General features: G+C 40.8%; 37 protein-coding genes. 27 read left to right on the plus strand and 10 right to left on the minus strand.

Going from position 1 to position 47966, the window contains the following annotated elements; translation table 11 throughout:
- The first annotated feature begins 19 nt into the window (after positions 1 to 19).
- Positions 20 to 2245: an NADP-dependent isocitrate dehydrogenase gene (locus BCU91_RS14505; RefSeq protein ID WP_102437872.1), complete on the plus strand. Its 2226-nt coding sequence runs from the start codon at positions 20 to 22 to the stop codon at positions 2243 to 2245.
- Between the two features lie 359 nt (positions 2246 to 2604).
- Here BCU91_RS14505 and cspD read toward each other — a convergent pair whose 3' ends face one another.
- The gene (gene cspD, locus BCU91_RS14510; protein ID WP_055024439.1) at positions 2605 to 2811 is read right to left on the minus strand and encodes a cold shock domain-containing protein CspD; all 207 of its coding nucleotides are present in this window, start codon (positions 2809 to 2811) and stop codon (positions 2605 to 2607) included.
- A gap of 193 nt (positions 2812 to 3004) precedes the next feature.
- On the opposite strand from cspD, the gene clpS reads away from it, so the two are divergent.
- Both clpS and clpA read left to right on the plus strand, forming a co-directional pair.
- Positions 3005 to 3313 (plus strand): ATP-dependent Clp protease adapter ClpS, encoded by a 309-nt coding sequence (clpS, locus tag BCU91_RS14515; protein WP_102531763.1) that lies wholly within the window; start codon positions 3005 to 3007, stop codon positions 3311 to 3313.
- Between the two features lie 58 nt (positions 3314 to 3371).
- Positions 3372 to 5630, plus strand: coding sequence for an ATP-dependent Clp protease ATP-binding subunit ClpA (gene clpA, locus BCU91_RS14520; protein ID WP_102437868.1), 2259 nt, complete (start codon positions 3372 to 3374; stop codon positions 5628 to 5630).
- Between the two features lie 181 nt (positions 5631 to 5811).
- Here clpA and infA read toward each other — a convergent pair whose 3' ends face one another.
- From infA to aat, 3 genes are all read right to left on the minus strand, one after another.
- On the minus strand, positions 5812 to 6030 hold the full coding sequence (gene infA / locus BCU91_RS14525; RefSeq protein WP_011496276.1) for a translation initiation factor IF-1: 219 nt from the start codon (positions 6028 to 6030) through the stop codon (positions 5812 to 5814).
- 83 nt (positions 6031 to 6113) lie between these two features.
- A complete protein-coding gene (locus tag BCU91_RS14530; protein WP_102531764.1) occupies positions 6114 to 6857 on the minus strand; it encodes an arginyltransferase in 744 nt (247 codons plus the stop codon).
- Entirely contained in the window at positions 6817 to 7524 is a 708-nt protein-coding gene (gene aat, locus BCU91_RS14535; protein ID WP_102437907.1) for a leucyl/phenylalanyl-tRNA--protein transferase, read from the minus strand. The genes BCU91_RS14530 and aat overlap by 41 nt, the downstream gene beginning before the upstream one ends.
- Before the next feature lie 53 nt (positions 7525 to 7577).
- On the opposite strand from aat, the gene BCU91_RS14540 reads away from it, so the two are divergent.
- A complete protein-coding gene (locus BCU91_RS14540) occupies positions 7578 to 8060 on the plus strand; it encodes a glycine zipper 2TM domain-containing protein (protein ID WP_102437864.1) in 483 nt (160 codons plus the stop codon).
- A 69-nt stretch (positions 8061 to 8129) separates the two neighbouring features.
- On the opposite strand, the gene BCU91_RS14545 is transcribed toward BCU91_RS14540, so the two are convergent.
- A complete protein-coding gene (locus BCU91_RS14545; protein WP_102437862.1) occupies positions 8130 to 8492 on the minus strand; it encodes a hypothetical protein in 363 nt (120 codons plus the stop codon).
- A gap of 196 nt (positions 8493 to 8688) precedes the next feature.
- Between BCU91_RS14545 and BCU91_RS14550 the strand changes: the two genes are divergently transcribed.
- Positions 8689 to 9456: a Nif3-like dinuclear metal center hexameric protein gene (locus BCU91_RS14550; RefSeq protein ID WP_102437905.1), complete on the plus strand. Its 768-nt coding sequence runs from the start codon at positions 8689 to 8691 to the stop codon at positions 9454 to 9456.
- A 46-nt stretch (positions 9457 to 9502) separates the two neighbouring features.
- Positions 9503 to 11443 (plus strand): monovalent cation:proton antiporter-2 (CPA2) family protein, encoded by a 1941-nt coding sequence (locus tag BCU91_RS14555; protein ID WP_102531765.1) that lies wholly within the window; start codon positions 9503 to 9505, stop codon positions 11441 to 11443.
- Positions 11444 to 11523: 80 nt separating this feature from the next.
- Here BCU91_RS14555 and metG read toward each other — a convergent pair whose 3' ends face one another.
- Entirely contained in the window at positions 11524 to 13572 is a 2049-nt protein-coding gene (gene metG, locus BCU91_RS14560; RefSeq protein ID WP_102531766.1) for a methionine--tRNA ligase, read from the minus strand.
- A 155-nt stretch (positions 13573 to 13727) separates the two neighbouring features.
- Between metG and apbC the strand changes: the two genes are divergently transcribed.
- The 8 genes from apbC (at position 13728) to BCU91_RS14600 (ending at position 20439) form a co-directional block, all read left to right on the plus strand.
- The gene (gene apbC, locus BCU91_RS14565) at positions 13728 to 14843 is read left to right on the plus strand and encodes an iron-sulfur cluster carrier protein ApbC (RefSeq protein WP_102531767.1); all 1116 of its coding nucleotides are present in this window, start codon (positions 13728 to 13730) and stop codon (positions 14841 to 14843) included.
- 11 nt (positions 14844 to 14854) lie between these two features.
- Positions 14855 to 15493, plus strand: a complete 639-nt coding sequence (udk, locus tag BCU91_RS14570; RefSeq protein ID WP_102437854.1) for a uridine kinase — start codon at positions 14855 to 14857, stop codon at positions 15491 to 15493.
- A gap of 164 nt (positions 15494 to 15657) precedes the next feature.
- Positions 15658 to 16473 carry an aminodeoxychorismate lyase gene (pabC, locus tag BCU91_RS14575; RefSeq protein WP_102531768.1) on the plus strand — a complete coding sequence of 272 codons (816 nt, stop codon included), beginning with the start codon at positions 15658 to 15660 and terminating at the stop codon, positions 16471 to 16473.
- Between the two features lies 1 nt (position 16474).
- Positions 16475 to 17485, plus strand: coding sequence for an endolytic transglycosylase MltG (gene mltG / locus BCU91_RS14580; protein ID WP_102437848.1), 1011 nt, complete (start codon positions 16475 to 16477; stop codon positions 17483 to 17485).
- Complete coding sequence (gene tmk, locus BCU91_RS14585; RefSeq protein ID WP_102437847.1) at positions 17482 to 18111, plus strand: dTMP kinase; 630 nt, start codon at positions 17482 to 17484, stop codon at positions 18109 to 18111. The genes mltG and tmk overlap by 4 nt, the downstream gene beginning before the upstream one ends.
- A 41-nt stretch (positions 18112 to 18152) precedes the next feature.
- On the plus strand, positions 18153 to 19115 hold the full coding sequence (gene holB / locus BCU91_RS14590) for a DNA polymerase III subunit delta' (protein WP_102437845.1): 963 nt from the start codon (positions 18153 to 18155) through the stop codon (positions 19113 to 19115).
- Positions 19116 to 19124: 9 nt separating this feature from the next.
- Entirely contained in the window at positions 19125 to 19451 is a 327-nt protein-coding gene (locus tag BCU91_RS14595) for a PilZ domain-containing protein (protein WP_076536275.1), read from the plus strand.
- Positions 19452 to 19650: 199 nt separating this feature from the next.
- Positions 19651 to 20439 carry a YchF/TatD family DNA exonuclease gene (locus BCU91_RS14600; RefSeq protein ID WP_102437843.1) on the plus strand — a complete coding sequence of 263 codons (789 nt, stop codon included), beginning with the start codon at positions 19651 to 19653 and terminating at the stop codon, positions 20437 to 20439.
- Positions 20440 to 20738: 299 nt separating this feature from the next.
- Here BCU91_RS14600 and rsmF read toward each other — a convergent pair whose 3' ends face one another.
- Positions 20739 to 22169, minus strand: a complete 1431-nt coding sequence (rsmF, locus tag BCU91_RS14605) for a 16S rRNA (cytosine(1407)-C(5))-methyltransferase RsmF (RefSeq protein WP_102437841.1) — start codon at positions 22167 to 22169, stop codon at positions 20739 to 20741.
- 154 nt (positions 22170 to 22323) lie between these two features.
- On the opposite strand from rsmF, the gene BCU91_RS14610 reads away from it, so the two are divergent.
- The gene (locus BCU91_RS14610; protein WP_102531769.1) at positions 22324 to 23550 is read left to right on the plus strand and encodes a spore maturation protein; all 1227 of its coding nucleotides are present in this window, start codon (positions 22324 to 22326) and stop codon (positions 23548 to 23550) included.
- A 77-nt stretch (positions 23551 to 23627) separates the two neighbouring features.
- Here BCU91_RS14610 and BCU91_RS14615 read toward each other — a convergent pair whose 3' ends face one another.
- Genes BCU91_RS14615 through BCU91_RS14625 form a run of 3 tightly spaced genes read right to left on the minus strand, consistent with a single transcriptional unit; the run spans position 23628 to position 27505 of the window.
- Complete coding sequence (locus tag BCU91_RS14615) at positions 23628 to 26267, minus strand: MlaD family protein (protein ID WP_102531770.1); 2640 nt, start codon at positions 26265 to 26267, stop codon at positions 23628 to 23630.
- The gene (locus BCU91_RS14620) at positions 26254 to 26886 is read right to left on the minus strand and encodes a paraquat-inducible protein A (protein ID WP_102437835.1); all 633 of its coding nucleotides are present in this window, start codon (positions 26884 to 26886) and stop codon (positions 26254 to 26256) included. Before BCU91_RS14620 ends, BCU91_RS14615 begins: the two co-directional genes overlap by 14 nt.
- Positions 26876 to 27505, minus strand: a complete 630-nt coding sequence (locus BCU91_RS14625) for a paraquat-inducible protein A (RefSeq protein WP_102437903.1) — start codon at positions 27503 to 27505, stop codon at positions 26876 to 26878. Before BCU91_RS14625 ends, BCU91_RS14620 begins: the two co-directional genes overlap by 11 nt.
- 206 nt (positions 27506 to 27711) lie before the next feature.
- Between BCU91_RS14625 and BCU91_RS14630 the strand changes: the two genes are divergently transcribed.
- The 12 genes from BCU91_RS14630 to pyrD all read left to right on the plus strand — a co-directional run bounded on the left by BCU91_RS14630 (position 27712) and on the right by pyrD (position 47883).
- A complete protein-coding gene (locus tag BCU91_RS14630) occupies positions 27712 to 28005 on the plus strand; it encodes a YebG family protein (protein ID WP_102437833.1) in 294 nt (97 codons plus the stop codon).
- A gap of 24 nt (positions 28006 to 28029) precedes the next feature.
- A complete protein-coding gene (locus BCU91_RS14635; RefSeq protein WP_102437831.1) occupies positions 28030 to 28488 on the plus strand; it encodes a GAF domain-containing protein in 459 nt (152 codons plus the stop codon).
- Between the two features lie 266 nt (positions 28489 to 28754).
- Complete coding sequence (gene proQ / locus BCU91_RS14640) at positions 28755 to 29384, plus strand: RNA chaperone ProQ (protein WP_102437829.1); 630 nt, start codon at positions 28755 to 28757, stop codon at positions 29382 to 29384.
- 22 nt (positions 29385 to 29406) lie between these two features.
- Entirely contained in the window at positions 29407 to 31521 is a 2115-nt protein-coding gene (gene prc, locus BCU91_RS14645) for a carboxy terminal-processing peptidase (RefSeq protein WP_198590479.1), read from the plus strand.
- Positions 31522 to 31614: 93 nt separating this feature from the next.
- On the plus strand, positions 31615 to 34179 hold the full coding sequence (pepN, locus tag BCU91_RS14650; RefSeq protein WP_102531771.1) for an aminopeptidase N: 2565 nt from the start codon (positions 31615 to 31617) through the stop codon (positions 34177 to 34179).
- An 80-nt stretch (positions 34180 to 34259) separates the two neighbouring features.
- Positions 34260 to 34475, plus strand: coding sequence for a DUF2835 domain-containing protein (locus BCU91_RS14655; RefSeq protein ID WP_102437823.1), 216 nt, complete (start codon positions 34260 to 34262; stop codon positions 34473 to 34475).
- 313 nt (positions 34476 to 34788) lie between these two features.
- The gene (locus BCU91_RS14660; RefSeq protein ID WP_102531772.1) at positions 34789 to 36840 is read left to right on the plus strand and encodes a DUF1302 domain-containing protein; all 2052 of its coding nucleotides are present in this window, start codon (positions 34789 to 34791) and stop codon (positions 36838 to 36840) included.
- Positions 36841 to 36853: 13 nt separating this feature from the next.
- On the plus strand, positions 36854 to 38218 hold the full coding sequence (locus tag BCU91_RS14665) for a DUF1329 domain-containing protein (RefSeq protein WP_102531773.1): 1365 nt from the start codon (positions 36854 to 36856) through the stop codon (positions 38216 to 38218).
- A 50-nt stretch (positions 38219 to 38268) separates the two neighbouring features.
- On the plus strand, positions 38269 to 39279 hold the full coding sequence (locus tag BCU91_RS14670; RefSeq protein WP_102531774.1) for a YCF48-related protein: 1011 nt from the start codon (positions 38269 to 38271) through the stop codon (positions 39277 to 39279).
- A gap of 51 nt (positions 39280 to 39330) precedes the next feature.
- The gene (locus BCU91_RS14675; RefSeq protein ID WP_102531775.1) at positions 39331 to 41685 is read left to right on the plus strand and encodes an MMPL family transporter; all 2355 of its coding nucleotides are present in this window, start codon (positions 39331 to 39333) and stop codon (positions 41683 to 41685) included.
- Positions 41686 to 41951: 266 nt separating this feature from the next.
- Positions 41952 to 46796, plus strand: coding sequence for an NAD-glutamate dehydrogenase (locus BCU91_RS14680; RefSeq protein WP_102531776.1), 4845 nt, complete (start codon positions 41952 to 41954; stop codon positions 46794 to 46796).
- A gap of 64 nt (positions 46797 to 46860) precedes the next feature.
- Positions 46861 to 47883: a quinone-dependent dihydroorotate dehydrogenase gene (gene pyrD, locus BCU91_RS14685; protein WP_102437812.1), complete on the plus strand. Its 1023-nt coding sequence runs from the start codon at positions 46861 to 46863 to the stop codon at positions 47881 to 47883.
- The last annotated feature ends 83 nt before the right edge of the window (positions 47884 to 47966 follow it).

The raw sequence follows: 47966 nt of genomic DNA on the forward strand, positions 1-47966 counted from the left end.
CAATAATGTAGGAAAAAGCATGAAAGATAATTCTCCAACGATCATTTATACTGAAACTGATGAAGCCCCCGCATTAGCTACGCTGTCATTACTCCCTATCATCCGCACATTTACCAATGCTGCAGGTGTAAAAGTCGAGACTAGAGATATATCTTTATCTGGCCGTATTATTGCTAACTTTCCTGAAAAGTTAACTGCAGAGCAAAAAATTGCTGATGCACTCACTGAGTTAGGCCTAATGGCAAATACGCCTGAAGCTAATATTATCAAGTTACCTAACATCAGTGCGTCAATTCCACAGTTAAAAGCCTGTATCGCTGAACTTCAAGCGAAAGGTTACGATATACCAAACTACCCAGATGAGCCATCGACTGATGCAGAGCGTGAATCTCAGTCACGTTATGACAAGATTAAAGGCAGTGCAGTAAACCCGGTATTGCGTGAAGGTAACTCTGATCGCCGCGCGCCAACATCGGTAAAAAATTACGCTAAGAAAAACCCGCATTCAATGGGTAAATGGGCAAGTGATTCAGCATCACACGTTGCGCATATGAATGAAGGTGATTTTTACGGTAGTGAGCAATCAGTCACCCTGACTGATGCTGATACTGTAGATATCGTGCTAACCCAAGCAGATGGCCAAAAAGTAGCTTTGAAAACGGGCTTATCTTTATTAGCCGGTGAAGTAATTGATACCGCAGTAATGAGCAACAAAGCTTTAGTTGCCTTTTACGAGCGAGAAATCGAAGCGGCTAAATCTGAAGATGTACTATTGTCATTGCACCTTAAAGCAACAATGATGAAAGTATCAGACCCGATTTTATTTGGTCACGCTGTAAAAGTTTTCTTTAAAGAGGTTTTTGACAAGCACCAAGTGCTGTTTGATGAATTAGGCGTTGATGTTAACAATGGTTTTGGTGATGTATACGCAAAAATTGCCACATTACCAGAAGCCCAGCGCGCAGAAATCGAGGCTGATATTGCTGCGGTTTATGCTAAACGTCCAGCATTGGCGATGGTTGATTCAGATAAAGGCATCACTAACTTACACGTACCAAGTGATATTATTATTGATGCATCTATGCCTGCAGCTATTCGTTCTTCAGGTAAAATGTGGGGCCCTGATGGCCAACTTAAAGACACCAAAGCAATGATCCCTGATCGTTGTTATGCCGGTGTGTATCAAGAAACAATTGCATTTTGTAAAACCAATGGCGCATTTAACCCAACCACAATGGGCAGTGTGCCAAACGTCGGTTTGATGGCTCAAAAAGCCGAAGAATACGGTAGTCATGATAAAACATTTGAAATTGCACAAGCAGGTGTTGTTAACGTTGTTAACCGTGCTGGCAAGGTGTTGATGACGCATAATGTTGAAGTTGGTGACATTTTCAGAATGTGCCAGGTAAAAGATGCACCAATCCGCGATTGGGTTAAGTTAGCAGTTCGACGTTCACGTTTAAGTGCCACGCCTGCAATTTTCTGGTTAGACAGTAAGCGTGCTCATGACGCTCAATTAATCACTAAAGTTGAAGCATATCTTCAAGATCATGATACTGACGGCTTGGATATACAAATTCTTGCACCAGTAGAAGCAACTCGAGTGACACTCGCTCGCGTTAAACAAGGTTTAGATACTATTTCTGTAACGGGTAACGTACTGCGTGATTACCTGACTGATCTATTCCCAATTCTTGAATTAGGCACTAGTGCTAAAATGCTATCAATTGTGCCGTTAATGAATGGCGGTGGCTTATTTGAAACAGGCGCGGGTGGTAGTGCACCTAAGCATGTTCAACAAGTTGAGAAAGAAGGCCATTTACGCTGGGATTCACTGGGTGAATTTTTGGCATTAGCGGCTTCTTTAGAGCATTTAAGCCAAACAGCAAATAACCCTAAAGCACAGGTGCTAGCGGATACGTTAGATATTGCTATCGGCCAATTCCTTGATAGCAATAAATCACCTTCACGTCGTGTTGGTGAGCTTGATAACCGTGGTAGTCACTTTTATTTAGCCATGTATTGGGCTCAAGCTGTCTCAGTGCAAACTGTTGATACGGAATTAGCTGCGCAGTTTACTGAACTTGCTGAGTCGCTAACATCTAACGAAGCGGCAATTGTTGCTGAATTAAATGCATCACAAGGCCCTGCTGTTGATTTAGGTGGTTACTACCGTTTAGACGCAGCAAAAGCTGAAGCTGCCATGCGTCCAAGTGCATTACTAAATCAATTTATTACACATTAAGCGTTTTTTTGTGGCTAAATTGAAGGCATAAAATTGATGCCGTAAAGCAGAGGGCTTGCTCTCTGCTTTTTTGTGCCTGTTTGCCGCCATAGCCAGTTCGACTGATTTTAATCGCACTCAGTTAATGGGATAAGCTTTCAAGGCTTGAATACTGAAACTAGGCTCAGTGAGATTTAGCCTCTGTCAGCAAATTTGTTAACGCCGGAGGTTGAAGTTGCTTGAGTTAAGATGAATTGAACCTCAGTTTTATTTACGATTAGGTGTTTTTTTGGGCAAACAGTTTAATATTTACTTTTTATTTGCCCAATAAAAAAGGCAGAGATTAAAATCTCTGCCTTTTTGATTTATAGTTTCACCGACTATTTTGTTGGTGAAATGGCTGAAGCATGCATGCCCTTTGGGCCCTGCTCAGTTTCGAAATCGACAGGCTGACCCGCTTTTAGCGTTCTGTAGCCTTCCATTTCAATAGTTGAATAATGTGCAAAAACATCTTCGCCACCCTGATCTGGGCATATAAACCCGAATCCTTTGGCGTTGTTGAACCATTTAACAGTTCCGCTTGCCATACTTCCACTTCCTTCTGTTGCCTACTTACCAGTAAGATAGTAAAACTTATTAAGAGCGGTCTACATGTGCCGCCTGCAAACAGAATGAAATTTGTACGAAAAGATGTCAAGTAAAAATTAACAAAATGACAACATTTAATTAATTTAATAATATCAATTGGTCTTGTACCAAACTAGAGGCTAGTATTAACACATGGGTAGATTAGGCAGCGTAGAGCACACTACAGAGCGTGTTGAATCGGAGCTACAACCACCTTCAATGTATAAGGTCGTGTTAAATAACGATGATTACACACCGATGGATTTTGTTATTGAAGTGCTTCAACGCTTTTTTAACAAGGATGAACAGCAAGCCACAGACATCATGTTGGCTATCCATCACCAAGGTAAAGGAATATGTGGTGTTTTTTCATTTGGGATCGCTGAAACCAAAGTCTTACAAGTAAATCAATTTGCCAGAGAAAACGAACATCCGTTGCTGTGTACATTAGAAGCCGCATAGTGAACTTGCTGTTCACAACCGGTAACTCTGCAGTATTTGAGTATTTTTAGGGGGTGCTATGCTAAACAAAGATCTTGAAGTCACCTTGAATCTCGCTTTTCAACAAGCTCGAGATTCACGTCATGAATATATGACAGTAGAACATTTATTATTAGCATTAATTAATAACCCATCGGCTAAAGAAGCACTATTAGCCTGTGGTGCAGATCTGTCTCGTTTACACGAGGAAGTATCTAACTTCATCCAACAAACAACCCCATTAATCGCTGACACCACAGAAGAACGTGAAACTCAGCCTACCTTAGGCTTTCAACGTGTGCTTCAGCGTGCAGTATTTCATGTGCAGTCATCAGGTCGTAATGAAGTGACAGGTGCCAATGTCTTAGTTGCTATTTTTAGTGAGCAAGAGTCTCAGGCTGTATATTTACTGCGTCGCTGCGAAATAACGCGTTTAGATGTGGTTAACTATATCTCCCACGGTTTACCAAAAGACGATAGTGACGAAGAGATAAATAACCCAGAAGCCAGCGAAGAAGGCACTGAAGCCGGTGAAGATAGAAGTTTATTGGCTCAATTTGCTACAGACTTAAATCAATTATCTAAAGATGGGGTCATAGACCCACTCATTGGCCGTGATGATGAAGTTGAGCGTGCGATTCAAACCTTATGTCGTCGTCGTAAAAATAACCCATTATTGGTCGGTGAGGCTGGTGTGGGTAAAACAGCCATTGCTGAAGGTTTAGCCTACCGTATCGTTAATGAGCAAGTACCTGATGTTATCAAAGATGCGACTGTGTATTCGTTAGATTTAGGCTCATTACTCGCGGGCACTAAATACCGTGGTGATTTTGAAAAACGCTTTAAAGGGCTATTAAAAGAGCTGGCCAAAAATGAACATGCGATTTTATTTATTGATGAAATTCATACCATCATTGGTGCAGGTGCCGCTTCAGGTGGGGTAATGGATGCCTCAAATCTGTTAAAACCTTTGTTATCCAACGGCTCACTTCGATGTATGGGCTCAACCACATTCCAGGAATACCAAAGTATTTTTGAGAAAGACAGGGCTTTAGCCCGTCGTTTCCAAAAAATTGATATTAACGAACCTTCGGTTGCTGAAACCACTAAGATTTTACTGGGACTTAAATCAAAGTATGAAGAACATCATGGGGTTCGTTACACTCAGGCTGCAATCAGTTCTGCGGCCAGCTTGTCAGCTAAGCACATTAATGACCGTCACTTGCCTGACAAGGCCATTGATGTGATTGATGAGGCGGGCGCTAGAATGGTGATGCTGCCAGCTAGCAAACGTAAAAAAACCATCGGTCAGCCAGAAATTGAAGCCATTATTGCCAAAATAGCACGTATTCCTGAGAAGTCCGTATCGTCTACTGACAAAGATTTACTTAAGAACCTTGAACGTAACCTTAAGATGTTGGTATTCGGGCAGGACAAAGCCATTGAGGGCCTTAGCTCTGCCATACGTTTATCTCGAAGCGGCTTAGGTGCAGAGAAAAAGCCTGTGGGCAGTTTCTTATTTGCCGGCCCTACTGGGGTGGGTAAAACCGAGGTGACCAATCAGTTGGCATCATGTTTAAACATGAAGCTTATCCGTTTTGATATGTCTGAGTATACCGAAAGACATACGGTTTCACGTTTAATTGGTTCACCACCCGGTTATGTCGGTTACGAGCAAGGCGGTTTACTTACTGATGCCGTAATTAAAAACCCGCATTGTGTGGTGCTGCTAGATGAAATCGAAAAAGCTCACCCTGACATTTATAATTTGCTGTTGCAAGTCATGGATCACGGTACCTTAACCGATAATAACGGTCGCAAAGCAGACTTTAGAAATGTGACCTTGGTGATGACCACCAATGCTGGCGTTCAAGAGTCTATCCGTACTTCAATAGGCTTTAAGCAACAAGACAACAGCCTTAATGCGATGTCAGAAATTAATAAAGTGTTTTCACCAGAGTTTCGAAATCGTTTAGATTCGATTATTTGGTTTAATCATCTTGATATGACCATTATTGCTAAGGTTGTCGATAAGTTCCTTATTGAGCTGCAAGCGCAGTTAGATGAGAAGCGTGTCACCCTCGAGGTCACTGATGAAGCGCGCACTTTATTAGCTGAAAAGGGTTACGATAAAAATATGGGCGCTCGCCCGATGAGCCGTGTTGTTACTGAGTTAATCAAACGACCATTGGCTGATGAAATCTTATTTGGCAAGCTTGAAGCTGGTGGAATAGCAAAAGTTGATGTCAAAGATAATGAGCTGGTGATCAGTTGCGAATGTGAAGAGAAAGTCTCTTAAACCTTGTTAATTATTTGGCTCAAATAAAAATGGCTATCTGTTTTCAGATAGCCATTTTTTCTTGACGTTAATCGCCTAATTACTATTACTAAAAATTACTGCTAATTCTTAGTATTTGCCAGGATAGCTAGCAAATAAAAAACCCGACATTAAAGCCGGGTTTTTAATATATGAGGCAGGATTAACGTGCGCGGAAGACGATACGACCTTTACTTAAATCGTAAGGAGTCAACTGAACAGTGACTTTATCACCCGTTAAAATACGGATGTAGTTTTTGCGCATCTTGCCAGAAATGTGTGCTATCACTACATGACCATTTTCAAGTTCTACGCGGAACATTGTATTTGGCAAGGTCTCAAGGATAGTGCCCTGCATTTCAATGTTGTCTTCTTTCGCCATTAATTGGTTACCTTTATGCCTTCAAATATAAAAAATTCGCCGTATCATGCCGTAAAAAGCGCGAGCTGTAAAGGCTTGAAACACTAAAGCATAGGTTCTTTTTCAATATGTTGCCATCCTTGAGCTGTTAAGATTTGATAAGGACGATATAAACGCTTGTAATTCATTTTACGATTTTCATCAATTTGGTAGCCTAAATAAAGAAATTGCTTATGTTTTTGCTGCGCGAGCTGGCATTGCAATAAAATCATATATGACCCTAAGGAACGTTTTGCATATTCGGGGTCAAAATAACTGTAAATTGCCGACATTGAATGCGTCATCATATCGGTTACAGCAACGCCAATGAGCTTTTGTTGGTCATAAACTTCAATGAAGGTATCAGGTAGCCACTGGCAAGCAAGAAAGTCGTTAAACTGGCTCTCAGTGGGAGGATACATAGGACCATCAAAATGGCGACCAATAATATATTGTTCATATAATTGATAATGTGCCGCCGTACGCTCGTGCGTAACTTTCCAGGTTAAATCTTGATTATTCTTTAAGGTTCTTTTTTGTCTTTTGGATACCTTAAACTGGCCAACATCCACTCGAATGGACTGACAAGCCTGACAGCTAGGACATCTGGGTTTGTAAATTGAACTGCCATTACGTCTAAAACCCATTCCTAACAATTGTTCGAATAAGTTTGCGTCAAGTTCAGACTCTTGAATAACAAGTAATTGCTCTTGTAAACCGTCAATATAATTACAATCAAACGGCTGGGTTAGGCCAACGCTAATGCTTCTAGAACTCAAAATAGACCTCTTGTTGTAACCAAGTATCATCGTTAATAACTTGATTTCGTAATTGTTTTAGTTGAGCTAAAAATGCTTTTCTGGGAACGTCTACGGCGCCTAAATTGGCTAGGTGAGGGTTCATAATTTGTGCATCAATGAGTTTAAAACCCTTGTCGAATAAATGCTGGTTGAGCATAGCAAAGGCCGCTTTTGAGGCATTAGATTGACGATGAAACATTGACTCGCCACAAAACACGCTTCCCACTGCAATGCCGTATAAGCCGCCAACTAGCTCATCATTATCCCACACTTCAATTGAATGTGCTTTTCCCAGTTTATGCAGCTGTATATAGGCCTGCTGGATGTCAGATGAAATCCAAGTGCCTTGCTGTGTGAGCCTAGGTTGTGAGCAAGCATGGATAACCTCAGTGAAGGCTTTATTAATACTAAAGCGCCATGGACTTTTTTTGAGCAGCTTTAACATACTTTTATTTACTGCATGTCGCTTGGGGATAAAAATGGCTCTAGGATCTGGTGACCACCAAAGGATGGGGTCGTGTTCATTAAACCAAGGGAATATGCCTTGATAGTAGGCTTCCACAAGGCGTTGCGGGCTTAAATCACCACCAACAGCTAGTAAACCATTGGGATCTGACAATGCTTGTTGTGGATCAGGAAACAAAGGCAGTTTATTTAAATAGGACAGTGAGTTCACAATTGAGTATATTAATGAGTAGACCTTATGCATACGTTAGCGGAATTTTGCCTATGTTGAAACTCACAAACTGTTCTCGAGCACTTTTTAGTGCGATTTTGTTTATCTTAATCTCAGTGCCAGCAAGTGCGGCCTACGACCGAAATCAAGCTGTCCCAGTAGAAAAGGTTGTCTACGGCCAAGTTGAATCAATTAAACATGTCACTCAAACCCAGTTGGTGGAAGATCGAAATGTTGGCTGGAAAACATTTGGCGGCGCCTTGGTGGGCGGCGTTATTGGCCATCAATTTGGTGGTGGCTCAGGCCAAGATGTTGCAACTGTGCTTGGTGCGTTAGTGGGCGGCGCTGCTGCAAATCAGTATGGAAACACGACCAGAACATTAGAATATAAACTCATTGAAATGATGATAAACCTTGATGATGGTAGCCAAGTGATGGTGATTCAAGATCAAGATCCTGGCATGGCATTTAACGCAGGTGACGAAGTGAGGGTGGTTTATCTAAAAGGCTATGTCAGAGTTGATTTAGCCATGTAAGTCTGGATGTAATTTACACAATAAAAAAGGAGCCTAAGCTCCTTTTTTATTGTGTAAACGCACCTGAAACTAGAAACCGCGAGGTAAGGTACTTTTACCTGCCGCAGCTAGTTTTTCACGCCATAATTCTTTTGGCGTTTTACCACCAGAAGTTGACGTTGCTGGTGTACTTGCAACTTTAACAGCAGGCTTTTTAGCAACTGCTTTTTTTGCGACAACTGCTTTAACCGGCTTATCTGCTACAGGCGCAACAGCGGTTTGACCTTGTGTGGCTTCAAGGTGCATTTTCTCAAGTTCGCTAAAGCGTATCGACTTGCCGCCATCAATTTTGTACCAACTGCCTTTCTGTTCAATTTCAACAGATTTACCAGTTTGATTTTCAAGAGCCGCGGTTAATTCAGCGATAAGCGCTTCTTTTGTCAAGTTTGACATTTTGAGACCTATTTTTATTTATTGAATAGTTTATTTAATGTGTTCAACATCCCGTGGGCTAATTTTAATGTTTAATGTACTTAAAAGTCCAATTTATGCAAAAATCGCTCAGCTATTAGCCAATCTTAACAAGGGTTTTTCAATAAGTATTGGTCTGCGTTACACTATTACTATCAATAAATTTAGGGTTAGTTTTATGTCATTAACGTCTGTATCTCGCCAACAATTGTCTAAATATCTCAATGATTTTCTGAATGTGAATCAGTTTAAAGATTACGCTCCCAATGGACTGCAAGTGCAGGGCACTGAACACATCAGCACGATTGTGACTGGCGTTACCGCTTGCCAAGCATTAATCGATCAAGCTGCAGCATTAAATGCAGACGCGATTTTAGTGCACCATGGTTTTTTTTGGAAAAATGAACCCGAAGTGCTTACTGGTATGAAATACCAAAGAATAAAATCACTAATGACCCACGATATGAATTTATTCGGCTATCATTTACCTTTAGATGCACATCAAACACTGGGTAATAATGCTGAATTAGCTAAAGAATTAGGTATTGTCGATGTTGAGGTGTGTACCGATATACCGCAAAATTTACTATGGCAGGGGAAATTTCCTCAGCCATTAACTGTTGCACAAGTTAATGCATTATTAACAGAGAAGCTTAATCGAGTGCCATTACACATTGGTGACGAGACTGAGGTTATTTCATCTATTGCTTGGTGTACTGGCGGGGCGCAGGATTATATTGATCATGCTGCAGGCTTGAACGTTGACGCCTTTATCAGTGGTGAAGTGTCAGAAAGGACCTTTCATTGCGCTATGGAGCAAGGGATCCATTACTTTGCCGCCGGTCATCATGCTACAGAGCAATTTGGTATAAAAGCTTTAGGTGAACATTTAGCCAATGAATTTGGTTTAACCCATCACTATATTGATATTGTGAACCCTGTGTAATGTTTGTCACCTGAGCGCAAAATAACTACAGATAAGGAATAAATGGATGACTGAGTATTTTTTACAAGCGTTTATATATTTATCAGCTGCAGTTATCGCCGTACCATTGGCTCAGCGTTTAGGGCTTGGCTCAGTGCTTGGCTATTTAATTGCCGGACTGGTCATTGGTCCCATCATCGGCCTTGTTGGCAGTGAAACCAGCACCATTCAGCATTTTGCTGAATTTGGTGTAGTGATGATGTTATTTCTGGTGGGCTTAGAGTTAGAGCCTAAAATGCTGTGGTCCATGCGGCATCGTCTTATTGGCATGGGCGGGTTACAAGTTGGCTTGTCAGTGGGCGGTGTGATGGCCATTGCGATGTTATTTGATATTCAATGGTCAATCGCATTAACCATAGGTTTGATTTTTTCATTGTCTTCAACAGCAATTGTATTGCAGACCTTTAATGAAAAAGGCTTAATTAAAACGCCTGCCGGTCGAAATGCATTCTCAGTGCTTCTGTTTCAAGATATTGCCGTGATCCCCATGTTGGCGTTAATCCCATTGCTAGCGTTACCTGAATTAGTCGCAGTGACACAAACAGCGGTGTCTGAGGCAGCAGCCCATCATGAAGAGTTATCCTTGGTGGCTGAACTCTCCAGTGGTGTGTATGCCATCGTTTTAGTGCTCTCAATCGCTTTTGTTATTTTTGGCGGCCATTATTTAACTCGACCCATTTTTAAATTTGTTGCAGATTCTGGTGTCAGAGAGATTTCAACTGCTGCGGCATTATTGTTAGTTATTGGCATTGCGGCATTAATGAGTTTGGTTGAGGTTTCACCTGCTTTAGGCACATTTTTAGCAGGTGTGGTACTGGCTAATAGTGAGTTTAAGCATGAACTTGAGGCGAATATTGCGCCGTTTAAAGGTTTATTACTGGGGCTATTTTTCATTACCGTGGGGGCGGGGATTGATTTTGACATCTTATGGCAATATCTAGGAGCCATTTTAGCCATTACTTTTGGGGTGATGTTTTTAAAGGCATTGGTGTTATTTATATTGTCTTTTATATTCCGAATTACAGGTAGTGATAGGTGGCTGTTTACCCTAAGTCTCGCTCAAGCGGGTGAATTCGGTTTTGTGTTATTGAGCTTTAGCCAACAAAATGATGTATTACCCATTCATATCGCCCAGCCATTATCTATTGTGGTTGCCTTGTCGATGTTTTTGACTCCAGGCTTATTCATCTTCTATGAAAAGTTTATTGTGCCCAAATATGAAAAGAACTCAAACGAGCGGGAACAAGATACGGTTGATGAACAAGGTGTGGTGATCATTGCCGGTATCGGTCGTTTTGGTCAAATAGTCAATCGATTACTGTTATCTAACGGGGTGAAAACGGTTGTACTAGACCGTCAGGCATCCCAAGTGGATACATTGAGAAAAATCAAAACCAAAGCCTTTTATGGTGATGCCACCAGGCCTGATTTATTAGAAACAGCAGGTGTTGCCAACGCTGCCGCCTTTGTCATTGCCATTGATGATCAGCAAAGTAGTATTGAGTTGGTTAAGTACCTTAAACATAAATACCCACAGCTTAAAGTCATCAGCCGTGCTTTTGACCGTGGTCATGGGCACTTATTGCGAGAAGCTGGCGCAGATTTTGTCGAGTCAGAAACCTTCCACTCCGCCCTGAAAGTTGGTGCGGCGTCGATGCGGGCAATGGGATTTTCTGATGAGTTAGTCAGTCAGCAAAAGCTAACATATCAAAGAGTTGAAAAAGAAGCGGCAGATGCCTTATATAAAGAATGGTTGAAGCGACCTGAAGGTGAACGCTATGGCAATGATTTCATCAGTCTGTTTATGCTTTACGAAGAGCGAATGAAGCAAGCCATTGAAGCAGATACAGAGGCTTATAATAGCCGTAACTTTGCCAAAGAGGCGCCTTGTGATAGCTCTGATGATTGTCAAAGTCCAAGTCAAAAACCATCTCAAAGTCCAGTATAAATCTCAGCCTAAAATCTGAGTGCTAGTGCCATAAAAAAGGCCATCTTTCGATGGCCTTACTATTCAAGCTTTGTTGCTAATTACATGACTCGCATGCCAGGTTTCGCGCCTGCATGAGGTTCTAAAATCCAGATATCTTTTCCACCAGGGCCGGCGGCTAATACCATGCCTTCAGATTCACCGAACTTCATTTTACGTGGTGCAAGGTTGGCAACCATCACAGTGTGTTTGCCAATCAAATCTTCTGGTGCGTAAGCAGATTTAATGCCTGCAAAAACCTGCTTGGTTTCGCCGCCTAAATCTAACTCTAAACGGAGTAGTTTATTGGCTTTTTCAATATGCTCAGCTTTTGAAATAAGCGCGATACGCAAATCAACTTTGGCAAAATCATCAAAAGTAATTTCAGGGCTTAGGGGCTCTTTCTCAAGCTCAGTTTGAGTAGCTTCCGGCGCAGCATCAGTCACTTTACTTGCAGTTACTTGTAAGTTTTCAGTTGATGCCTCAATGATAGCTTCAATGCTTTTCATTTCAATGCGCTGCATTAATGCTTTAAACTTAGCAATTTCATGGCCAGCTAGATCTACAGCTAAATTATCCCATGTTAATGGCGTCTGTAAGAAAGCTTCAACATTGTCAGCTAGCTTAGGTAGTACCGGTTTAAGGTAAGTGACTAAGATGCGGAACAAGTTAAGTGCATTGCTACACACTTGATGGGCTTCATCTTGCTTGTCTTCTTGTTTGATTAACTGCCAAGGCGCGGCATCAGCAACATAGGCATTTGCCATGTCAGCTAAAGCCATAATTTCGCGCATCGCTTTACCAAACTCACGAGTCTCATATAAATCAGCAATGATATCCTGTTTAGCTAAAAAGGCCTCAGTCAAAGTCATATCGTTGATTTTAGCTAACTTGCCGTCAAAACGTTTACTGATAAAACCAGCGGTACGTGAGGCTAAGTTCACTAATTTACCAACTAGATCAGAGTTCACTCGCTGTGCGAAGTCTTCTAGATTTAAATCTAAGTCATCAACACGGCTGTTTAATTTCGCCGCGTAGTAATAGCGAAGATACTCAGGATCTAAATTATCTAAATAAGTACGCGCTTTAATAAACGTGCCTTTTGACTTAGACATTTTGGCACCATTTACCGTAACATAACCATGTGCATAAACAGCAGTAGGTTTACGAATACCCGCGCCATCTAGCACTGCAGGCCAAAATAAACCGTGGAAGTTGACAATATCTTTACCAATGAAGTGATAAAGCTCTGTTGTAGAGTCTTTTTTCCAAAATTCGTCAAAATCAAGGTCACCACGTTTATCACATAAGTTTTTAAACGAGCCCATGTAACCGATAGGTGCGTCTAACCATACGTAGAAAAACTTACCTGGTTGCTCTGGTATTTCAAAACCAAAATAAGGCGCATCACGGGAAATATCCCATTGCTGCAGACCTTGTTCGAACCATTCTCTTAGCTTGTTGGCGATTTCAGGTTGTAGTGAACCTGATGCAAGCCATTCACTTAACATGGTTTCAAATGCAGGTAAGTCAAAGAAGAAATGTTCACTGTCCTTCATTACTGGCGTAGCACCTGACACGACCGAGTAAGGATTGATTAAATCTGTGGTGCTATAAGTCGCACCACAGTTATCGCAGTTATCACCATATTGATCTTCACTCTTACATTTCGGGCAAGTGCCTTTGACAAAGCGGTCTGGTAAAAACATTTCTTTTTCAGGATCGAATAATTGAGAAATGGTTTTGGTTTTAATGTAACCACCATCACGCAACTTCAGATAAATATCGCTGGCAAGCTCACAGTTTTCTTTACAGTGCGTGCTATGGAAGTTATCAAAGTTGATATTGAAATCAGCGAAATCTTGTTCATGTTCTTTTTGAACTTGAGCAATCATTTCTTCTGGTGTAATACCCAGTTGTTGGGCTTTCAGCATGATTGGGGTGCCATGGGCATCATCTGCACAAATATAGTGACATTCATGTCCACGAAGTTTTTGGTAACGAGACCAAATATCAGTTTGAATATACTCAAGCATATGACCTAAATGGATAGGACCATTTGCATATGGGAGGGCACTTGTCACCAGAATTTTACGTTGTGAATTTGTCATTTTGTCTCAACAATCGATTACACCAAATATATGTTGATGATACTAACCGATCAAAGTGATTATTTCATCAAACAACAACAAAATGGGCTAAATTTGCGCTCATTTTTCTTGAATTCTGGTACACTTGAACAAATTTATCGCTGGGAGTTCTGCTTTTGTCTACTTCGCATACAGATTATCAATTAAGTGCTGACCTATTAGGTCCCGTGTTGAGTATTTTAGATGCATATCAAGATCCATATTTAGCCGAAGGGCTTGTATCTGCAGGTTGTGTCACTAAGCTTTCAATTGAAGGCAAACGTTTATCACTTGGGTTAGTTTATCCATACCCATGTATGACGCAATATCGTGATACTGTCATGGATGTGACTAAAAAATTAGCCGTACTTGATGCTATTGATGAAGTAGAGTGCGAAATTGATTTTCAGCCAAGAGTATTTTCTGCGGTTAGCTCTGTAGTGCCATTGCCAAATATTAAGCAAGTCATTGCTGTGGCTTCAGGTAAAGGTGGCGTGGGTAAATCAACCACGGCAGTTAACCTTGCATTAGCTTTAAAAGCAGAAGGTGCTGAAGTGGGCATCTTAGATGCTGACATTTACGGTCCTTCAATTCCTATGATGCTGGGTTTACAAGGTTTTAAACCGACTTCACCTGACGGGAAAATGATGACCGCAGCCAGTGCTCATGGCATTACTGCCCAATCAATCGGCTTTATGTTAGGTGATGGCGAAGCTGCAGTATGGCGTGGCCCAATGGCGGCCGGTGCTTTAAATCAGTTATTAACTGAAACCCAGTGGCCAGAACTTGATTATTTGGTTATCGATTTACCACCTGGAACCGGTGATATCCAATTAACCCTTTCGCAAAAATTTCCTGTGAGTGGCACGGTTGTGGTGACTACACCGCAAGATATTGCCCTTGAAGATGCGAAAAAAGGCATTACCATGTTCCAAAAAGTGGATATCCCAGTGTTAGGGATTATTGAGAACATGAGTTTTCATTTATGTCCAGAATGTGGCCATAAAGAACACCCATTTGGTACTCATGGTGGCAGTAAAATTGCCGAGCGTTATGAAGTACCGTTATTAGGTGCTTTGCCGCTTAATATCAACATTCGTGAATCAATGGATGAAGGTAACCCTGCAGTTGTGAGTCAGCCTGATTCTGAAGTGGCAGGGATTTATCGTGAGATCGCTCGTAAAGTTGGGGCTCAACTAGCCAAACAACAAAGTAAAAAGACAGTATCAATTAGTATTTCAGACGACGAGTAAGGTTTTAAATAATGAATTCTCCGCAATGTGTCATTATCGGTATCGCGGGTGCGTCAGCATCAGGTAAAAGTTTAATTGCTCAAACTATTTTTGAAGAGTTAAAGCGTGATTTAGGTACCGACCAAATTGGCGTAATCAATGAAGATGCCTATTATCGCGACCAGAGCCATTTATCAATGGAAGATCGTGTTAAAACCAATTATGACCACCCTAAAGCATTGGATCATCAGTTGTTGGCTGAGCATCTAAAACAGCTAAAACGAGGCGAGTCGGTTGATATTCCTTGCTACAGCTATAAGGAACATACTCGTATTGGCAAGACCTTAGATATGCAACCTAAAAAGGTGATTATTTTAGAAGGTATCTTATTATTAACGGATCCTAAACTGCGTGAATTAATGGATGCCAGTGTATTTATGGATACGCCGTTAGATATCTGTTTTTTACGTCGTCTATCCCGTGATGTTGCTGAGCGCGGGCGTACCATGGAATCTGTGATTTCTCAGTATAAAGCGACCGTTAGGCCGATGTTTTTACAATTTATTGAGCCATCTAAGCAACATGCTGACATTATCGTGCCTCGTGGTGGTAAAAACCGTATTGCAACCGATATTCTTAAAGCAAGAATACAGCATTTATTGGCACGCTAGATATTAGCACGCTTAATATAGCCGTGTTTTGCGGATTAAAATTGTATTAAGATAAAATGATGACACAGAAAGGCTCCTACAAATGGGGCCATTCTTTTGTGTAAAACCGCTTGAATCGACATGCTAATATCAAGCTGGCAGTCAGATAACACTCAGGAACGAGAATGGCATCAGTATTTGTTAATGGATTACCACAACAGCAAATTAACCCACTGGATAGAGGTTTAGCCTACGGTGATGGTGCATTTGCCACCATGCGTGTGTTACAGGGTAAGGTGTTATTCATTGATGAACATATTGAGCGATTGCAGCAAGCATGTTTGCGTTTGGGCTTTGCATTACAAAATCAACTTGAGTTAATAAATCAGCTTGAGCAGCACGGCCAGGTTTTAAACCAAGGCTGTATCAAAATACTCATTAGCCGCGGTGTAGGTGGTCGAGGTTACAGTGCCCCAGACATTGTGGAGCAAACAAGCGTCATTTCCTTACATGATATTCCCGCTCACTATCAGCAATGGCAACAGCAGGGGATCAATTTATCTTTAGCGGCGATTAGCTTAGCGCGCCAACCAATACTTGCTGGGATGAAACACCTTAATCGGCTTGAGCAAGTACTGATAAAGCAAAACCTATTACCACAAGGTTGCGATGACTGGCTGGTACTTGACACCGATGGCAATGTGGTTGAATCATCAATGGCCAATGTCTTTATTGTAGAAGGCCAAAATGTTTATACCCCAGCAATCAGCCACAGCGGTGTATCAGGGGTGATGCGACAACAAGTTATTATCGCGTTATTAGAAAACAACATTAACGTTTACGCTGAACCAATCAGCTTATCCAGGCTTAAGCAAGCAGATCATGTTTTTATCAGCAACAGCCTGTTGGGCGTTGTTAATATTAATCATCTTGATGATAACCAATACTCCAGCTGGCCTATGAGCCATAACTTAATTAAACAGTTACAATTATCACTCTAATATGAAAAAAATACTGACCGTTTTACTCGCATTTTTGATGACCCTAACCACAGTGGCTTGCATTGTCGGTTACTGGGGATATCAACAGATAATTGCTTATCCCAATCAGACTCTCACCGTCGATGCGCCTGTTGAGTTAACTATTTCACAGGGCATGAATGTCACCAAGCTTGCTAAAGATTTAGAGCATAAACAATGGCTAACAGATAGCTGGAAATTAAAATATCTGGTTAAGCTTAAACCTGAATATGCCCATATCAAAACAGGCTTATATCAAATTGAGCCGGGTGACAGCTTGGCCTCTTTACTGAATAAGATTAATTCGGGTGACCAAATCAGCTTTTCAGTAACGTTAATCGAAGGCAAGACCATTAAGGAATGGCAACAAGTGTTGGCCACATCACCGCATCTAACTTTTGATGAGCAAGTGTTCAATCGAGTGTTATTGAAAAATGGTGACGATTCAAATTTACCAGAAGGTAAGTTTTTCCCTGAGACCTATCAATATCATGCAGGCGATAGTTTAGAGTCGGTGCTGCAACGCAGTTATACATTAATGCAAACCACTTTAGAGGCTGCGTGGCAACAGCGCGATAAAGATCTTAAACTAAAAACACCCTATGAGTTATTGATCATTGCTTCAATCATCGAAAAAGAAACAGGCAAGCCAGAAGAGCGCGATTGGGTCGCTGCAGTATTTAATAATCGCTTAAAATTAGGCATGCGTCTTCAAACAGATCCGACCGTTATTTATGGCATGGGCGATCGCTACCAAGGTAATATCACTCGCAGTGATTTACGAGAACACACGGCATTTAATACTTATCGTATAAATGGTTTACCGCCAACACCGATTGCAGCGCCAAGTAAAGCTGCTTTGTTTGCAGCAGCAAAACCTGCTGAAGTCGATTATTTATACTTTGTCTCAAGAAATGATGGCAGCCATGTTTTTTCAAAGACACTTGCACAACATAACCGTGCAGTTAACGAATATCAGAGAAATAGAAAATGAGTAAAAACAACGCTAAATTCATTACAATTGAAGGATTAGAAGGCGCGGGTAAGTCCAGCGCAGTTGAATTAGTAAAGCAAATTATTACAGACCATTGTCATCAAGCGCCAATATGCACCCGTGAGCCAGGCGGTACGCCATTAGCAGAAAAAATTAGAGATTTAGTCAAAATTGCTGATGATAGTGATCCACTGTGTGATGAGGCTGAATGTTTACTGTTTTACGCAGCCCGTACTCAGTTAATTTCAAATGTCATTAAGCCCGCTTTAGCCAACGGAACTTGGGTATTAGGCGATAGACATAACCTCTCGTCGTTAGCTTACCAAGGCGGCGGTAGAGGATTAATGCCATTAGTAAAATCCATTAGTGATGCTTGTTTACAGGGCTTCAAGCCCGATTTAACCCTTTATTTAGATATTGAACCGCAATTAGGCTTAGCCCGCGCAGCCAAACGTGGTGAGTTAGATCGCATCGAGCAACAAGAATTGGATTTCTTTATTCGTGCTCGAGAAACCTTTTTAGCGTTTGCTGCTGAAGATAGCTCAATTTTAGTTATTGATGCTAGTAAACCCATTGATCAAGTCCATGAACAGATCCGAGTCGCATTAGCAGCGAATCTTGTGTAATGGTAATGACCTTGATTAAAACAGCGTAAAGTGAGTCATTGATGCAAGCTTTTGGATTAAATCAGTTGCCCTGGTTAGATGAACCGTTTCAGCGATTCTTAAATGAGTTAGCAAACGGGCATAGTGCTCACGCACAACTGTTAACCATAGATACCGGTCTAGGAGGGTATTTATTTGCTCATGAAATGGCCCATGCCGCCATGTGCCAAAACTTAACCCCTGTTGGGGCATGCGGTCAATGTAAAAGCTGTCTGTTATTTAAAGCGGGAACACACCCTGATTGTCATGTGATTAAAGCTGATGGCAATCAAATCAAGGTCGATCAAATTCGCGACTTATGTCAAAAATTAACGGTCACAGCCCAGCAAGGCGGTCAACGTGTCGCCATTATTCAAAACTGCGAGCAATTTAATTTAGCGTCAGCCAATGCGTTATTAAAAACCTTAGAAGAGCCGGGTAATAATATTTTAATTATTTTACAAACAGACGTGCCTTCAAGATTGTTAGCAACCATTAAAAGTCGCTGCCAGAATGTGGCCTTTAATGCCCCTGATAGACGCCAAGTATTAGCTTGGCTGTCTTCCCATCAATTATTACCACAACCTCCTTATGGCGAGAAAGCCCATGATGTGACTTGGTGTTTAAGTATGATTGGTGGGCCGTTGAAATTAGCTGAAAGCCTAGGTAATCAACATTACCAACAACTACTGCAATATCGAGTCGATTGGGCAAACAGTATTAAATCAGGACATTTGACTGGCAGTTTAATTAAGTTATCAGAGCAACAAATTATTGATGCACTTAATGTTTTATATTTGTACTTAAGGCAATATGTGTTAAAAAGTAAAGAGCTCGACGCATTAGCTGCGAGTAACATCATTGGTTTCTCATCGAAAGTCGCGCAAATGTGCCAAAAATTAGCGACGATGGCGAGTATAAACGCGCCTGCATTATGTCAAGACTACATTCTTGAATTTAGACAACTTATTCATTACAGACAATAGAATTACACTATGACCGATCTTGTTGTAAATTTTGATACTCTGCACCAGTTGTACAGAGCATATATGCCATTCATTAAACCTGCGGGTTTGTTTATTTCGACCACAGAAAGCCACTTTCTAGGTCAGGAGTTATCCATAGCTTATAAGTTGCCAGGTACTTCACAAATGGCTGATTTTCAAGGTGTGGTGGTGTGGATTAATCCACTTGGTGCATCAGGCGGCCGACCTGCGGGTATTGGCGTAAAAATAAAAACCGATCCTGAAAGTCATAAACATCATATTGAAAAGCTGCTTTCTACTCAGTTATCTTCAAGTGACATGACTTGTACCATGTAATAGTTAAACAAGGGTACTGTAAAGGTTCTTCCTCTATCATAGGTTTTATTTGGCTAATACAATTAAGTTAAACAAAAAATGTCAAAACCAAATCTAACCTTTGATTAAACTGTGGTAACTGCTGATATGAAAATCAGCTTGAAAGATAATCCTCCCCTAGGTATTCTTGCTGGCTTGTTTAAGCCTTTAAAGAATCATCATGTTAATCGACTCTCACTGTCATCTAGACCGCTTAAAATCCGCGCCAGATCAAGCTAGTTTGCACGCTATTGTAGATGCTGCAAAATCTCGCGGGGTTGAATATCTTCTTTGTGTTAATGTTCGCCAGCAAGGTTTTGAAGCCATGCGCGATAAAATGGCCGACTTTGATAATATATTCTTATCATCAGGGGTGCATCCACTTGACGTTAAAGACGGTCTCAATGTCAGTGAAATTAAGCAATTTGCCACTGATAAAAAAGTCGTGGCAATTGGTGAAACCGGCCTTGATTATTTTTATGCCCCTGAAACGAAAGTATTGCAGCAACAATGCTTTGAACAACAAATAGCCTTAGCCGTAGAGGTGAATAAGCCGCTGATTGTTCACACTCGTGATGCCCGCGAAGATACTATTAACATGTTAAAAGCTGGCTACGCAGACAAAGTGGGTGGGGTATTGCATTGTTTTACAGAAAACTGGGAAATGGCCAAAGCAGCGATTGATTTAGGTTTTTATATCTCGGTGTCAGGTATTGTCACTTTTAAAAATGCCGGTGAACTTCGTAGCGTGATCCGTAAAGTACCTAAAGACAGGCTACTGGTTGAAACTGACTCACCGTATTTAGCGCCAGTACCGCACAGAGGGCAAGAAAACCAACCAGCTTTTGTGCGAGATGTTGCTGAGTTTGTTGCCGAGTTACGGGGTGAGAAATATATCGATTTAGCCGAATATACCACGGAGAACTTTTTTAACTTGTTCAAAGAGGCTGCAATATTAGCCAAGCGTTAACTTACGCTTTTGTGGTAAATTTTGATATTAAGTTTAGGCTGAATTTTAGGCAAAAAGAGACCCAAAACTATCCAATTGTTCTGGGTCTAGGGGAACGGCTCTTTTAGAAAAGAGCCTTGCGCTACTGTCGAAAACCAATTTCACTAAAAATCTTACTTCTCAGTATAGACCCGTTAATCATACTTTGCCTAAAAATCGCGCAACCGGTCAGTGTTTTATGCCGCAATAGCTTAACAACTAGCGCCTACTGATAATTGTTAAACGATAAAAGTCGCTGAATTATCGGCAATAAAGTGTATCTACTCTATTTTATCTTTTACCAATTCTCTTGGTAAATTATTTTTCAATCTATGGCCTAAATGCTTTACCACCCCTAATGGACTGTGGTGATGAGTGACAATCATTTCGCCCTTTGGGGTTAAGTCTAAATCGCTAAAGCTATCAGTGGCGATATCACGGCCCATTAAAAAGTCTTTCGCTTGTTGAGCATCAAGTTCGATAATTTTATCGTCTGAGCTGATATAGCGCCTAAGGCAGATAATGGCTTCATGTTTCACCTTAAAGCCTTTTTTCATCACATCGGCCAATTTGACCCCAATGCGTTGATAACGCATTAAACCGGTGAAATCGTTAAATTCAGCTGGAAATAACCAATACTCATCATCACGGATCATCACCGTATGATCTGCAGGTAAAGTGAGATTAAAGGTGGTGCTAAAGTATTGTTCAATGGCGGATACTTGTTTGGCATTCGCAACAGAAAACGGGAAGTTACGCTGAGGCTTAGGCTGCTTTTTAATTCGTTCAACAGATGCGGTTTTAGCAATTTTAGCGACGAAGAAACCTTCGCTATCATAAATTTGTGGCCAAACGTGTAAAAAACCTTCTTGGGTACAGGCTTGTTCTGCGCCAGGGAATAAATCAGTTAGAGGAATAAATTCAACCGCATCGGCATAGGTTTGTTTTAAAAATTGACAAATTTGCTGATTTTCAAGCTGACTTAAGGTGCAAGTGGAATAAACCAATGTGCCACCGGGCTTTAAGGCTAAAAAGGCGGATTGGATCAGCTGTTTTTGAGTCTCGGCAATATCAACAACATCATCTAATTGCCAGTTTTTAAGCGCATTAACGTCTTTTCTAACCGTACCTTCGCCACCGCATGGTGCATCGAGCAACACAGCATCAAACTTTTCAAATAAATACTCCCCAAAGACTTTGCCATCAAAATGGGTGAGGGCACATTGCTTTACGCCCATTCTAAGCACGTTGGCGTGCAAAATTTTAACGCGACTGGCAGAGTACTCATTAGCAATTAATAAGCCTTGATTATCCATTAAGGCGGCTAACTGAGTCGTTTTTGAGCCAGGCGCTGAGGCGACATCGAGGATCAGTTTACTGTGGTTATCATTTTGTAGCAGCGCAACAGGTGGCAACATCGAACTGGCTTCTTGGATATAAAATAAGCCTTGAATATGCTCAATCATATTACCAATTTGCACATCATCGCTGACTGAAACCCAAAACCCTTCAGCGCACCAAGGGATAGCTTCAAACTGCCAGCCATTATCAGTCATTATTTGGGTAAATTGCGCCACGGAAATCTTTAAAGTATTTACTCTGATTGATTTACGTAAAGGACGATTACAGGCAGCAATAAAGTCGTCCATATTAAGATGTGCGGGGAGTTCTGTAGCAATATGGGTTAAGTATTGCGGATTTATTTGAGCCATAGTAAAAATATCGATAAAACAACTGTGTAATAATGCGATAGATTATATCATGCATTTTCACGGTGTCGCTCACCCTGTTAAAGAAAGCGCAACCAACACATTCGCTAACAGATGATGTTGAAAACTACAGCTGTGAAAAATAACGGAGTATTCAGTGCTAAATAGAGTTTGGTTGTTTTTTTTCTTAACGGCAGCAATCGCCATAATCGTGCAATTGTTTAATGGCCATGTTGAGGTATTAGGGGAGTCGGTTAAAGCTATTTTTAGTAGCGCTAAGTTAGCTGCTGAAATATCCATTGGCTTAATTGGTGTATTAGCGCTATGGATGGGGCTGATGCAAGTGGGTGAGAAAGCCGGTGTGGTTACGGTATTTGCTAAACTATTTGAGCCGTTATTATCAAAGTTAATGCCAGAGGTGCCAAGGGGGCATAAAGCTTACGGCAGTATCACCATGAATCTCACCGCAAACATGTTAGGCCTAGACAATGCAGCTACGCCGCTTGGTCTTAAAGCGATGCAAGACTTACAAAGCCTAAACCCAAATAAAGACGTGGCGACCAATGCGCAGATCTTGTTTTTAGTGCTCAATACTTCCTCAGTCACTTTAGTGCCAGTGACGGTATTTTTGTATCGAGCTCAGCAAGGTGCAGTCAATCCAGCAGATGTGTTTTTACCTATTCTATTAACCACAGTGGCATCAACCTTAGTGGGTTTATCTGTCGTGGCAATTGTTCAGCGTATTTCTTTAATCAATAGTGTGGTGCTGGCTTATGGCGCAACTTTGTTTAGTATATTAATTGCGGGTGTGTTTTATTTATTAACCCTATCTGCTGAAGCCATTGGAACATTATCGACTGTATTAGGTAATGGCATATTATTAGCCTTAATTATGAGTTTTATCCTGATTGCTGGTTACCGCAAAGTCGCCATTTATGATGAGTTTGTCGAAGGGGCCAAAAGCGGTTTTTCCCAAGCAATAATGTTAATTCCATATTTGTTGGCAATGATACTCGCCATTGGATTATTGCGCTCATCGGGCGCCCTTGACTTTGCCCTTCAAGGCATAGCAGGCCTAGTGAGCTTGTTGGGGTTTGACAGCCGTTTTGTCGATGCCATGCCTACGGCGTTAATGAAACCATTTAGTGGTTCTGGGGCAAGGGCGATGATGTTAGAAACGATGGAGCATCATGGGGTAGACTCTTTTGCGGGTCGTTTATCGGCGATTTTTCAAGGAAGCACAGAAACCACCTTTTATGTACTTGCGGTGTACTTTGGCTCTGTCGGTATTCGAAATAGCCGCCATGCATTGGGCTGTGGCTTAGCGGCAGACGTCGGCGGAATAATGGCTGCCATCGCCGTTTGTTATTGGTTTTATGGCTAAGCACAACAGCTATTAAACGAGCAAAAAAAATCGGCAAATGCCGATTTTTTATTGGATGTTATCTACGCGCAGAAAGGTTATAAAGGCTTCACTTGTTCAGGTTTCCATTTACGCCATTCGGCTTTCATTTTGTTATGCAGGGTAAATCTTTCATCGAGAGCTAATTGATTCGTTTTATCCGTTACTTCCTCGGTCACGACTGAAATGCCACCTGAAAGCAGCGTTTCAAGAGAGCCTGTTTCAATTTGAGCGCCAGAGAAAATACCCACTTCAAGTTTTATACCTGATGCATCCCAAAACTGACTTGTTTGATTCACTAAGTGGGCATATTGTTTTTCAATGTGTGAATACATTAATACTTGGTTGCCATTGTAAGATAATGAGTAACCATCCACTTGCCCAATAGCAATACCTCTGAAGAAAATTGGGGTGCCAATTTTTATCGAACCAAGCTGACTATCAACTAGGGTCACTTTTAATGCATCTTCATCGATATCCGCATCGTAATGCGCAGCTAGGAGACCATCAAACTGTGTTGCTTGTCGTTCTGACGTGCCAGGTAACACGCCAATGTAAGGGCCGGTTATCAAGGTTTCTGGCGCTTTAATACCCACTAATGAAATTTGTGCATCGACGACAAAAAATTCACTGTCTTCTTTGGTGAAATGTTGTGCGTATTCACCATAAAGATAAGCACTCACGGTTAAGTTGGCTAAGTCTTGATTGAGTTTAACCTGTTGGATCACACCCACTTGATGGCCTTGATAACGAATCGCTGCTTTTGCAGCTACTTTGGCATCAGCTGGTAGTGATAGTGTTATGGCTTTGGCCTGTTTTAGGGCCAGCTCTTTAGAATCATATAAACGAGTTTGATTGCCTTGTTGGTTTTCTGGCAACAAACCTAGGCTAATACTGCCTTTTAAGGCGCCTTCTAATGGAGCGATATCAACATCAATGCCAGATAAACTTGCATTGATACTGGCGGCATCATTTCGCCAAAATACGCTGTTACTTCGAACCAAGTTAGTAAACCTTTTTTGAATGGCCACCGTGATTGAAAACTTATCAGTTTGACTGTTCCAATTTACTTCTGAGACAGAGCCAATACGCATTTTTTTGTAATAAACCGGTGAGCCATGAGCTAATCCTGCGCCATCAATACTGTCTAGCGCCAAGGTACTCATTGATGATTTATTCAAGGCCGTTAAGGCTTGATCAGCAGATTGATATAACGAAAATTTTGCTTGAGGTTTAACTACAGCCTTAGCTTTACCTGGCACCAAAGATACAGCGCCAGCAAGCAGGGTATTAATATCTCGGGTTTTGACCTTTACGCCATCTAAGGAGGCATCTATGGCAAGCGCCGATTCAGACACAAAATAACTGTCCACAGTGAGTAATGATGAATATTCAGGCTGAATGTCCACTGAGTATTCAACACGGCTAAAGTCATCAGATAATTTTACTTGGCTAATCTCACCAATAGGCATTTGTTTGTAACGCACCTCAGCCCCAGCGCTTAAACCACTGTGTTCATCAGACGTTAATTTGATGGTCAACTGGCTAGCTTGCATAAGGTCCGGTGCTTGAGATTGTAATTGATACTCTTGTGGCAGCGCGTTGTCGCTCACTCCAGGTAGTACATTGACTACACTACCAGTGATCAACCTTGCAGCGTGCTTAACGCCCTCTAAAGAAATATCAGCACCTGCAATCCAAAATTGGGTATCTGCGTTTAATAAGTGTTGGTATTGACTATCAAACTTAGCTAAAAACTTCACGCCGTTTTCAGTTAGTTGGGTTTGATGAATCTTACCCACATCAATGCCGCGATAAACTAACGTTGAGCCTTGACTAATCTCATCAGCATTATCGGCTAGCAGAGTGAATTCGATGCCTTTGACAGCACTTTGTTCATCAGGGTAAAGCACAAAGTTGTCACCATTTTGCGCCGCGGCAGAATTAGCGACTGAATTAAAACTAATTCCGCCAGCGAGCAGCGATGCCAAGCTTTCGGTATTGACTTTAATGCCCGACATAGACGCATCAATTTTTAGACCTGACACGTTCCAGAACTGGGACTCTAGTGTCACTAAATGGGCGTACTGTTGCTCGATAAACGTGCTGATATTAATGGTATCGCTGTCAATTAAGCGATAGTTTACAACTTTCCCTACAGGTATTTGACGGTAAAACACCATTGAGCCGATATCCAGTGAGCCTAATTTTGAGGTGGTCAGCGTAATAAGCACCCCATTAGTATCAGGAAGCATAGTTGGCGCATCTTTTAAGGCGACAAATTCAGATGCTGAGCTGCCATCACCGGGTTGAACGGCAATATAATTGCCTGAAAACAAGGTATCTAAACCTTCAATACCAGTGATACTGGCTTTAGGCGTGACCAACCAGAACTTGGAATTTTTATTGAGAAATGGTTCAGAGCGATAATCCATAATAATTTTGACATTAACGCCAGACAATTCATTGTCGATACTGATATCTGTCACCTTACCAACGGTCAAACCTTGGTATTTGACTAAGGTTTTACCGATATCGATACCAACGGCATTAGGGAAGTGCACAATAATCTCGATACCTGATTCTTTGATGCTTTTTACACCAAGCCAAGCGCCAAGGGCCAAGGCAACAATCGGTAATAACCAAATCGGCGAGAATAATTTCTTTTTAACAACTTTTGGTGATTCAATTTGTGTCATTGTTTTTTTCCAAGCGATCCCAAAGTAAACGAGTATCTAATACCTTTGCTGCTAACTGAGTCAGTAAAATGACTAACGCAAATGCGGTTGCTGCAGGTGCGGGTTTAGCATCAAGTAATTGCCCCATATTAACGACGGCGACAGTTAACGCAATAACAAATAAATCCAGCATCGACCATCTGCCAATCCATTCAATAATATGAAAGCCTATCATGAGTTTCTTTTTAGAAACTGGCAGATTAAAGCTAATAGCGATTAAGTAAATCGCTAAGCCTATAATTTTTAGCCAAGGCACCAATATACTGGCAGTAAAGACAATAATGGCAATAGGGATCATGTCAGAGTGAACCAAATGCACAATACCAGTAAATATGGTGTCATAGGTGACTTTTCCCTGATTGGTGAGCACAGTGATTGGGTAGATATTAGCTGGGATCAGCAAAATGGCTGCGGTAATCAATAACGCCCAACTTTGCTGTAAACTGGCATGATTACGTGTTTGGATTTTAGAATCACAGCGACTACAACGGTCACGACTGATGTTATTGATTTTTCGACAAACAGTGCATAAACAAAAACCGATTTGTATTCCTTGCCGCGCAGGAGTGTTAGCGCTCATAAGCCATTCCCCACATATGTTCTAAATTATATTCCCGTTGTAAAAATAAGATAACTAAAAACAGCATACAAAAACAGAAGGTGCCCATGCCTAAATAAATATCTGAGAAGTCAGACAAGTTAAACGCAGCTACTAAAAATGAAATGACGTAAATTTCAAGCATAGTAAGTTGCGATAAGGTCGCATGGTTTTTAAGCAGTGCGCGATATGTCTTTTGCCAAAAACAGGAGTGCAATTTAAGTTTTACTATGGTGACTTGTAATAAAATCGATAAAATTAATAATCCCGGGGCAATGACCGCTGCCGCCATCACAGCGATGCCAACTATCCAATAACCTTGCAGCCACACCGTCACAGCCGTTTCAAAAACTGTTGTTGTTCGCACACTGCCTAAAAAGTTGATTTCTATGATGGGTAAAAAGTTAGCCGGAATATAAAATAATAATGCCGCGATACACAAGGCAAGCATGCCATTGATTGAGCAGTAAGGAACGTCATAAAGTGCCGTATGGCAGCGAGGGCATAACGCGCGAACATTAGACGGTAAGGCGCGCTTTTGAACGGCTAAGTCACAGGAGCGGCATAATATAATGGTGTTCGGGTCAAGACTTTTCGGCATAAATAAAGGAAAACCGTCCATGTAGTGAAATATTAATGAGCAATAAAATAATAAAAAACGCTTTGTTTTGATTAAAAACACAGTGGAAATATTATTTATCAAGTTACAATAAAACCTAATAATACCAGAATAATCAGAATACTTGCATCAGAAGTTAGTTCTATGACACTCTATGCACTGTATATAAAAACAGTAAGAGGTTAATCATGGCTGTAATAACAAAGTTTGTCGTGGTAAGAGAAGGGGTTGAGAAGATGACGTTTACATCTAAGAAAGAAGCTGACGCCTACGACAAAATGCTCGACATTGCGGATAACTTAGTGCCTTTTATTTCTGGCGCTGAGCTGGAAATAGAGGAAAATAGTGTCGAAAAACTTGCTTTTTATCTTGCATCTAACAAGGATGAACTTGCAAATTTATTAAAAGGGATCGTAAAGCCTAAAGCGGCTACACCCAAAACAGCAAACAAAAAAGCCACTAAAAAAGCGGCTGCAGAATAATAAAAACCTCACTTAGGATGGAAAATGAAAGCTGAGTTTTATGACACATTAAACCGCCAAGTACTGGCATTAATGACCGGTGAAGACGACCTTATTGCAGGAATGGCAAACTTTTCAGCGTTATTAAATGACAACTTAGATGATATAAATTGGGTTGGCTTCTATATTAAGCGTGAAGAACAACTCGTTCTTGGTCCGTTTCAAGGAAAAGTTGCTTGTACACGTATTGTGATCGGTAAAGGTGTATGCGGCACAGCAGCGGCAAATGATGAAACACAATTAGTGGCAGATGTGCATCAATTTGCAGGACATATTGCCTGTGATGCTGCCAGTAATTCTGAAATTGTAGTCCCTGTTCGCCAAGGCAATGACGTAGTTGCGGTATTAGATATTGATAGCCCATCATTGAATCGTTTTGATACAGACGATAGAAAAGGCTTAGAAATGCTAGTAAAAAGCTTTGAATCTTGCCTATTTGCTTAATTAGCGACCAAATATAGCAAATTGCGGGTCGCAATCGCTGCCATGAGCTTTATAATACCGAACAGCGCGCATTGCTATGGATAAAATTTATTTACTGTAAAATTACAGCTAAGTGAGTTAATTTGTTAAAGCATGTTTCAATTGCTTTAGCAATCGAATAAGAAGTGCTAATTTGAACGTTAAGCAAGATCTGTTTAACGAAAGATAAACGACTGTACTCGCAAAGAAAGCTGAGACTCAGTCCCTTTTATAACGTGGAAGTAAAAATGGAATCAACAGACAAGTTGACCGACACCAACGCAGTTTTAGCGTATTTATATGAAACATTTCCTTTATGCTTTATTGCAGAAGGTGAAACTAAGCCATTAAAAATTGGGTTGTTTCAAGATTTAGCTGCTAGGTTGGCTGATGATTCTAAAGTAAGTAAAACACAATTACGTGTAGCACTTAGACGTTATACAAGCAGCTGGCGCTACTTGAAAGGCGTTAAAGCGGGTGTTCAACGTATCGATCTTGACGGTCAAGATTGTGGCGAATTGGAGCAAGAACATATTGACCACGCTCAACAAACGTTGAAAGAAGGTCAAGAAAAAGCCAAAGCTAAGCGTCAAGCTGTAGCGGCTAAAGCGGCCCCTAAAAAGCCAGCAAGAAAACCTGCAGCTAAAGCGCCGGTTAAAAAAGACCGTCCAGCTAAGCCTGCAAAACCTGCCGCACCTAAAATTAATTATGTTGCTGCTAAATTTGACGAGCTTAAGCAAAAACAACGTGTTAGTGTCAAGTTAGGGCAAAACCCTGTACCTGGTGTTATCACTGACATCAAGAAAGAAGATATCCATGTACAGCTTGATACTGGATTAATCGTAAAAGTTCGTGCAGAGCATATTTTATTATCGTGATCATTTAAGGAGTAACTTGTTGATGCGAAAACTCACTTTGGCTGCGTCGATTGCCACTTTATTTGTCGGTTTTTCGGCTTGGGCAATAACACCAACGATTCAAATCAACGAGTTACCTAAACTTGAGCAAGAGCCTCAACACAAGGTTGCGAGTAAAAGGGTAACGAATTTATTTACTCGTTCTCACTATCATCGCTTTGAACTTGATGATGCTTTTTCTGAGTTGATTTACGAAAGATATTTGCAACAACTTGATTTTCGTCGCAATGTTCTAACTCAAGCTGATGTTGATACTTTTAAACAGTATCAGCATTCGTTTGACGATATGGTCAAATCTGGCAATATCGAACCCGCCTTTGATATGTACTCCTTAGTGCAAAAACGTCGTTATGAACGTTTTGCTTATGCGCTTACTTTACTTGATAAAGAATTCGACTTTACCGAAGCCGGCGATGCTTACGAGTTTGATCGTGAAGAAGCTGCTTGGCCAAAAGATGAAGCTGAGCTCAATGAGCTATGGCGTCAACGAGTTAAATATGACGCACTGAATCTAAAACTTGCTGGTAAAGATTGGAAAGAAACCGTCGAAGTATTAGGCAAGCGCTATAACAATGCCATCAAGCGTTTAAGTCAAACACAAAGCGAGGATGTATTCCAAGGTGTGATGAATGCCTTTGCTCGCACGGTAGAGCCTCATACCAGTTACTTGTCTCCTCGTAATGCAGAACGTTTCCAAATGGAAATGAACTTAAGCCTTGAAGGTATTGGCGCTGTACTGCAAATGGATGATGACTATACTATTATTAAAAGTTTAGTTGCTGGTGGCCCCGCTGCTACCAGTGAAAAATTATCACCTGAAGATAAAATTATTGGCGTAGGCCAAAAAGACGGTGAAATTGTTGATGTTATCGGTTGGCGATTAGACGATGTTGTAGAGTTAATTAAAGGCCCAAAAGGCAGTGAAGTTAACTTACAAATTTTACCTAAAAAAGGTGGCGCCAATGCAAAAGCATTTGAAGTGACCATTATCCGCGACAAAATTCGTTTAGAAGATCGCGCAGCAACATCAAAAGTGATTGAGCCAACAGAAGGCGACTATGCCAACCGTAAAGTCGGTGTGATTCAAATTCCTGGTTTTTACATGAACTTGTCAGTTGATGTAGAAAAAGAATTGGTTAAATTAAAAGAGCAAAACGTTGAAGGCGTTATCATTGATTTACGTCGCAATGGCGGCGGAGCCTTAACAGAAGCCACATTATTAACCGGTTTGTTTATTGATATGGGCCCAGTGGTTCAGATTCGTGATGCCAACGGCCGAGTTACTCAAAACCGCGATAATGATGGCAAGAGCGCATATGATGGCCCATTAACTGTCATGGTTGATCGTTATAGTGCATCAGCGTCTGAAATTTTTGCAGCGGCATTGCAAGATTACGATAGAGCCTTAATTGTTGGTGAAGCTAGTTTTGGTAAAGGTACAGTGCAGCAGCACAAAAGCCTTGGCAGAATTTATGACATGTACGACAAACCAATTGGTCACGTGCAATACACCATTGCTAAGTTTTATCGCATAAATGGTGGCAGTACCCAACTTAAAGGTGTGACACCCGATATTATGTTCCCAAGTGCATTAGAGCCGGGTGAATATGGTGAATCTGAAGAGAAGAATGCACTGCCATGGGACAAGGTGCCTGTCGCGCAATACGGCACCTTAGGCAATATCAAGCCAGAGCTAATTACTAAGCTTGATGAAAAGCATCAGCAACGTATTAAAGCAGACGTTGAATTTGGCTATATCTTTGAAGATATCGCTGAATTTAAGAAGCATCATGATGATAAAACCATTTCATTAGTTGAAAGTGAGCGAATCGCTTCCCGTGAAGATGATGATAAGCGCTTACTTGATAGAACCAATGAACGCCGTGTTAAAAATGGTTTAGAACCATTAGCCTCTTTAGATGACGATGAAGAAATCGAAGACGGTGCAGATACTAGCATTGAGGCAACTGAAGTGGCACAAGCAAATGAGGCTGACGAAGAAACTGAAGACGAGTTAGTTGTGCCAGATGCTTTCTTAGACGAAACAGCATTAATCACCTTAGATATGGTTGATGCAAAGAAACTCGCAGTGAAGTAAACTTTATTTCGTGCCAAAAAAACGCGCTCTAAGCGCGTTTTTTATTAAGTGAATTTTAGCTCTAACAAGAGCAGTGTTATTCAAGGATTACCTATGACTCAAGCACAAGCAAAACATCTTAAAGATTATAAATCACCTTTATTTACCATTAGTCATATTGCATTAGATTTTGACTTAAAAGGTGCTGAAACTCAGGTCGTTGCAACGAGTAAAGTTCAAAGAGTTGGTGAGCACAAAGACGCTTTGCATTTAGTCGGTGAGCAAATACAGTTAACCTCAGTATTGATTAACGGTCAAAAAGCTAACTATAAAGTAGACAGCAATGAGCTTATCATTGACACCGAGCTATCTGAGTTTGAATTAACTGTTGTGACTAAACAAGATCCTGAAGCTAACTCAAGCCTAGAAGGTTTGTATATGTCCGATGGCGCTTATTGCACTCAGTGTGAAGCAGAAGGCTTTAGACGAATTACTTATTTCCTTGATCGCCCCGATGTTTTAGCCATTTATAGCGTCAGAATCGAAGCAGATAAAGCAGCGTTTCCGTTTTTATTGAGTAATGGTAATTTAGTCGAGCAGGGCACTTGTGCTGATGAAAGTCGCCACTTTGTTCGTTGGCAAGATCCTTTCCCAAAACCGAGCTACTTATTTGCGTTAGTTGCAGGCGATTTTGATTTATTAGAAGATAAATTTATCACCCGTAGTGGAAGAGAAGTAAAGCTACAAGTATTTGTGGATAAAGGTAATTTACATAAAGCCAACCACGCCATGGTGTCATTGCAAAAGTCGATGGCATGGGATGAGTCGCGTTTTGATTTAGAGTATGACTTAGATATCTACATGATAGTCGCGGTAGATTTTTTCAACATGGGTGCAATGGAAAATAAAGGCCTCAATGTATTTAATACCAAGTATGTATTAGCAGATACCGCCAGCGCGACAGATGAAGACTATCATGGCATTGAATCCGTTGTTGGGCATGAGTATTTCCATAACTGGACAGGTAACCGAGTGACTTGTCGTGATTGGTTCCAATTAAGCCTTAAAGAAGGGCTCACGGTATTTAGAGATCAAGAATTTAGTTCCGATTTAGGTTCTCGCGCTGTTAACCGCATTCAAGCTATTCGTGTCATGAAAAATCAACAGTTTGCCGAAGATGCTGGACCTATGTCACATCCTATTCGCCCTGAATCTGTCATTGAAATGAATAACTTCTATACCGTGACCGTTTATAACAAAGGCGCAGAAGTCATTCGCATGATGCACACCATTTTAGGTGAAGCTAAATTCCAGCTAGGAATGAAGTGTTATTTTGAGCGTCATGATGGTCAAGCTGTAACCTGCGATGACTTTGTCAACGCGATGGAAACAGCAAGCGGAATCGATTTGTCTCAATTTAGACGCTGGTATAGGCAAGCAGGCACTCCGGTGCTTAAAGTAACAGATCACTATAATGCTGCGACTAAGCAATATTCACTGACTGTTGCACAATCTGTGATGTCTAACGGTGTTGCAGGGGAGGTATTACATATCCCGTTCAGCATTGAGCTACTCGATACTCAAGGTCAGTCAGTTGCTAATACCGTGTTAGATGTAAAACAAGCACAGGAAACCTTTGTATTTGACAATATTGCGTCAGCGCCAATTCCATCATTATTACAAGACTTTTCAGCGCCAGTAAGACTTGATTATCAATTTAATGTTGATCAGTTAGTGCACTTAACGCGCTACGCATCAAGCGAAGTGGCTCGCTGGGAAGCATCTGTTGGGTTATTTAGCCAAGCCGTGTGGCAAAACGTCGCCAGTCTTGAAGCGAAAGAAACGATGCATTTAGATGCCAGAGTCATTGAAGCTGTTAGAGGAATTATCCTCGATGAAAGCATCGATAAAGCGCTAGTGGCTGAGATTTTGGCATTCCCAAGTGCTGCAGCATTAATTGAACAAGTAGAGACAGTGAACTTAGATGCCTTGGCGGCTGCAAGAGAGTTTGTGGTTAATGAAATCGCAGAGTCTTGTTTAGACGAGCTGGTAACGCGCTATCGTAGCTTGATTAATGAAGATAATGCAGCAAGTCGTGCATTTAAGAATATTTGCTTAAGTTTGTTGTCTAAAGTGTCTTCTGAATATGAAGACTTGGTGATTAACCAATATCAGCAAGCTTCAAATATGACAGATAGCTTAGGCGCATTAAAAGCGGCAGTCTCGGGCCAGTTGACTTGTCAGCAGTCATTAATGCAAGATTTTGAGCAAAAGTGGCTAAAAACGCCGCTAGTGATGGATAAGTGGTTTAGCTTACAAGCCTCGCAAAATTCCGCAGATGTGTTGGAGGTTATTAAAGGGCTCACTGAGCATGAAAGTTTTAGTTTCAATAACCCTAATCGCGTACGCTCATTAATTGGATTTTTCGTAGCGGCAAACACCTATCAATTCCATGATGCTTCAGGTAAAGGTTACCAGTATCTCACTGATGTGTTGATCAAGCTTAACGAGTTAAACCCACAAATAGCGGCAAGAATGATCACTCCGCTTATTCAATTCAGCAAGTTTGACGAAAACCGTCAGCAACTGATGAAAGCATCGTTACAGCGATTAAAAGCATTACCGAATTTATCGAAAGATTTATTCGAGAAAGTTGAAAAGGCGTTAGAGCAAGCTTAACTATCGTTTATAACAATTAACGCCCACAAGGGTTTAAGTAAATTATTGTGGGCTTTTTTATAGGGTTTTACCGAGTCATCATGGAATTTTATTTTTCAATATATGTAAGCTTTAATGATTTTCTGCCTTTTTACCAGGGCGTGGTAAAAAACGTCGAAGTTCTAGACCGTAACGGCAAAGTATTACATATAAATGGTAAGTATTTCAGACCATTTGTAACGGCCTCAGGCATCCATGGCAGTTTCATTTTACACCTCAATACCTCAGGTAATTTCATTTCACTAAACAAGATTTAGAGTATTTACTTCAAACGGTCGATTGATTAGAGGGTGTTAAATTAGCTGGAATTATCACCTCTAACTTATTGAAAGTTAACAATTACATTTAAAGTTTACTCACGGCTCATATATTTAAGCCATTCAATTCAAATCAGTCTGACTTTTTTTACCCATAAAATCATCTAACTGCACCAATTCATTCATAAATTTTCTTTTTTTTGAACTTGCCGAATCATGTTAATTGCTGTAACAATGGTGTTGCCTGTAGGCTAACAAAATGTTGGTTTAAATCCTATAACAACGAATCCGGCAGGTTACGGAGAGAAGCAAAATGAATATTGTTAAAAGACGCTTTAACAAGTCGGCACTCGCTTTGGGGGTGGTGTCGGCATTAACTTTGGGGATGAGCAGTAGCGTTAATGCTGTTTCATTTGATTGGGGAGAAGTACGCGGTACTTTCGATTCTACTTGGACTGTCGGAGCTAGCTGGCGTGTGTCTGATAGAGATTGGGAAGGACAGATCGGTAAGGTCAACCAACCTCAAATGGATTGGTCTAATTACTCTGCCTTTGGTGGGGCTTTTGGCGAAACACCCATCTATACTACGGCTCAAATTTGGGACCAAGCAGGTTCTTACTCAAGTAACAACGACCTGAGTAACCTACTGTATTCGAAAGGGGATACCACCTCTGAACGTTTCAAAGGGTTACATGAACTGTCACTAGAGTATAAAAATTTCGGTTTGTTTGTTCGTGGTATGTACTTCTACGATACTAAAATCAGCGATGGTGATTATGACTTTAATGACCCGCTAACTGGCAAAGAATTTGATCCGTGTGAAGATAGCCGCGCATCAGAAGTGCAATGTAAAGACATTCGCTTATTAGATGCTTTTGTATACGGTAATTTCGATTTAAATGATGGCAAAAACCCATTATCAGTCCGTGTGGGTAACCAAGTTGTATCTTGGGGGGAAAGCACCTTAATACCTCATGGTATTGGTGTGATTAACCCAGTCGATTTAAATATTCTCAATGCACCGGGTGCCGAGCTTAAAGAAGCATTTCGTCCGCAAGGCATGGTGTGGGCTTCATTAGGTCTAACTGAAAATTTAAACGTTGAAGCTTATTACCAATATGATTGGGAGCCAATTTGGGTACCAACACCTGGTTCTAACTTCGCGACAAACGATTTTGCTGGTTTTGGCGGTTATAGCCAAAATGCACAGTTAGGTTTTAACGCTAACCCTGATATTAATCTTGAATTCTTAATGTCTGAATATGCTTCACTTTATGGTGCAGCTGCTGCAGCTAATTTTGACCCTGCATTCGCTGCTTATATGGTGCCATACGCAACTAAAGTTGCGTTAATTCAGGATGAAGAAGAGCCTGCAGATGATGGCCAATATGGTATCAAACTAGGTTATTACGCGCCTAATTTCGGTGAAACTGAATTTGGCTTGTATTACATGAATTACCATAGTCGCCGCCCTATCATCAGTGGTACAGCATCAAACTTTACCAGTGAAGCTGTGGCTCGTGATTATGGCCGTTTAGCTGCAAGTGGCGGTGAAATTGACCGCGAACTTATGCTAAGCATGGAAACATTTACTAAAGCACAAATTGTTTACCCTGAAGATATTCAATTATATGGCGCAAGTTTTAACACTTTAGTGGGCGACACCTCAGTAGCTGGTGAAGTATCTCATCGTATTGATGAGCCTTTACAAATTGATGATGTTGAATTGTTATTTGCTGGTATGCCTGAGCAGCTTGCAAATGCAGGACTTCGTCCTGATCTAGAAGGCCTATCGCAAATCGAAGGCGTACAGCCCGGTGAGACTATTGATGGTTTCATTTTATCTGATACCACTCAAGCTCAGTTCACTTTAACCCATTTATTTGGTCCAACTTGGGGGACAGATAATTTAGTGATGCTCGCTGAGGTTGGCGGCGTGTGGATCCATGACATGCCAGGATTTGATGAGCTACGTTTAAATGGCCCAGGAACAGCTCGTTCTGGTGGCAATCCTGATATGCCAGGCATTATCGAAGCACTGCATGATGGTCCTGAAACTAATCCGTTCCCTACTGATTTTGCTTGGGGATATCGTTTAGTTGCTAAGGCTGACTTTAACAATGTCTTTGCCGGTGTGAATATGTCACCTCGGGTGATTTTCTCTCACGATGTTGACGGTATTACACCAGATCCAATGTTCTTATTTACTGAAGGGCGTAAGTCTGTGGCTGTTGGTCTAAACTTTGACTATCGCAGTCGCTGGGGGGCAGATCTGTCCTATAACAGCTTCTTTGGTGGCGTAGGCACAACTAATGCAATGACTGATAGAGATTATGTCTCTTTCAACGTCAAGTATTCGATCTAAAAGGATAATAATAATGAAGAAACTGACGATATTATCGGCTGCTGTCATGTTATCGCTGACTGCACCAGTAGCGATGGCGAAAGTATCAGAAGCCGAAGCTGCAAAATTAGGTACTGAATTAACACCGTTAGGGGCAGTTAAAGCAGGTAATGAAGATGGGTCTATTCCTGCATGGGATAACGGCATTACATCAGCACCAGCAGGGTATGAAAAGGGCATGCATCACCCAGATCCTTTTCCAAGCGATAAAGTACTGTTTACCATTACTAATGCTAACAAAGCACAATATGCTGAGTTTTTAACACCGGGTCAGGTTAAGTTATTTGAACTGTATCCAGATACCTACAAAATGAATGTCTATGAGACTCGTCGTACAGCGTCTGTGCCTCAGTATGTTTATGATGCAACTAAAGCTAATGCGTTGAACGCTGAATTAGTTTCAAATGGTAATGGCGTGAGTGGAGCATCTATTGGTGTGCCATTTCCAATCCCATCAACTGGTTTAGAGGTTATTTGGAACCATATTTTGCGTTACCGCGGTGTTGATGTGGAAACTTATCGTAGCCAAGCTTCACCAACAAAAAGTGGCGCTTACACCTTGATCGAAACCGCTGAAGAGATCCGTTTTGAATATAGCCGTCCAGAGATCACGCTAGATAAACTCGCTGAAACGAATACCTTGTTTTTCTTTAAACAAGTTGTTCGTCAGCCTGCACGTCTTGCTGGTACTGCATTGTTAGTTAAAGAAACCATGGATCAAGAAGCATTACCTCGTCAAGCATGGACTTATAACACTGGCCAACGCCGCGTGCGTAAAGCGCCAAATGTTGCTTTTGATACGCCGGGTACTGTTTCAGATGGTTTAAGAACCACAGATGATTTTGACATGTTCAACGGCTCGCCAGTGCGTTATAACTGGGAACTCGTTGGTAAGAAAGAAGTTTATATCCCTTACAATGATTACAAACTTCATTCTGATGCACTTGAATATGATCAAATCCTAAAACCTGGTCATATCAATCCTGAGTATGCTCGTTGGGAAAAACACCGTGTTTGGGAAGTAAAAGCAACTCTTAAAGACGGTATGCGTCATATCTATAAAACGCGTGTTTTCTATATTGATGAAGATTCATGGCAAGTATCGTTGACCGATATGTATGATAACCGTGATGAGCTTTATCGTGTAGGTACTGCACATTCTATCAACTACTATGAAGTTCCAACTCATTGGAGTACGTTAGAAATTTTCCACGATTTACAATCTCGTCGTTACTTGGCTATGGGATTAGATAACGAAGGCCGCATGTATAATTTTGATGCCAAGCTTTCTGAAGCTAATTTCACACCTGATGCGCTTCGTCGCGCAGGTATTCGCTAAGACCTTTATGGGGCGCATCATGCGCCCCAGCTATTCTTAAGGAAGTTTGTATGTCGTTTCGCACACTTCGCAATGTTGCCGTAATCAGTGTTAGCTGCTTTTTCGGTGTTGCATCAGCAAATGCTCAATTTGATCCTCTCAGCGTTCAACTCCAACCCCTCGCTCAATCATCTTTAGTTGTCGATATTGCTAAAGCTGGCGATAAGCTTGTTGCAGTGGGTGAACGTGGCCATGTATTAGTCAAACAACAACAATGGCAACAAGTTAGTACACCTGTTATCGCGCAGCTAACCAAAGTATTTTTTCTCGATGATATGCAAGGCTGGGCCGTTGGCCATGACGCAACCATCATTCATACCCAAGACGGTGGCTTAACTTGGGCCTTACAATTTCAGTCTCATGAGATTGAAAAACCGTTATTAGATATCTTATTTTTTGATGATAAAAACGGTATAGCGGTTGGGGCATATGGCTTGTTTTATCGCACCGAGGATGGCGGTCAAAACTGGCAAGAAGAATTCCATGAAGAGTTATTATTCGAAGAAGATATTGGTTATTTAGCGGATTTAAAAGCTGAAGATGAAGCGCTGTATTTATCTGAACGTGCCGCACTATTACCTCATTTTAACCGCATTATTCAATTAGCTGACAATAGTTTATTAATGGTTGGTGAACTTGGACTAGTGGCCACATCAATTGATAATGGTAAAACCTTTAGTGCACAAGATTTTGTTTATGACGGTTCAATGTTTAATGCCATTGAAACAGATAGCAATATCTTTTTGATGGGGCTTCGTGGACATGTTTTTGTAACCGATAAACAATTTTCACAATGGAGTGAAATTGAATTACCGGTCAAGTCAACAATACATAACGCCTTTATCAACCCTGATGGCTCACTATACCTAGTGGGTAATGCTGGCATGATTATCCAACTTAATAACGAACTTGAGGCTAAGGTCATTGCTCGTAGACAAGGTGAAAACATTGTTACTGTAGCCAGTGACAACCAAGGCGAACTTTGGTTTGCAGGTACTAAAGGCTTATTTCAACTTAAGTAAACATCACAAAATGATAACTATAAATAAAACAACAATAATAGGGCCGATAAGATGTTAGAAAAACTGGTCAATGGATTTGAAAGTTACCTCTTTAGACACAGGATGTGGGTAATATTTTCATTTATATTAATTACCTTCTTTCTAGGTTACCAAGCTAGCCAATTAAAAATGGATGCCGCTTTTAGTAAGAATATTCCATTAAATCATGAATACATGAAAACCTATACTAAGCATCAAAAAGATTTTGGTGGTGCCAATAGGATCATGGTTGCAGTAGAAGATACCAGTGGTAATATTTTTAACCCAGAGTATTTTGAAACCCTCAAAAATGTACATGATCAACTCTTTTTCATTCCTGGGGTTGAGCGCTCTCAAGTTAAGTCATTGTATTCACCTTCGACTCGATTTACTGAAGTTGTTGAAGATGGTTTTGCTGGCGGCCCTGTGATACCTGCAGACTTTCGAAATGATGACTATGGCTTAAATACTGTCAGAGACAATATTGAAAAAGCCGGTATTGTTGGCCGTTTGGTATCCAATGATTATTCATCAGCTATGTTAACAGCTCAGTTAATGGAGTTTGTGGCAAAAACTGACGAAGAAATGGCTGCTTCTGAAGGCGCTGAAAAAGATGTTACTTTTAAGCCGTTAAATACAATTCAATTTGCTCAGCAACTTGAAAATGAATTACGCGCTAAATATGAAACCGATACCATCAAAATCCATATTATTGGTTTTGCTAAAATGGCTGGTGATGTAGCTGAAGGCGCTAAGGGCGTGCTGCTGTTTTTCTTGATTGCTATCGCAATCACAGCTGTGATGGTTTATTTATTTTCTAAGTCATTAATGCTGACGATTTTGCCTTTAGTATGCAGCTTAATTGCGGTGGTGTGGCAACTTGGGTTGTTAACAGTAGTAGGTTTTGGTTTAGATCCAATGTCAATTCTTGTACCATTTTTGGTGTTTGCAATTGGCGTAAGCCATGGGGTACAAATGATTAATGCGGTTAGGCGCCGTGTTGGTGATGGACAAGCCACTAAAGCTGCAGCTGCATCCGCGTTTCGTAGTTTATTAGTACCAGGCGGTATTGCATTATTATCAGACACCGTTGGCTTTTTAACCTTACTTGCAATCGATATCGGTATTATTAGAGAGTTAGCGATATCGGCATCATTAGGTGTTGCTGTTATTATTTTGACCAATTTAATTTTATTGCCACTGGTTATTTCTTACACCAACATCAAACCGGTTCAAGAGAATAAAGCGCAAAAAGATAAAATTGAAGGGATTTGGCGTAGCTTATCTAAATTTGCCACTCCTAAATATGCTGTCATTGTGCTGATTTGTACTGCACTGTTATATGCTTTTGGCTTGCAACAAGCCAGTAATATGAAAATAGGTGACCTTCAAGGCGGTGCGCCGGCATTGCATCTTGATTCAAGATACAACCAAGATACTTTTTATATTACTGATAATTATTCAATTACCACTGATTATATGACGGTGATTGTTGAAGCAACCCCTGAAGCCTGTACCTATCATTCCATATTAGCTGAGATCGATCAATTCGAATGGATGGTGGCCAATACCCCGGGAGTTGAATCAACAGCCAGTTTAGCGTCAGTGGCTAAGCAGGTTAATGCCGGCTTTAACGAAGGTAACCCTAAGTGGCAAATATTGCCAAGAACCACAGCAAGTTTAGTGCAAGCGGTAGGACGAGTACCAACGACATCAGGTTTATTAAACGGCAACTGTTCGGTGATGCCTATTTTCTTATTTTTGAAAGATCATAAGGCTGAAACCATTGAAGTGGTGATTGCTAAAGTCAAAGATGTAGCTGAAAAGCTCAATACCGAAACATTACAATTTAAACTGGCTTCTGGCCCTGTTGGTGTCATGGCTGCGACTAACGAAGCTGTTAGTGAAGCGCAGCTACCTATGATGATTTATGTTTATGGCGCTGTATTTATCCTATGTTTAATTAGCTTCAAATCACTTAAAGCGACGGTAGCAGTGATTGTGCCGTTATATGTGGTGTCGACATTAGCACAAGCATTAATGACTTGGCTTGATATCGGCCTTGCGGTGAGCACTTTACCGGTGATTGCATTAGGTGTTGGTATTGGTGTTGATTATGGTATTTATATTCTCTCGACTATGGCAGGTAAACTCAACAATGGCATGGCGGTGCAGCAAGCCTATTTTGAAGCGTTAATTGAGCGAGGCAGTGCGGTTATTTTTACCGGGCTTACTTTAGCCATCGGTGTGAGTACTTGGTTCTTTTCTGCGCTGAAATTCCAAATGGATATGGGAATTTTATTAACATTCATGTTTTTAGTGAATATGTTGGGAGCGATAATTATTTTGCCCGCATTATCAGCCGTTTTCTGGCGCAAACCCAAGTAAGTTAAAGGGTTTATAAATTAAAGAGGAGCTTAGCTCCTTTTTTTTTTTGCATAGTTAGTCTATCTAAACGCTTGATTGGTCAATTAGTGACTATAATTCTTGAATTAACAAGGGTTTTAGAGGATCTACCACTAAAATTTAGCTCGAAATAGCATGAAATTAGTAATAAACTTTGCGGCAGATCTCAGTTTAAGACGGGATCAACAAGCCGAAGCATCCAATATAATGATAAAAGCGCTGCCATAAACGCTTAAGGAAACTGCAACATGGCCTTTAAAGATGCAATGCCTTCAGTACTACTAGAAAATGTAGTCAATTTAATTCATAAAAAAATCCCTAATACTCAAGCAAAACAAGTTGAGCAATTTGCCCATTGTATATACGCACATATGTCAGAAGACGACTTAAACGCTCGTAATGACAGCGATTTGTATGGCGCAGTATTAAGTCTTTGGAATGCCTTAAACAAATCTGCTGCAACCAATACCCACATTCGGGTATTTAATCCAAGTCAGTCAAAACATGGCTGGCAGTCAAGTCATAGTATTATCGAAATTATACAGCCTGATATGCCATTCTTGGTTGATTCAGTTGCTATGGCGTTAAATCGTATGGGGATTACTGCTCATATGATGCTGCACACACCAATGGCGTTGGTGCGTGAAAAAGAATTAGTTAAAGAAGTGTCTTTTATTAAAGATGCTGATGAAAACACAGAAAATGTTGCGGTGTTTTTGATTGAAATTGATCGCCAAAGCAGTGAAGCCGATATTAAAGCCATTGGTAAAGAACTTGAATCAGTTTTTGCTGATGTGGTGTCGTCAGTCGTTGATTGGCAAAAAATGTCTGACAAATTGTCAGAAACAGTAAAATTATTACCTAAGCAGCCTTTTCCAGGCGCGAAATGTGAAAAAGAAGAAGCAATTAGCTTTTTAACCTACCTAAATAATCATCACTTCACCCTACTAGGTTACCGCTATTATGAGTTAAAGCGTGTTGAAGGTGATGTTGAGTTAGTACCTGATTTAGATTCAAGTTTAGGATTAATGAGCCGCTCTGTTAATAAAAACGGCGAGCGTGGCTTATTACTGTCTTCGCTTTCTCAATCAGCAAGAAAAGAAGCTCTAGATGAGAGTCTGTTAGTGCTGACTAAAAGCTCGACTAAAAGCCGAGTTCATAGGCCCGCTTATGTGGATTACATCGGTATTAAACGCTTTGATAAAAAAGGTAACGTGATTGGAGAAGATCGCTTTTTAGGTCTTTACGCGTCCAATCTTTATAACCGTAGCCCCAGAGAAATACCGCTGTTAGCTGAAAAAGTTGAACGGATTATGGAGCGCTCAGGTCTAGCACCACGTTCACATGACTACAAAGCGTTGATGAATACCCTTGAGAATTTACCTCGTGATGAGTTAATTCAATCTAAAGAAGATGAATTAGCCAGCGTTGCTCGTGGTGTATTACATATGCAAGACCGTGACAAATTAAAAGTATTTGTTCGTAAAGACGGTTTTGGCCGATTTTTGTCCTGTTTGGTGTATGTTTCAAAAGATCGCTACAACACTAAATTACGTCAAGACACTCAACGTATTTTAGCGCAGCATTTTAACAGCACTGAAGATGTTGAATTTACCACTTATTTCTCAGAATCGACTTTAGCGCGTACGCACTACATCGTGAAAGTTGATAATAATAATATGGATGTCGATGTGGCTGCTATTGAGAAAAACCTAATTGAAGCGGCGCGCTCTTGGGAAGATAAATTACAGAGTTCATTAACTAACTCATTAGGTGAGCAATCGGGTACTGGCTTAGTTAAACGTTACCTCAATGCGTTTTCACCAAGCTATAAAGAAGATGTATTGCCGAGTTCAGCCGTGGTCGATATTCAGCACCTTGAAGCGTTGAATGACGAGCATAAACTAGGCATGCTATTTTATCAGCCGCAAGAAACAGCCTTAAATGATAATAAAGTACGTTTAAAGTTGTTCCATAAAGATGAACCGATACATCTGTCTGATGTACTGCCAATGTTAGAAAACTTTGGATTACGGGTCATCAATGAGCGTCCATATGAAGTGAAAACTGAAGATGGTGCCACCTATTGGATCCTTGATTTCTTAATGATGGTGCAGGGCGCAGCAATTGAAAACTTGGCAGATAGCCAAGATCGATTCCAAAATGCGTTATCTCAAGTATGGCAAAAGAAACTTGAAGATGATGGCTTTAACCGCATGGTGTTGGCAACCAGCCTTACTGGCCGTGAAGTATCTATTTTACGTGCTTATGCCAAATATATGCGTCAAATAGATGCAACATTTAGCCAATCATATATCGAAGAAACCTTTAATCGTTATCCGCAAATTGCTGATTTATTAGTTAAAATGTTTATTCGTAAGTTTAACCCTAAACTTAAAACCCGCACTCTCAGTAAATTTTATGAGCAAATCGATTTACGCCTAGAAGATGTCTCTAGCCTTGATGATGACCGCATTATTCGCCGTTACTTAGATTTGATTAACGCAACGCTGCGTACCAACTTCTATCAAACGATTAACGATGTTGATGTTAAATCTTATATCTCATTCAAGTTTTTACCTGAAGATATTCCTGAGATGCCGCGTCCATTGCCAAAATTTGAAATCTTTGTGTATTCACCAAGGTTTGAAGGGGTGCATTTGCGTGGTGGTAAAGTCGCTCGTGGTGGCTTACGTTGGTCAGATCGTCGTGAAGATTTCCGTACTGAAGTACTAGGCTTGGTCAAAGCGCAACAAGTTAAAAATACCGTGATTGTTCCTGTTGGTGCAAAAGGCGGTTTTGTGTGTAAGCAGCTGCCTACAGACGGCGGCCGTGAAGCCTTCTTTAACGAAGGGCAAGCGTGTTACCGCTTATTCATTCGCGGGTTATTGGACATCAGTGACAATATCATCGAAGGCAATGTTGTACCGCCAAAAGATGTGGTTCGTCATGACGAAGATGATGCCTATTTAGTGGTTGCAGCCGATAAAGGCACTGCAACATTCTCCGATATTGCCAACGAAATCGCCATTGAATACAACTTTTGGTTAGGTGATGCATTTGCATCTGGCGGCAGTAATGGTTATGACCATAAGAAAATGGGCATTACCGCCAAAGGGGCTTGGGAGTCTGTCAAACGTCACTTCCGTGAAGAAGGCATCGATTGTCAAACTACCGACTTTACCTGTCTGGCAATTGGCGACATGGCTGGTGATGTATTTGGTAATGGCATGTTGTTATCCCGTCATACTAAGTTAGTGGCGGCATTTAACCATATGCATATCTTCATCGATCCCAATCCTAATGTTGAAACCAGTTATATCGAGCGTGAGCGTTTATTTAATTTACCGCGTTCAAGTTGGGAAGATTACAATACCAAGCTAATGTCAAAAGGCGGGGTAGTATTCCAACGTTCAGCTAAGTCATTAAAATTGACTAAAGAAATCAAGCTGATGCTGGATACTACCGAAAACACCATGACGCCAAATCAACTCATGCAAGCATTGCTAAAAATGCGTGTAGATTTAATTTGGAATGGCGGTATTGGTACCTACGTTAAGGCGACGACTGAAACTCATGCTGAAGTTGGCGATCGTGCTAATGACGCTATTCGAGTCAACGGTAATGAACTCAACGCTAAAATCATTGGTGAAGGTGGCAACTTAGGTGCAACCCAATTGGGTCGTATTGAATTTGCAGCCAATGGTGGCCGAGTCAATACTGATTTTGTTGACAATGTCGGTGGGGTTGATTGTTCAGACAACGAAGTGAACATCAAAATCTTACTTAATACTATTGTTGCAGACGGTGAACTTACGGTTAAACAGCGTAACCGTCTGTTAGAGTCAATGACAGATGAAGTCGGTGAGATTGTTCTGCAAGACTGTAACGATCAAACCCGCACCATTTCTGTGACTCTGGCACATGGTGTTGCTCAGTTAAAAGAGCATATCCGATACATTCAATATCTTGAAAAAGATGGCAAATTAGATCGTGCCCTAGAATTTTTACCAACAGATGATGAGTTAGCCGATCGCTTAGTAAATAACCGTGCACTGACTCGTCCAGAGCTATCAGTATTGGTTGCTTATGGCAAAATGGTCCTAAAAGAGCAATTGGTCACCGCTGAAATCACTGAAGATAGTTTTTTAAGTAAATTGCTAACGAACTATTTCCCGCAGCAATTGAAAGATAAATATGCAGATAAGATGATTTCGCATCCTTTGCGCGGTGAAATTATTGCAACCTCATTAGCCAATGAATTGGTTAATGATATGGGCTTTAACTTTGTACAGCGTATGCAAGATGAGACCGGTGCCTCAGTTGCTGAAGCGGCAATTTGCTACACTATGGCTCGAGAAATATTTAGCTTAACTGAACTAACACAGTCAATTACTAAGCTTAATGGAATTGTGTCTGCTGACGTTCAAAGTGAAATGTTGCACCAATTACGTCGTAACATGCGCAGAGCGTGTCGCTGGTTAATTCGTCACCGCAAGAAAGGTGAAAATATTGAGCAAACTGTAGCATTCTTCAAACCTGTGTTTGATGAATTAAAAGCTAATGTTGATCAATATATGATTTCTGCAGAAGTTATGGCTATTTCAACTGAAATTAAATTACTCCAGGAACAGCAAGTACCAGAGTCTTTAGCGCATGTTATCGCTAAAATGAGTACCTTATTCTCAGCATTAGATATTGCTCAAATTGCCCAACTTGAGGACAAATCAGTAAAACTGGTTGCTGAAACGTATTTCAGATTAGGTGCAAAAGTTGAATTACATTGGTTCTTAGAACAGATTAGTATTCAACCAGTGTCCAATCATTGGCAAGGATTAGCCCGCGCAGCCTTCAGAGAAGAGTTAGATTGGCAACAGCGCTCATTAAGCTCTACAGTCCTTCGAGCCTGTACAGACTCTTGCGATGCAGATGTGATCATTAACCAGTGGATTGATAATAATCAAAAGTTGTTAGAACGCTGGTTTAACCTACTGACTGAATTTAAGGTGTCTCAAAGCCATGATTTTGCAAAATTCTCAGTGGCACTGCGAGAACTTAATTTATTGATCCTTCATTGCGAAGGACCGAGATAATTATTTATAATAAGTGAACGAGCCCTGGCGATAGCCGGGGCTTTTTTTAGGTTTAGGAGAAAGCATGTTTTTTTATAAAGTTGCACAAAAAGTAATGTTTCAGATGGATCCAGAGATCGCGCATAATATCGCTATCGGAAGTTTAAAAAATACTGGAAACAACCCTTTAAACCTATTTTACAGTCAAAAAGTTGCCTCAGCGCCTGTGACTTGTATGGGCATTAATTTTAAAAATCCAGTTGGCTTGGCGGCTGGATTGGATAAAGATGGCGAATCAATTGATGCATTTCATGCGATGGGATTTGGTCATATTGAAGTCGGTACGGTAACGCCTCGTCCACAACCGGGTAATGAACAACCGCGTTTATTTCGCTTAAAACCTGCAAAAGCAATCATTAATAGAATGGGTTTTAACAATAAAGGTGTAGATAATTTAGTCAGAAATTTAATGGCGAAGAAATCCGATATTATTGTTGGTGTAAATATTGGTAAAAATAAAGATACCCCAGTAGATGAAGGTAAGAATGATTATTTAATCTGCATGGAAAAAGTCTACCAATATTCGGATTATATCGCGGTAAATATCTCATCACCTAATACTCCAGGTCTACGTACGCTGCAATATGGTGAGTTATTAGACGATTTATTATCTTCATTAAAAGAAAAACAAACAGAACTCGCTAAAAAGTACAATAAGTATGTACCAATAGCACTAAAAATTGCCCCGGATTTAACCTCTGAAGAAATTGAAAAGATTGCTGAATCGCTATTAAAAAGTAAATTTGATGGAGCGATTGCGACAAATACCACTTTAACCCGTGATGCGGTTGTTGGCTTAGACAATGCTAACGAAGCGGGTGGCTTAAGTGGTAAGCCGTTGACGGATCTTTCTACTCAAGTGATCAGACAATTAGCGGGATATTTGAACGGTGAGATCCCGATTATTGGCGTCGGTGGAATAAATAGTGCCGAAGATGCCTTAGCTAAATTTGATGTAGGTTCAGAATTGGTACAGATATACACTGGCTTTATTTATCAAGGTCCGGGTTTAATAAACGATATTGTTAATGCTTATAAAGCTAAATAATATAAGTTGATCTAAAAATTAGTCTTTTGATCCAATAAATCAGATCTAATCAAGTTATAGCGATCGCAATCACGATCTTACGA

This window comes from Shewanella sp. 10N.286.52.B9 (genome assembly GCF_002873635.1).
Taxonomy (GTDB): Bacteria; Pseudomonadota; Gammaproteobacteria; order Enterobacterales; family Shewanellaceae; genus Shewanella.

What these genes read in the sequence shown, in the direction of transcription:
- BCU91_RS14505 (WP_102437872.1), top strand. Translation starts at nt 20, where the DNA reads ATGAAAGATAATTCTCCAACGATCATTTATACTGAAACTGATGAAGCC.
- cspD (WP_055024439.1), bottom strand. Translation starts at nt 2,811, where the DNA reads ATGGCAAGCGGAACTGTTAAATGGTTCAACAACGCCAAAGGATTCGGG.
- clpS (WP_102531763.1), top strand. Translation starts at nt 3,005, where the DNA reads ATGGGTAGATTAGGCAGCGTAGAGCACACTACAGAGCGTGTTGAATCG.
- clpA (WP_102437868.1), top strand. Translation starts at nt 3,372, where the DNA reads ATGCTAAACAAAGATCTTGAAGTCACCTTGAATCTCGCTTTTCAACAA.
- infA (WP_011496276.1), bottom strand. Translation starts at nt 6,030, where the DNA reads ATGGCGAAAGAAGACAACATTGAAATGCAGGGCACTATCCTTGAGACC.
- BCU91_RS14530 (WP_102531764.1), bottom strand. Translation starts at nt 6,857, where the DNA reads ATGATACTTGGTTACAACAAGAGGTCTATTTTGAGTTCTAGAAGCATT.
- BCU91_RS14540 (WP_102437864.1), top strand. Translation starts at nt 7,578, where the DNA reads ATGTTGAAACTCACAAACTGTTCTCGAGCACTTTTTAGTGCGATTTTG.
- BCU91_RS14545 (WP_102437862.1), bottom strand. Translation starts at nt 8,492, where the DNA reads ATGTCAAACTTGACAAAAGAAGCGCTTATCGCTGAATTAACCGCGGCT.
- BCU91_RS14550 (WP_102437905.1), top strand. Translation starts at nt 8,689, where the DNA reads ATGTCATTAACGTCTGTATCTCGCCAACAATTGTCTAAATATCTCAAT.
- BCU91_RS14555 (WP_102531765.1), top strand. Translation starts at nt 9,503, where the DNA reads ATGACTGAGTATTTTTTACAAGCGTTTATATATTTATCAGCTGCAGTT.
- metG (WP_102531766.1), bottom strand. Translation starts at nt 13,572, where the DNA reads ATGACAAATTCACAACGTAAAATTCTGGTGACAAGTGCCCTCCCATAT.
- udk (WP_102437854.1), top strand. Translation starts at nt 14,855, where the DNA reads ATGAATTCTCCGCAATGTGTCATTATCGGTATCGCGGGTGCGTCAGCA.
- pabC (WP_102531768.1), top strand. Translation starts at nt 15,658, where the DNA reads ATGGCATCAGTATTTGTTAATGGATTACCACAACAGCAAATTAACCCA.
- mltG (WP_102437848.1), top strand. Translation starts at nt 16,475, where the DNA reads ATGAAAAAAATACTGACCGTTTTACTCGCATTTTTGATGACCCTAACC.
- tmk (WP_102437847.1), top strand. Translation starts at nt 17,482, where the DNA reads ATGAGTAAAAACAACGCTAAATTCATTACAATTGAAGGATTAGAAGGC.
- holB (WP_102437845.1), top strand. Translation starts at nt 18,153, where the DNA reads ATGCAAGCTTTTGGATTAAATCAGTTGCCCTGGTTAGATGAACCGTTT.
- BCU91_RS14595 (WP_076536275.1), top strand. Translation starts at nt 19,125, where the DNA reads ATGACCGATCTTGTTGTAAATTTTGATACTCTGCACCAGTTGTACAGA.
- BCU91_RS14600 (WP_102437843.1), top strand. Translation starts at nt 19,651, where the DNA reads ATGTTAATCGACTCTCACTGTCATCTAGACCGCTTAAAATCCGCGCCA.
- rsmF (WP_102437841.1), bottom strand. Translation starts at nt 22,169, where the DNA reads ATGGCTCAAATAAATCCGCAATACTTAACCCATATTGCTACAGAACTC.
- BCU91_RS14615 (WP_102531770.1), bottom strand. Translation starts at nt 26,267, where the DNA reads ATGACACAAATTGAATCACCAAAAGTTGTTAAAAAGAAATTATTCTCG.
- BCU91_RS14620 (WP_102437835.1), bottom strand. Translation starts at nt 26,886, where the DNA reads ATGAGCGCTAACACTCCTGCGCGGCAAGGAATACAAATCGGTTTTTGT.
- BCU91_RS14625 (WP_102437903.1), bottom strand. Translation starts at nt 27,505, where the DNA reads ATGCCGAAAAGTCTTGACCCGAACACCATTATATTATGCCGCTCCTGT.
- BCU91_RS14630 (WP_102437833.1), top strand. Translation starts at nt 27,712, where the DNA reads ATGGCTGTAATAACAAAGTTTGTCGTGGTAAGAGAAGGGGTTGAGAAG.
- BCU91_RS14635 (WP_102437831.1), top strand. Translation starts at nt 28,030, where the DNA reads ATGAAAGCTGAGTTTTATGACACATTAAACCGCCAAGTACTGGCATTA.
- proQ (WP_102437829.1), top strand. Translation starts at nt 28,755, where the DNA reads ATGGAATCAACAGACAAGTTGACCGACACCAACGCAGTTTTAGCGTAT.
- prc (WP_198590479.1), top strand. Translation starts at nt 29,407, where the DNA reads ATGCGAAAACTCACTTTGGCTGCGTCGATTGCCACTTTATTTGTCGGT.
- pepN (WP_102531771.1), top strand. Translation starts at nt 31,615, where the DNA reads ATGACTCAAGCACAAGCAAAACATCTTAAAGATTATAAATCACCTTTA.
- BCU91_RS14655 (WP_102437823.1), top strand. Translation starts at nt 34,260, where the DNA reads ATGGAATTTTATTTTTCAATATATGTAAGCTTTAATGATTTTCTGCCT.
- BCU91_RS14660 (WP_102531772.1), top strand. Translation starts at nt 34,789, where the DNA reads ATGAATATTGTTAAAAGACGCTTTAACAAGTCGGCACTCGCTTTGGGG.
- BCU91_RS14665 (WP_102531773.1), top strand. Translation starts at nt 36,854, where the DNA reads ATGAAGAAACTGACGATATTATCGGCTGCTGTCATGTTATCGCTGACT.
- BCU91_RS14670 (WP_102531774.1), top strand. Translation starts at nt 38,269, where the DNA reads ATGTCGTTTCGCACACTTCGCAATGTTGCCGTAATCAGTGTTAGCTGC.
- BCU91_RS14675 (WP_102531775.1), top strand. Translation starts at nt 39,331, where the DNA reads ATGTTAGAAAAACTGGTCAATGGATTTGAAAGTTACCTCTTTAGACAC.
- BCU91_RS14680 (WP_102531776.1), top strand. Translation starts at nt 41,952, where the DNA reads ATGGCCTTTAAAGATGCAATGCCTTCAGTACTACTAGAAAATGTAGTC.
- pyrD (WP_102437812.1), top strand. Translation starts at nt 46,861, where the DNA reads ATGTTTTTTTATAAAGTTGCACAAAAAGTAATGTTTCAGATGGATCCA.